The organism is Actinoplanes sp. KI2 (genome assembly GCF_025630775.1).
GTDB lineage: Bacteria > Actinomycetota > Actinomycetes > Mycobacteriales > Micromonosporaceae > Actinoplanes.
The window spans coordinates 1-51843 of sequence record NZ_JAOSZE010000060.1 but is presented as its reverse complement, the minus strand read 5'-3'; the positions used below and the strand labels follow the sequence as shown (position 1 = coordinate 51843).

Sequence of the window (51843 nt, the reverse complement as noted above, 5' to 3'; positions counted from 1 at the left end):
CCCGCACCACGGCCGTCCCCGCACCACGGCCGTCCCCGCACCACGGCCGTCCCCGCACCGCGGCCGCCCCCGCACCACGGCCGCCCCCGCACCACGGCCGCCCCCGCACCACGGCCGCCCCCGCACCACGGCCGCCCCCGCACCGCGGCCGTCCCCGCACCGCGGCCGTCCCCGCACCGCGGCCGTCCTGGTCAGCGGCTTGCGCGGCGGCGTTCGGTCAAGCGTTTGGACTTCGCGTGTGTGCCGCAATCGTCCATCGTGCACCATTTGCGGGACTGATTCCGGCTGCGGTCGAGGAACAGCCACCCGCACCCGCCCTCCGGCACCGGGCACTCCCGAAGGCGGCTCAGGTCGACATTACGCACCAGGTCGACCATCGCGTCGGCCAGCCGGTCGCCGATCATCATCCCGGGATCGGCCCCGACCACCAGCGTGGCCGCCCCGCTGTCGCCCGGCACCAGCTCGGCCCGCCCCATCGCCTCGGCCCAGCGCCGGCCGAGCTCATCGAGCCGCCGCCCGGCCAGCACGTCGTCGACCATCGCCCGCAACTCGAGCACCTCGGCGAAGACAAACTCCGGCCGCCACGCTCGCGAGACCCTCTCAGCCTCGGCCGCGTCGACGATCTCGGCGCGCTCTGCCCACTCCAGCAGGGCGTCCGGATCGGACAGATAGTCACGCTCCACCGGCCCCGGCGGGCGCGGCGCCACCGAATTAGCCAGGTCGAGCGCCCGGTGCCCGCCCACGAACCGCCAGTCCGGGTTCGTCCAGTCCGCGTTCCGCCGTTCCATGCTTCCACCATAACGAAGAACGGTGGTAGCGTCCATCGTGGCTACCACCAAAATGACGGCAAGGAGGAAGCATGCGAGAACGAATCGTCCTGACGGCCCTCGCGGTCTCCACGTTCTTCTACGTCACCGTCGAGACCCTGCCCATCGGGCTCCTGCCACAGATCGCCGACGGTGTCCAGGTCACCGATTCCTCGGTCGGCCTGCTGGTCACGGCGTACGGCTTGGTGGTCGTCATCGCCACGATCCCGCTGACCCGCCTCACCCACCGCTGGTCACGCCGCCGCCTGCTCGCCACGCTCATCCTCACGGCAGCCGTCGCCACCACCATCTCGGCGCTCGCCCCCGCCTATCCCACCCTGCTGGCCGGCCGCGTCCTCGCCGCACTCAGTCAGGCGGTCTTCTGGGCGGTCGTCACCCCGGCCGCGGCGTCGCTCTTTGCCCTGCAGTCCCGCGGGCGCGCTATCGCGGTGCTGTATGCCGGCAGTTCCGCCGGCCCGCTACTGGGCGTTCCGGCCGGCACCTGGCTCGGCCAGCAGGCCGGCTGGCGCGTCCCCTTCCTGGCGCTGTCCGTGGTCGGCCTGGCCATCGCCACCGTGATCATCACCCTGATGCCGTCGGCGCCACCGGGCTCCCGCCATGCCGACCGCGGCACTGCCCCCGACCGCACCCGCTATCGCACCCTGGTGGTCGCCGTCGCCGTCACGGTGACCGGCGCGTTCATCGCGATCACTGTCATCACCCCGTTCCTCACCGGAGTCACCGGTGTCCGCGACGCGTCGATCAGCCCGATCCTGCTGATCCGCGGCATCGCCGGGCTGGCCGGCGCGACGGCCGCCGGCTTCGTCGCGGAGCGCCGGACCTGGCACGCCCTGGTGGCACTCACCGCGTTGGAGACCGCCGCGCTGGCCGCCCTGTACGCGTTCTCCGCCGACCCGCCGCTCGCCATCGCCGCCATCGCTGCCGCGAGCACCGCGCTGTCCGGCATGGTGACCGTGCTCGGCACCCGCGTGTTGCAGGTAGCGCCCGGCAGCACCGACATGGCCGCGGCCGGCACGTCCACGGCGTTCAACGTCGGCATCACCGTCGGTGCCCTGATCGGCAGCCTCATGCTGACCAGCTTCCTGCGCGAGTCGGCCCTGCTGGCGACCGCCATCGCCGCCGGCGGCCTGGCCACCTTCCTGATAGAGCCCCGCCTGGCAGCCCGCCTCCGACCCGCCGATCCCCCGACGCGTAGCGCCGTGCCGCAACTGGCCGCGGAGCGCTGAGCGCAATGCCCCGCCGCCTCGCCCCGACTCCTGGCCCGCTCCACCACCCAGCCGCGCAGACACCTACCTCGACTCCCCGCCGGCTCCACCACCCAGCCGCGCAGGCGCCTGCCCCCCACTCCCCGTCCGCTCCAGGACCCACCTGCAAGCACCAGCCCCGACCCCCGGTCCGCTCCACGACCCACCCGTGCAGGCACCGGCCCTACCCATACAGACGCCCCCGCGGGTCGCCGCGCCCACTGGCCACGCTCGGCCACTAAGATTTACAGTCATCAATGGGAGCGCTCCCATCACGATTCGCCCCCGGCAAGTCCAGTTCCCCACCCACATCCCGCGTCCTCCGGGAGGAACAACCATGACCCGACGAAGACTGGCGATCCTCGCCACCGCTGCGACACTGCTGGCCGGCAGCGCAGTGGTCACCGCCGGCCAAGCCTCGGCCGCGGCCGGCTGCCAGGTGAAGTACACGATCTCAAGCCAATGGCCGGGCGGCTTCGGCGCCGCCGTGGACGTCACGAACCTCGGCGACCCGATCAACGGATGGTCGCTGGTCTTCTCCTTCTCGGCCGGACAGACCGTCACCCAACTATGGAACGGCACAGTGGCCCAGTCCGGCTCCACCGTCACGGTGCGCAATGCCGCCTGGAACAACGCGATCGCCACCAACGGGACGGCGTCGTTCGGCTTCAACGGTTCGTGGACCGGGTCGAACCCGGTCCCGTCGTCCTTCACCCTCAACGGCGTGACCTGCACCGGCGCGGTATCCACCACCCCGCCGACCACAACGCCCACCACCACACCGACAACCGCACCCACTACGACGCCAACCACACCGCCCACCACCGCCCCGACGACTCCCCCGTCCGGCGCGCCCGTGAAGATCATGGCGCTCGGCGACTCGATCACCGGCTCGCCCGGCTGCTGGCGGGCCCTGCTCTGGCAGATGCTGCCGGCCGCCAAGGTCGACTTCGTCGGCACGCTCCCCCCGCAGGGTTGCGGCTTCACCTACGACGGCGAGAACGAGGGCCACGGCGGCTATCTGGTCACCAACGTCGCGAACCAGAACCTGCTGGTCGGCTGGCTATCCGCGACCAAGCCCGACGTGGTCATGATGCATTTCGGCACGAACGATGTCTGGAGCAACATCCCGACCTCGACGATCCTCGCCGCGTACACCACGCTGGTCGGACAGATGCGCGCGTCAAGCCCGCGCATGAAGATCCTGGTCGCCCAGATCATCCCGATGAACCCGAGCACCTGCGCCGAATGCGCCGCCCGGGTGGTCAACCTGAACGCCGCGATCCCCGCGTGGGCAACCTCCCTGACGACCGCGGCCTCGCCGATCACCGTCGTCGACCAGTGGACCGGCTTCGACGACGCCACCGACACCTACGACGGAGTCCACCCCAACGACGCCGGCAACGTGAAGATCGCCAACCGCTGGTACCCGTCCGTATCCGCCACCCTCAACTGACCATGTCCCCGGCCGCGCGGCGCCTCGCGCTCCGCGCGGCCGCCAGGATCGTGCTCCCTCTGAGTGATCGGGCGTCGGCAGCCATTCCCGTACGCCGGGGGTCGGCCACACAAGGACAGTCCGTGGCGCCCGTCGGCTTGTGGAGGCCGGCTCTCGGCCACGGCGCCACGGATCCACCTCACGGTTCGGCCATTGTGGAGGCGTCGCGGTCGGCGAGGCGGAAAACTGTCGTACCCGGCGGGCATACTGCGATCGCACCTCAAGCAATGAAAGGCGGACCGCATGGCGGAAACAGATCCGTTGGTGGTGACCTGGCGGCAGATCATCGTCGGCGACGAGAAGTCGTGGGTGCTGTTCAAGCACGGCACCTGCGTGATCCTCGTCGAGCCCGGCGACGACCTGGCCGAGCAGGCCGTGGCGGTCCTCCGCGAGTTCGGGCCGGTCCAGCCGGGCAGCCCTTCCGCGGATTTCGGCACTATCACCCTGGAGTCAGCTCCCGGTTGGGTGGTCACGGGCCACCATTCGGACGTGCTGACCTACGTCGCCCCGAGCGAGATCTCTCAGGAGGACGACAACCTCAACCTGGCGGTGGGTCTCACCGGCCGCTCAAAACGCGACCAGGACGCCCGAGACCTGACCATCACCCACATCGAAGACAAACGCACCAGTTAACTCGCATAAGAACGCCCCGATTGCAGTAAACCGGCTCGCCGGATGCACAGTGTGGCGCCCGGCGGGCCGGCAACGGCCGTATCAGCACGTCTTGCCCGGCCGGCACCCACAGGAGAGGCACCAAGCAAAGGGCCGAACAGACAGCAGAGGCCGACCAGCAGCACGGGAGTAGCAGCGCAGGGCCAAGCACACAGCAAAAGCAGTCAGCACAGGGCCAAGCAGACAGGAAAGGCCGAGCAGCAGCACCGGGCCGAGCAGTCAGCACAGGCCGAGCAGCAGCACCGGGCCGAGCAGTCAGCACAGGCCGAGCAGTCAGCACAGGCCGAGCAGTCAGCGCAGGCCGAGCAGTCAGCGCAGGCCGAGCAGTCAGCGCAGGCCGAGCAGTCAGCGCAGGCCGAGCAGTCAGCGCAGGCCGAGCAGTCAGCGCAGGCCGAGCAGTCAGCGCAGGCCGAGCAGTCAGCACAGGCCGAGCAGTCAGCACAGGCCGAGCAGTCAGCACAGGCCGAGCAGTCAGCACAGGCCGAGCAGTCAGCACAGGCCGAGCAGTCAGCGCAGGCCGAGCAGTCAGCACAGGATGCGGACAGGGCCGGCACACGCAGGCCGAGCGGGTCAGATCAGCGGGACGGAGGGGTCGTCGGTGGCGCCGGCGTCAGCCGTGTCCTCGACTGAGCAGAGGCGCCAGTGCTTGTCGGCTCCGAGGTTGAGGGTCACCTCCAGAGCGGACTGCGGGTAGGCGCCGAAGGTGCTGATCGTCTTGCCGTTGGCGCGGCTCACCACCGGCTCGGCCGGACGGGAGGCGATCACCTGCAGGACCACCTGGCTGCCGGTCCCCAGGGGCAGGCTGGACGCGGGCGCCGGGGACGGACCGAGCACGCTGGTGATCGTGGCCGGAGCGGTCTTGACGTAGGTGCGGCTGCCGAGCAGGCCGGCGATCTGGTCGCTGAGCAGGTTCGCGGCGGCGCAGCCGGGGGTGGCGACCGTGCCGACCAAGGCCGGGTTGGGGTTGGCGAGCAGCCATTGGCCGTAGGCGGAGAGCGAGGTGAGGATCGGCGTCCAGGAGGTGCCGGTGTTGCGGAGCGTGGGCGGGGCCGAGGTCGCCTTCGGGATCGCGATGGTGATGACCCGCATCGGGCTGGGCGACACCTTGACCGAGGGGGCCGGCTTGGCGACGGCCATGGTGCCGGTAGTGGTGCCGACCGTGGCGGCGCAGCCGCTCAGTGCGGCCACTGCGGCGAGTCCGAGCAGGGCAGGGTGAGCGCGCATGGCACCCGTATCGGTCGCGCCGTCCCCGACCTGAGGACGCGGCTAGCAGCCCACCCGGTCAGCCGCGCACCCGGTCAACCGCGCACCCGGTCAACCGCGCAGACGGTCAACCGCGCAGACGGTCGCAGCCGTGGGAGAGCGAGCGCCGGCGCGAGGAAAAACGGGCCTGCGAGCGCAGGGAGAACAGAGAACCGGACGGCGAGCGCCGGAGGGAGCGAGAACCGGGCTGCGAACGCGCGGACGACAGCAAACCGGGCTGCGAACGCTCGGACGACAGCAAACCGGGCTGCGAACGCGCGGACGACAGCGAACCGCAGCGCGAACGCTCGGACGACCGCGAACCGGAGCGCGAGCGTTGACGGGAGAGGAAATCGGACGGCGAGTGGCGGTGGGCAAGGGAGCGGGCGCGGGACCGGAGCAGCTCCAGGCCGATCGGGATGGCTGAGGCGGTGACTATGCCGAGCAGGCCCAGCGCCGTCGTCAGCTGGCGTGGGTCGAGAGCAGTCATGGCGGCCCAACCTATAAGCGCGCACCTGAAGATTCGTTGAATGGTAGGGGCAGCCGGATCCGCATCGCTGCGCCCTCGGTCAGGTCGTCGACGGTCAGGGTGCCGCCGTGGGCCTGGACTATGTCGCGGGCGATCGACAAGCCGAGGCCCGTGCCGCCGCCGGCCCGGGAGCGGCTGTCGTCCAGACGGACGAAACGGTCGAAGATGCGGTCGCGGTCGGCGGCGGAGATCGGTGGGCCGTCGTTGCCGATCACGATCTCGGCCCAGTGGTCGTGGGTGCCGACGGTGATCGTCAGGCAGTGTGCGGCGTGCCGGGCCGCGTTGTCGACCAGGTTGCGGACCACTCGCAACAGCGCGTCGGCGTCGCCGGTCACCCGGACCGGCTCGACGGCAGCGCGTACCGCAAGCTCTGGTTTCATCTCCGCCAGGCGTTCGTGTTCCGTGTAGGCCAGGTCGTCGAGATCGACGTCCTGGCGGTGCAGCCGCAGCTCGTCGTTGTCCACCCGGGCGAGCAGCAGCAGGTCCTCGACCAGGCGGGCCATCCGCGCGCTCTCGGTACGGATCCGCACCACCGACCGCGCCGCCGGCGACGGCAGTTCGGCCGCCTCCAGCAGGTCCGCGTTGGCCTGCACGGTGGCCAGCGGGCTGCGCAGCTCGTGGCTGGCGTCGCCGACGAAACGGCGCTGGGCCGCCGAGGACGCCTCGATCCGGTCGAGCATGGTGTTCATGGTCGAGGCCAGTGCGGCGATCTCGTCGTCGGCGGCCGGGACCGGCAGGCGCTCGTGCAGGTTGCGGGAGGTGATCGACGCGGCCTGGCGGCGCATCGCCTCGACCGGGCGCAGGGTGCGGCCGACGAACAGGAACGCGGCGCAGCCGGTGGCCAGGGTCAGCAGCGGCAGGCCGAGCAGGAGCGCCACGATCAACGCACCGATCGCGTCGTCGACCGTGTCCATCGACTCGGCCACCAGGACTGTACGGGCGCCGGCCGAGGTGGTCACGCCCTCGGCGACGATCCAGAACGGCTCGTCGTGGTCGCCCGGCAGGCGCCGCTCCTCCTTCGACCGGGCCCCCGCCGACGGCCGCATCGACGAGATCGCGCTCTGCCCGGCCAGGGCGTCCGACGCGCCCACCACCGCGCCGGACGGGTCGACCACCTGGACCACCGTGCGGTCGCGGGCCGACGGGCGCAGCAGGGTCGGCAGGTCCGACCCGGCCTTCAGCGCGGCGGCGACCTGGGCGGCCCGGTCGTTGGCCGCGGTGCCGATGTTCTCCCGCAGGATGCTGCGCGCGGTCACCAGCAGCACCACCCCGGCCAGCAGCGAGACGATCGCGACGACGACCGCCGCGGCGAGGGCGGACCGCAGCCGTACGCCCAGGCGGCGGCGGACGGAGACGAGCATGGCCGCCACGGTATCCGCGGCACGGCTCGCCGCGCCGGGTCCTTCAGCACATTTTCAGCAGGACTGGGGTCACGCTTGACGCATGCGGATGCTGGTGGTGGAGGACGAGGTCGGCCTGGCCGAGACGCTGCGGGACGGGCTGACCGGTGCCGGGTTCGTCGTCGACGTGGTGCACGACGGGGTCGACGGGCTGTGGCAGGCCACCGAGACGCCGCACGGGGCGTACGACGTGATCGTGCTGGACATCATGCTGCCGGGACTGAGCGGCTACGAGGTGTGCCGGCAGTTGCGGGCGCGGGAGGTGTGGACCCCGATCCTGATGCTGACCGCGAAGGACGGCGAGTACGACCAGGCCGACGCGTTCGACCTGGGCGCCGACGACTATCTGACCAAGCCGTTCTCGTTCGTCGTGCTGATCGCCCGGCTGCGGGCGCTGATCCGGCGCGGCGCGCCCGAGCGGCCGGCCGTGCTCGCCGCCGGCGACCTGTCGCTCGATCCCGGCCAGCGGAAGGTGTGGCGCGGCGGTGAGGCGGTCGCGGTGACCCCGCGGGAGTTCGCGATGCTCGAGTTTCTCCTGCGGCACCAGGGTCAGGCGGTCACCAAGCGGGCGATCCTGGAGAACGTCTGGGACGCGCACTTCGCCGGCGACCCGAACATCGTCGAGGTCTACATCGGCTACCTGCGCAAGAAGATCGACCATCCGTTCGGCCGGGCATCGATCGAGACCGTGCGCGGCGCCGGCTACCGGATCGTGCCCGACGGGGGATGAACCGCACCCGAACGGCCACGACCTAGGCATTCAGCAAATTCTTAGGTTCACGTCACCAGAGTGTCGGCGTGTGGTTCCAGGTCTCCCCTGAGATCGATGCGGTGCTGGACTCCACCGCCGCCGATCTCGCCTACGTCGTCTACGCCATCGCCGGTGTCGTCGCCGTGCTGGCTCTGCGCCGGCGCCGCGTCCGGCCGGTCGTCCTGCTCGCCGCCGCCCCGCTGGTCGCCTACGGCCTGGCCCGCGGCCTCGCGCACCTCGACCAGCATCGAACGGTCCCGCCGGCCACGGCCGCATTTGCCATCGCGTACGCCATTCTCCTGTTCTTCGACCGTCGCGTCGGCCTGGCGCTCGCCGCGGGCGCGGTCGTGGTCGGCCTGGATCACCCGAGCGACATGGCCGTGGCGGCGGCCATCGCCTCGCTCGCGGTGTTCGTCGTGCACCTGGGCGGCTCCCTGGTCGTCGTGAAGGAGAACCGCGACAGGGTCAGGCTGCCGGGTCCCGGCGCCGCAGGATGACCCAGCAGGCCGCCACGCACCCCGCGATCCAACCAGCCTGAACGGCGACCCCGAGCATGAGCCCGGACGCCCCGGCCGGGTCGAACAGCCCGACCCAGTTCTGCCAGTAGTGCACCGGCAGCGCCACCGCGAGCGCATGCAGGCCGGACTGGCCGTTGAGGATGCTCGCCACCACGACGAACCCGACCGACGCGGCCAGGGCCTCGGCGCCGCGCGGCAGCAGCAGCCCGAGGGTCAGCGCGATCGCCGCCATCGCGAGCAGGCACAGCAGCGTGTAGCCGGTGGCCGCGAGGACCCGGCCGGTCGTCTCGCCGGTGCTGAGGTTAGGCGCGCCGATCACGTGGAACGGGTGCCAGCCGAAGATGATCGAGCCGACCGCGAGCCCGGCGGCGAGGACGCAGCCGAGGGCGGCGCCGGTCGCAACGGCGGCGGCCGCGAGCTTGGCCGCCAGCAGGCGGGCCCGGGTGACCGGCGCGACGTAAAGGTAGCGCAGCACGCCCCAGTCCCGGTCGGCCGAGGCGATCGCGGTGGCCAGCAGCGCCACCACGATCGGCAGCAGCAGCGGGCCGGCGAACTCCAGGCCGGCCATGTCGTGGTTCAGCGCCGAGTACGGCGACGCCCCGAACAGGCCGCCCTGGTTGCCGTTGCGGTGCCCGGCCGAGGAGGCGAACGACACCCCGGCGGCCACCGGGATCGCGGCCAGGCCGAGCAGCGCGATCAGCGTGCGCAGCCGCATCAGCTGGGCGGTGAGCTCAACGCGCAGCACGGCCGCTCCCCTCGATCAACGCCTCGACGCGCAGCACGGCCGCTCCCCTCGATCAACGCCTCAACGCGCAGCACGGCCGCTCCCCTCGATCAACGCCTCAACGCGCAGCACGGTCGCTCCCCTCGATCATCGTGAGGTAGGCGTCCTCGAGCGACCCGACCCCGCCGAGCAGGTCGTCGAGCGCCCCGGCGGCGACCAGCGTCCCGCGGTTCATCACGACGAGATGGCTGGCCAGCATCTGCACCTCGGCGAGCTGGTGGCTGGAGATCAGCACGGTCGCCCCGGCGGCGGCCCGGGCGGCGAGGTGCCGGCGCAGCGCCCGCACCTCGGCCGGGTCGAGCCCGGTGGCCGGCTCGTCCAGCACCAGCACGTCCGGTTGCCGCATCAGCGCCTGGGCGAGCGTCAGCCGCTGCTTCATGCCCATCGAATAGCCCTTGACCCGGCGGTCGAGCGCCGCGCCCAGGCCGGCCAGGTCGAGCGCGTCGTCCAGCCCGGGCGGCGGCCAGTCCCGGCCGGCCGCCTGCCACAGCAGCCGCAGGTTGGCGGCGCCGGTCAGGTGCGGCACGAACGCCGGTCCGTCGATCAGCACGCCGACCCGGCGCAGCACCGGCGCGCCCAGGCTCACCGGACGGTCGGCGATCCGCACCGCGCCGGCGTCCGGGCGGGACAGCCCGACCAGCATCCGCATGGTCGACGTCTTGCCGGCGCCGTTCGGGCCGAGCAGCGCGCAGATCTGGCCGGGCGAGACCGCGAAGCTCAGCCCCTGTACGGCCGGTCGCCGTCCGTACCATTTGGACAACTCCTCAGCCTGGATCATGACGCGGCCCGCAGCTGGCGACGGCCGGCCACCCCGGCGAGCACGGTCGCCGCGCCCAGCGCCACCATCAGGCCGAGCCAGCTCGGCAGCAGCGGCGTCGCGAGGAAGCCCAGGCCGCCGGTCGAGCGGACCTGCAGTCCCCAGATCAGCGCGGCCACCGTGGCCAGGGCCATGCCGCCGGTAACCGTGATCAGCGCGACCGGCCGCAGGCGCGGCGGCTGCTCGGCCGGCACCCGGCGCAGGACGGTGCCGGCGGCCCAGGCCGTCGCGGCGACCACCGCGATCCCGGCCGCCGCCAGCAGCAGGAAGCCGGGCGGGCCGCCGATCGCCGACGCCACACCCAGGACACCGAACCAGAGGGCCGTGCCCGCGAACGGCACGGCCACGTACTTCCATGCGCCGGCGTCGCGACCGCGCAGCAGCGCCATCCCGCTGGGCGCCGCCGCGGCCACCAGGGCCAGGAGCGCCACTCCCGCCGCCAACACCACGATGGTGTACGCCGTCCGCCCGGCCCCGGCGATGTCCTCGGCGAGCTTGGCGAACCCGATACCGGCGACGGTGAACAGCCCGGCCGCCCACACGGCGACCGTCATCGGTGCGGCATTTCTCATCAGCACACCTCCGTGGGCGCGGACCGCGCCGCGCAGCGAGTCGGCGATCAGCCCGGGGCGGCGGTGGATCCGCAGGTCGCACAGCAGCTGGGCATACTCGTCGCCGTACCGGCGGCGCCACCCGGCCGGGTAGCAGGCGACCAAGACCCGAACCAGCCGGCCGTCGCCGCTCACGCCGTTTCCACCCGCAGCCGGCCCAGGCTGAGCGCCGCTCACGTCGTTTCCACCCGCAGCCGGCCCAGGCTGAGCGCCGCTCACGCCGTCTCCACCCGCAGCCGGCCCAGGCTGAGCGCCGCGAGCTTTCGCATCCGCGTCGCCTGGGCGGACAGTTCGGCGGCGCCGGCCGCGGTCAGCCGGTAAGGCCTGCGCCGCCCCTCGGCCGGCAGCCCCTCGATCAGCCCGCGCTCCTCGAGGCGGGCCAGCGCCGCGTACAGCGTGCCCGGGCCGAGGGTCACGCCGACCTCGGCGGCGATGTCCGTGGTGATCGCGTAGCCGTGCTTCTCGCCGTCGGCGAGGCTGGCCAGCACCAGCAGGCCGGGCTCCGCCCAGCGACCGAGTTCGTCAGCCATCCCGTACTCCGTTCCGCGTTATAACGCCGAACGTACTACGCGGGACGTAATAAAGCTAGGCGGCCAGCGCCTCCGCCGGGCCGGCCTCGACGATCCGATTGCGCCCGGCGCGCTTCGCCTCGTAGAGCGCCTTGTCGGCGCGGGCGGTGAGCGCGTCCGAGGTCTCGGCCCCGTTCCAGAGCGCGATGCCGGCCGAGAACGTCTGCCCGAGCGGGGTCGCGAGCCGCATCCGGTCGACGATCTCGGAGGCCTGCTCGACGGTCGCGTTCGGGAGCATCACCACGAACTCCTCGCCGCCGTACCGGGCGAGGTGGTCCGCGGTGCGCAGCTGGTCCTGCCAGGCGGCCGCCGCCTCCTTCAGCAGCCGGTCACCGGTCAGGTGCCCGTACGCGTCGTTGAAAAGCTTGAAATGGTCGATGTCGATGATCGCGACGGTCAGTGGGTCGCGGGTGCGCCGGATCCGCTCGATGGTGCGCGGCAGCTCGATGTTCCAGGCGCGCCGGTTCGGCAGCCCGGTCAACTCGTCGGTGATCGCCAGCTCGCGGACCTTCTCGGTCTGCACGTCCAGCTGCCTGATCAGCTGCGACATCCGGGTCACCACCAGCAGGGACAGCGCCACGCAGCCGAGCGCGATGGAGAGCACGTCGTCGCCGCGCACCCGGTGCAGGACCGATTGCACGACCAGCAGCCCCGGCCCGACCAGCGACGCCACGGTGAGCGCCAGCAGCAGCGGCCGGCCGATCCGCCACGAGCGCGGCGCGACCGGGCGAGACAGCGAGCGCATGTCGGGGTGGGCCGCCGCCGCGCCGAAGCACAGGAACCCGGCCAGGAACACCACGCTGAGCAGCTTGTGCGCCATCGGGCCGGGCTCCCAGGCCACCTGATTGATCGCCGCCCAGGCGACGTCGCCGGCCAGGAAGCACAGCAGCGCGGCACAGACCAGGCGGAACGCGGCGTTGCGGGCGCTGCCGCTGATCATCAGGCGGACGGTCATCGCCAGCAGCACGATGTCGCCGACCGGGTAGGCCACGCTGATGATGTGGCCGAACAGCCCGATCGACTCGTCGGCCGCGGCCGGCTTGACCATGAAGATCCAGGCGAGCAGGCCCAGGCCGGTGGTCATCGTGGTGGCGTCGAGCAGGCTGGCCCAGTCGCGGTGCGGGGTGCGCTTCCAGATCAGCAGCAGCATGCCCATCGCCACGGCCGGGTAGAGCGAGAGGTACGCGGCGTCCGCCCAGGACGGGAAGCCCCACTCGGTGTTGGTCCGGGTCAGGATCCACTCGACGAGGATGCCGCTGGAGTTGCCGAAGACGCCGAGCGCGAACAGCCACCACGTCACCGACATGGGCGGGCGCCGGTGCCGGATGCCCGCCACGATCATCCCGGCCGCGTACCACCCGATGGCGACCTGCCAGATCATCTGCAGCGTGCTGCCGTCCGGCACGAGGAAGTATCCGGTCAGGGCCAGGGCCGCGACGGCCAGGTGGAAACGCATCAACCGGCTACCCATGGTCCCGCTTCCTCGCCGTCGGCTGCACGCAATCCATGGCAGTCGGCCGGGGTTGCGCGACGGCTGCCCGGCCGGGTTCAGTTCGGGTGCAGCGCGACGGCGCGGGTCGCCCGCACGGCGCCCAGGCGGACGGCGCGCTCGGCCGTCCACCGGTCGGCGCGCAGCCGGGTGGTCGGCATCGAGATCGCGACCGCGCCGACGAACCGCCCGGCCGCGTCCGTCACCGGCGCCGCCATGCAGCTGAGCCCGGACTGGAACTCGTCCACCTCGACCGCCAGGCCGGTGTCGTGCACCTGGCGCAGCTGGCGGGAGAGCAGCGCCCGGTCGGTCACCGTGGCCGGCGTCACCCGCGGCGTGCCGGTGTGGTCCAGCAGCGCCTCCCGGTCGGCCGGCGCGAGCGTGGCCAGCATCAGCTTGCCGAACGCGGTCGCGTGCGGCGCCTGATGGAAGCCGATGCCGATCGGCCGGATGCGGGGATGCTTCGGGCACTCGGCGACGTGCGCGACGATCATCTCGGCGTCCCGCAGGGCCGCGTAGTACGCCGCGGCCTGCGCCTGCTGGTGCACGACCTCGGCGACCCGCTGCACCGCGGGCGGCACCGCGATCTGCCGGTACAGGCCGCGGGCCAGGTCGTCGACCCGGTGACCGAGCGCGTACGCGTGCTCTTCGGGAAGATGAACCAGGTAGCCACCCGTGACCAGGGTGGTCAGCAGGTGGTAAGTCGTAGGGAGGGTGAGACCGAGCGACCGGGCGACGTCGCGGGCCGGCACCGGACCCGGCGAGGCGGCGATGTGGTCGAGTACGCACATCGCCCGTTCCACCGACTGGAGGTGACCAGCGCCCTTGCCGCTCATGCACCCAGCGTCCGTCCGCGCCGCCGGGGAGGGAACCCCGATGGCTGATCGCGCGAAAGGCGAACAACGATGATCTTCATTACCGCCAAGTTCCTGATCAAGCCGGAGCACGCCGAGCAGTGGCCGGAGATCGCCGGCCCGTTCACCCGGGCCACCCGCGGCGAGGCCGGCTGCCTGTGGTTCGACTGGTCGCGCAGCCTGGACAACCCGCAGGAGTACGTGCTGGTGGAGGCGTTCCGGGACGGCGACGCGGGCGCGGCGCACGTCGGTTCGGCCCACTTCAAGCAGGCCCAGCAGGACCTCCCCCAGTACCTGGTGGCCACCCCGAAGATCATCAGCCAGACCGTCGGCCAGGACGACTGGTCCGAGCTCGGTGAGCTGGCGGTCAGGTAGGACCTCAGTCGTAGTGCTGGAAGCGCCGCCACAGCGCGGGCCACGGCTCCCGTGGCCCGCGGCAGACCCGGACGGTGACATCGCCCTGCTCCTCGTTCTCCACGCCGACCCGGTTGTCCAGCTCGCGCATGGTCTCGCAGGTCGCGAAGGCGCCCTCGAGGAAGGGCTGGTCCAGGCCGACGACGACCGCGACGGTCGCGGAGTCCGGCGGCGGGCCGTAGTTGTAGAGCTCGTTGTGCCCGCTGTAGACCGCCGGTAGGTGGTAGCGGGGGCCGTACTTGTCCAGCGCGCCCGCCTCGCCATAGTTCGCAGTCAGCAGCACGGCGTGGGCTCGTTCGGCGGCGGGCAGGCCGGCCACGATCTCGGCCACCTCGCGCACGTAGACCGGCCAGCCGATCTGGTCGCCGACCACCGAACTGGCCGCCGGCACGCCGGTCGAGCCCACCGAGGTCACCGGGATCAGCGGCAGTGCCACCACCAGCGTCGCGGCGGCCGACAGCACCACGGCGGCGACCGGCCAGGCCCAGCGCGCGCGGCGGCGACCGGCCCAGCGCGCGACGACGACCGAGCCGGCCGCAAACAAGAAGATCAACAACCCGACCGGATAGTACGGCTGACCGCCGCTCACCAGGGTCAGAACGCACGCCACCAGGTACGCCCAGGCCAGCGCCCGCACCGGCCGCCAGGCCTCGTCGCGCAGGACCCGGACGAGCCCGATGATCCAGATGGCGGACGGGCCGACCAACGCGAGCTGCAGCGGGACGAAGGTCACCCGGTCGTCGTGGCCCTTGTTGCGGGCGATGGCGCGAGCCATCTCCAGCTGCGGCCAGCCGTGGGTGATCTGGTAGACGATGTTCGGCGCGGCCAGCAGCAGGGCGATCGCCAGGCCCGCCCACAGCCACGGCTCACGGAGCTCGCGCCGCGGCCCTGCGATCAGCAGTCCGGCCACCAGAGCGACCAGCAACAGCGCGACGAGCTGTTTGTTGTACGACCCGAGCCCGGCGGTGACGCCGACGGCGAGCCACCAGCGGGGCCGGCCGCGCAGCAGGGCCCGACCGGCGAACAGGATGGTCAGCAGCCAGAACACCACGTCGACGGTCGCGGTCGCCAGCGTGTGCCCGAGCAGGACCGCGCCGGTCGTGGCCAGGCCGGCGGTGGCCAGCACCTGCGCGGCCCGGCCCCCGCCCAACTCGCGAACGATGAGCGCGACGACGACCACGGCGGCGGCGGCGGCGGCGCAAAGGATCGCCGGAATCCGGAAGGCCACCAGGTTGTCGCCGAAGACGGCGGTGCTGACCCGGCCGAGCAGCGGCGTCAGCGGCGGCTCGTCGACATAGCCCCACGACAGGTGCCGGCCGAGGATCCGGAAGTACAGCTCGTCGCGGTGGTATCCATATCGGCCGGCGGTGGCGGCGAGCAGCACGACGCAGACGCCGGCCACGGCCGCGACAGGGCCGGCCGCGAACCGCGGCAACGGGTCGCGCACTTCCATTGCAGTTCCCCCCATGACGACAGCGGGGGAACCGTACCGCTAAGGCTCGGCGCGCGTCAGCCCGTACCGGGTCTCCAGCAGGCCCCGGCAGAGACCGGCGTTACCGTCGATGCTGACCCGGACGGTTCGCGCGAAGCGCAGCCACCCGGGCAGCGCCTCGGGGGTCAGCGGCGCCCCGGTGTCATCACACAGGGCGTAGTCGCTGCTGATCCCGAGCCGGGCCCGGCGACGCACGACGGCGGCGGCCGCGTCCGGCGCCTGCCGTGCCGCCTCCGCCAGGGACAGCCGGGACAGGTCACCGCTCAACCGGCGGGCCAGCCGATCCTGAGCCGCCACGTGCGCCTTCCGGTCGAAGATCAGGCGCAGCGAGGACAGCGACGGATCGGTGCCGTCGGTGTCGAACGCCGCGTCGAAGGCGGCCGCGTTGATCTCCTCCGACGCGAAGTGATCGAGCAGCACCACCGACACCGGGCCGGCGTCCGGGAGCGCGGACACCGCGTCCCGGGCGTCGGCCACCATCAGCCAGGCGAAGTTCGGCGCGCAAAAGTACGTCGGCAACCGCAACTGCACCCGGACCGGCGCCACCCGCACCGACGCCACGAAGCCGAGGTCGGTGATCGGGCGGTCCAGTTCGGGGTCACGCACCCCGGACAGGGCCGCCCACACCTGCGACGATGTCGGGCTCATGCGGTGGTCGCCGCCGGCGCCGGGGTCGAGCCGATCGCCGATCCGCCGCCGGGGTCCGCGATGTCCAGCTCGCCGGGCACCTTGAGGTCGTAGAGCCGGGCCGCGTTCAACCCCAGGATCTTCTTCTTGATCGTGGGAGTCAGCACCCCGTACTCGCCCTGCATGTCCTCCGGGATCTGGAAGTCGACGAACTTCTCGATCAGCCACTTCGGCTGCCAGATCGCGTAGTCGCTGCCGAACAGCAGGCGGTTCTCGTCGAGCCAGTACAGCAACTCGCCGATGATCTGCGCGAAGTACCGCGGCCGGGAGTGGATGAACGGCATCGCCACCGCCAGCCCGCCGTACACGTTCGGCTCCTGGGTGGCGATCCAGCAGAAGTCCTCGAGCCGCGGCAGCCCGACGTGCTCGACGATGAACCGCAGCCCCGGGAACGCGGTCGCGGCGTCGTCCACATCGGCGACGTCGAACGCGTCCCGGTTCATCGGGTAGACCGTCGGGCCCTTGTGCACATGGATGTTGCGGATCCCGAGCGCCTCGCACCTCTCCAGATACCGGTACGCCCACGGGTCGCTCAGCTTCCAGCCCTTGCTGTCGCCCTTCCACTCGGCCGTGTAGAGCTTGACCCCGCGCAGCTGCCAGCGCTCGTGCAGACGCTCCAACCGCTCCAGCCCGGCCTCGCCGTCCCGCGGGTCGAAGCGCCCGTTGACGATGAACCGGCCCGGGTTCCGCTCGGCGATCTCCCCGTTCTGCTGCGTCGTGTTGAAGCCGTTCACGTACCAGTCGCTCAGATAGGTCGACTGCAGGATCGCGACGTCGTCGTAGCCCACCTCGAAGAGATCATGCAGAAGGCGCTCCTCGGGGTACCGCTCGAACTCCTCGAGGGTCCAGCGGTACGACTCCGGCGACAGGTTCGAGTGGTAGTCGTAGAAGCACTTGATGAAGCCCTCGCCGTACCGGTTGATCTGGTTGGCCGGGCTGCCGTCCCAGAAGTGCGTGTGCCCGTCCACCACGAAGTAGCTCTGTCCGTCCTTGCTGTACATCAGGGCACCAGGATCCCGCGTCCCTGCAGGCGCCCGGCCTCCAGATCGTCCATGGCCTCGTTCACCGCGGTCAGCGGGTAGGTCCGGGTGTGCAGGGTGACCTTGCCCTGGGCGGCGAGCGTCATCAGCTCGTCGAGGTCGTTGTAGGACCCGACCAGGTTGCCGATGATGTTGCGCTCGGTGGAGATCAGGTCGATGGTCGGGATGTCCACCGTCCCGCCGTAGCCGATCACGAAGTAGCTGCCCGCGCGGCGGGTCAGCGTCAGGCCGACCTTCTCGGCGCCCTGCTCCCCGACGAAGTCGAGCACCACGTGCGCGCTGTCCACCAGGTGGTCGGTGCGGTCGGTGACCTCATGCGCCCCCAGCGACCGGGCGAGCTCGCGGGCGGCCGGGTTGGGGTCGACCACGACGACCCGGGCGGCGGTCATCGCGAGCAGGCACTGGACGCCGATGTGGCCGAGCCCGCCGGCTCCGATCACCACACAGGTGGTCCCCGGGTACAGCAGCGGCACCGCCTTGCGCACCGCGTGGTAGGCGGTCAGCCCGGCGTCGGCGAGCGCGGCGACGGCCGCCGGCTCCAGGCCGTCGGCGAGCTTGACCACCGAGCGGGCGCTGGTCAGCAGGTATTCGGCCATCCCGCCGTCCGAGTCGATGCCCGGGAAGCGGGAGTTCTCGCAGTGCACGTCGTCGCCGGAGCGGCAGGGCCGGCACAGCCCGCAGGTGACCAGCGGGTGCAGGATCACCGCGTCGCCGGCGGCGACATTGGTGACCGCGCTGCCCACCTCGCGCACCCAGCCGGCGTTCTCATGCCCGATCGTGTACGGGAGCTGCACGCCGGACTTCTCGGCCCATTGCCCCTCGACGATGTGCAGGTCGGTGCGGCACAGCCCGGCCGCGCCGACCTGGACCAGCACGTCGAGCGGCCCGGTCACGCGCGGCTCGGGGACCTCGTCGACGGACGGGCGCTTTCCGTAGGAGTGAACCCGGACGGCCTTCATCGGCCTCGCCTCCTTGCAGGGTCGGTGTCTCCCGACCCTGCAAGGAGCGGCAGTCAGTGCGTTAGTTCGGGTTCAGATGCTGACAACGCCGGCGGGGTCCCGGACTCGGCGCCGGGCTCGTCGGGCACCTGGGCGAGCTTGCTCGGCCACCACATGTGCCGGCCGATGTCCAGGTTGAGCGCGGTGACCAGCACCGAGCGGACGATCAGCGTGTCCAGCAGGACGCCGAACGCCACGGCGAAGCCGATCTCGGCGAACGCGACCAGCGGCAGGCTGGCGAGCGCGGCGAACGTGCCGGCCAGCACGATACCGGCCGAGGTGATCACGCCGCCGGTGGCGGCCAGGCCGATCACGGCGCCGCGCCGGGTGCCGTGCGTCCGCGCCTCCTCCCGCACCCGGGTCATCAGGAAGATGTTGTAGTCGATGCCCAGGGCGACCAGGAAGACGAAGACGAACAGCGGGAACGAGGTGTCCTCGCCGGCGAAGTGGAAGATGTGCCGGAAGACCAGCGCGCTGACGCCGAGTGCCGCCGCGAACGACAGCACCACGGTGGCGATCAGGATCACCGGCGCCACGATCGCCCGCAACAGCAGGCCGAGGATCACCAGCACGACCAGCAGGACGAGCGGGATGATCAGCTTGTTGTCGTGCCGGTTGGCCGCGTTGATGTCGACCATCATGGCGGTCGTGCCGCCCGCCTTGGCGTTCGCGCCGGGCACCGCGTGCACGGCGACGCGCACCCGTTCGACGGTCGCCTGGGCGGCCTTGCTGTCGGGCGCGGCGGTCAGCGTGCCGTCCAGCCGCACCAGGTTGCCCTTGACCATCGGGTCGGCGACCGCGCTGATCCCGGACACCGCGGCGAGCGCCTGACGCACCTGGTCGGCCTGGGCCGCGTTGGCGATCACCGTGACCGGCTGGCCCTGACCGGCGGCGAAGTGCCGGGCGAGCGCCTCCTCGCCGGAGACCGAGGGCTGCTTGGTGGTGAAGCTGTCGGCCGTGGACAGGCCGTTCGCGTTGAGCTGGAACAGGCCGAGGGCCAGCGCGCCGAGCGCGGCGGCGGTGCCGATCCAGACGATCCGCGGGCGGTGCGCGATGCGGCCGCCGAGCCGGGCCCAGAAGCCGGTCGCGGTCGGCTCGGCCGTGCCGTACCTCGGGCGGGCCGGCCAGAACAGCCAGCGCCCGAAGATGACCAGCAGCGCCGGCAGCAACGTGATCATGGCGAGCAGGCCGACCGCGATGCCGAGCGCGGCCACCGGGCCGAGCCCCGAGGTCGAGTTGAGGTCGGCGAGCGTGAGGATCGACATGCCGATCGCGACGGTCGCGGCGCTCGCGATGATCGCCGGCCCGGCCCGGTGCAGGGCCAGCATCATGGCCTCGTGCCGGTCCTCGTGCTTGCGCAGCTCCTCCCGGTACCGGGCGATCAGCAACAGCGCGTAGTCGGTGCCGGCGCCGAAGACCAGCACCGTGAGGATGCCGGCACTCTGCGCGTTCACCACCAGGCCGGCGTGCTCGGCGAGCAGGTAGATCACCGATTGCGCCGTGGTCAGCGCCACGCCCGCCGTGATGATCGGCAACAGCCACAGGACCGGACTCCGGTACGTGACCAGCAGGATCACAGCCACCACGATCAGCGTCGTGTACAGCAGGGTCCCGTCGATGCCCTGGAACGCCGACGCGGAGTCGGCCGCGTTCCCGGCCGGACCGGTCAGGTAGACCACCATCGCGGCCGAGCCGTTCGTCACGGGCAGGCTGTTGTTCGCGATGGTCTTGAGCGAGGCGACGGTGTCGGCGATCTTCTCCCAGCCGGCCGCGTCCACCTTGATCGGCACGATCGTCTGCAGGGCCTGCTTGTCCTGCGCCGGGATCGGCCCGGTCACCTGACCCGACACGCCGTCCACGGTCGCGAACGCCTTCGCGTCGGCGGCCGCCTTGGCCTGGTCGGCGGCGGTGATGCCGCCGGTGCGCTCGTAGACGATCACCGCCGGGGCGATGTCGTCCGGCGCGAACTGCTTCTGCAGGTCGGCCACCTGGGTCGCCTCGGCGCCGCTGGGCAGCCAGGCCGAGTTGTCGTTCTTCTCGACCCCGCTCAGCTTGCCCGCCAGCGGACCGGCGATCGCGAGCACGACCACCCACAAGGCGAGCACGATCCACTTCGACCAGCGGCCACAGACCAGCCGCGCTATCCCACCCGTTGCCATTGCCGCGTCGCCCCCCGACGTTCGATGGTGCTTTCGGCGGAAGGGTATGCCGGGCGTTGCGAAGGCCCCAACCCTGAATTCGCCAAGCTCAGGGTTTTCTCAGGGAAGAGTTGTCCAGGTCACTGTCGGATGGCGGGCAGCACCGTTCCCCTGTCGGTTTCGGACAGCACGGTGAAACGGGTACCGGCATAATCGAACGGGTGACCAATTGGGAGTACGCGCGTCTGGAGTACCGCGCCGCCGGCACGCTCGGCACCGATCGCTTCATGGACTGGACGGCCACGTTCCATCACCCGGGCGGCGTGCTCCGCTGGGGCACCGACGAGCGCTTCGACGACCTGCGCCACCTCAACCGGGCGGGCGCGGCCGGCTGGCAGGCGTACGCGCGGGCCGCGATCCACGTGAAGGACGAGCCGCACCGGCTCAGCAGCGTCACGTACGCGATGAGGCGGCCGGTACCGTAGGCCGGTGGCAAAGGAACAAGGCCGGAAGCTGATCGCCTCGAACAAGAAGGCGCGGCACGACTACGCGATCCTCAAGACGTACGAGGCGGGTCTCGTGCTGGCCGGCACCGAGGTGAAATCGCTGCGCGAGGGCCGCGCGTCCCTGGTCGACGCGTTCGCCCAGGAGCACGAGGGCGAGATCATGCTGTACGGCCTGCACATCGCCGAGTACGGCTACGGCAGCTGGACCAACCACGTCCCGCGCCGCACCCGCAAGCTGCTGCTGCACCGCATCGAGATCGCGAAGATCCTCAACCAGCTGCGGGACGGGAACGGCCTGACCCTCGTGCCGTTGTCGATGTATTTCAGCAACGGCTGGGCGAAGGTCGAGCTCGGCATGGCGCGCGGTCTCAAGTCGTACGACAAACGGCAGGTCATGGCGGAGCGGGACGCCCAGAAGGAGATCGCGCGGGAGATGGGCCGACGTCTCAAGGGCCGCGCATAGCGTGATCGAGGAGGTTCCGGCGTGAGCGTACGCCTTGACTGGGAAGATCCCGGCCTGCGGGAGTGGGACTGCACCGTGGTGTGGTCCGACCCCGGCGATCCGGAGGCGGGCATCGTGCTCGACCGCTCCGCCTTCTATCCGGGCGGTGGCGGGCAGCCGCCGGACCACGGCGTGCTGCTGTGGCAGGGCGTCCGGACGCGGATCGTCGACACCCGCAAGGGCGACGACTTCTCGCTGATACCGGCGCCCGGCGACCCGATCCCGCGGGCCGGCACCAAGGTACGGGGCGCGATCGACGACGAACGCCGCAGCACGCTCATGCGCACCCACTCCGGCCTGCACATTCTGTGCGGGACGGTGTTCCGCGACTTCGGCGCGCTGGTCACCGGCGGCAACATGCAGCCCGGCGAGGCCCGGATGGACTTCAACCTCCCCGAGGTGCCGCCGGGCTTCAAGCAGAGCCTCGAGGACGCGGTGAACGCCGAGATCGCCGCCGATCGCAAGATCGTCGCGCGGGTTCTGCCGCGCGAGGAGGCCCTGCGGATCCCCACCCTGGTGCGCACCCAGGACGCGTTGCCGCCGCTGGACGAGCCGGAGATCCGGGTGATCGACATCGTCGGGCTGGACATGCAGGCCGACGGCGGCACGCACGTGGCCTCCACCGCGCAGGTCGGCCGGGTCGAGGTGGTCAAGGTGGAAAGCAAGGGCCGGCAGAACCGCCGGGTGCGGATCCGCCTGGCCCCTGCTTGACGCTGCTTACTCGCTTACACGATGCCGTACTGGACGCAGAGCGCCGCGTACCTGCCGGTGCAGAGGTCCTTCTTGCTGACGAACTTGTCGTTCACCACGACCTTGACCGAGTCGGCGGTGATCGGCTGAGGCTCCAGCAGGGCGAACGGGACGTAGGCGCCCGACTCCGGGTCCTTGATCTGGTCCTTGACCGTCGGGCGCTCGCCCTTGTAAAGCGCGATCGCCAGGTCGGCGGCGCGCTCGGCCTCCGGCCTGAGCGGCTTGTAGACGGTCATGCACTGCTCGCCGGCGAGCACCGCCTGCAGGCCCGGGACCGTGGCGTCCTGACCGGTGACCGGCACCCGGCCGGCCATGCCCTTCGACTGCAGCACCTTGATCACGGCGCCGGCCAGGCCGTCGTTCGCCGCCAGGACGCCGGCGATCTTCGGCTGCTGGGACAGCATCTGCGCGAAGATCCGGCCGCCCTCGTCGTTGTTCCAGTCCGGGACCGACTGGTCCGGGCCCTTGGTGAACGACGCCTTGTCGTACAGCGGGTTCAGGAGGTCGTCGTACCCCTTCTTGAACAGCGTCGCGTTGTTGTCGGTCGGCGACCCGTTCACCTCGGCCACGATCGGGTTCACCGCGTTCTTGTCGCGGAGGCAGTTGATCAGGCCGGTCGCCTGCAGCGTGCCGACCTTCACGTTGTCGAAGCTGACGTAGTAGTCGGCGCCGCCGTTGAGGGTGAGCCGGTCGTAGTCGATCGTCGGGATCTTCTTCTGCTTGGCCTTGTCGAGCACCTCTTTGCCGGTGTCCGAGTCAAGGTTCGCGATCATCAGCACCTTCACGCCGCTGTTGAGCATGTCGGTGGCGATCTTCACGAAGTTGGCCTTGTCGCCCAGCGCGTTCTTGATCTCGACCGGGATGTGCTGGGAGTCGAACGCCGCCTTCAGGTACTTGGGGTCGTCGTTCTTCCATCGCGTGGAGCTCTCGGTGTCCGGCAGGATGATGCCGACCCGGGCCTGGCCCGAGCCGGTGCCGGAGTCGCTGCCACCACTGGTGTCACCCGACTTGTTCGAGTCGTCACACGCTGTCATCGTGGCAGCGGCCAGGAGCCCGACCGTCGCGACCGCCAGCAGCTTCTTGCGCATTTCCGAGAATTCCTCTCAGGTGGTTCCCGACCTGTGTCGTCCGCCGAGACGTGGCCCCAAGTATCGAGCAGCGCGGCGCGCGCTCGACACGGGGTACGGCCCGGATGTGAAAGATAGTTCACAACCCGTGCGTAAGCATCGGCCGACTACCCGAAGTGCGAGCGAACCTTACGCCACCCGACGGCGTATCCACCAGAAGCAGAAGGCCACGAGAAGCGCCGAAACTACCAGGAAAGCGCCCAGTTCGCGCCATTGGAGCGGCCAGAACTTATCCGGACCGAGGTAGATCACCTTTTGTTGCAGATTCTGCGAAGCGATCCACTGCTCGCAGCCCTCCGGGCCGCCCGGCACCCCGGGGCCGCACCTGGTGGGGTCGTACGGGCCGTGCCAGGACGCGCCCGAAGATGTGACCACATCGTTGCTCAGCACCCACGCGGACTTCACCGGCGCCTGAGTTTCGATCCGGACTCGCCGCTGCGGGTCGTTGATGCTGAGGCCGATCCCGTGGATCCGGTCGGCGGTGAGGGCGCCCTGATAGGTCGTCTGCGCGACCAGGTGCGGGCGGAGGACGAACATCGACAGGAACACCGCGCCCACGACGACCACCAGGGTCACCGCCATCGCCGGCACGGTCCGGCGCATCAGCATGCCGATCGTCACCCCGGCGACGAAGGCGAACGCCGCGTACCCGATCGGCACCACCCCGCGGACCGTGAAGGTGTCCGGGCTCATCCAGTCGCCGGCCCGGTCGATCGGGCTCGCCCAGGCGGTGATCGCCCAGGTCAGCAGCCCGGCCACGACGACCGTGGCCAGGCCGATCCCGCCCAGCTTGACGGCCAGCCAGCGGCCCCGGCTCACCGTCTGGTTCCAGACCAGGCGGTGGGTGCCGGCCTCCAGCTCCCGGGCGACCAGCGGCGCGCCCCAGAACAGGCCGACCAGGGCCGGCATGACCATCAGCAGGATGCTGCCGTACTTCTGCAGCGCGCTGTACTGCGTCCCGTCGACCCGCTGGAGGAACTGATTGGCCAGTTGGTCGCAGTCGGCGGTGCAGCCCTGGTAGCCCATGTCCCGGGCCACCTGCAACAGCGATCCCCGGGTGGCCAGGAAGACGGCGGCGACCACGACGGTGACCGCGCCGCCGATCAGGGCCTGGATCCGGAACTGACGCCAGGTGAGCCAGATCATCGCTGCTTCTCCAGTACGCGGTCACGGCCGGACTGCCCGGCCTCGGTCAGGTAGGCGAGCACGAGGTCCTCCAGGTCGATGCCGTCGACGCTGAACGCCGGGTCGTCGATCGGAGCGGTGCTGCGCACCACGAGCGTCGACTGCACGTCGGTGTGCCGGGCCTGCACCACCTGGCGGCCGGGCCCGAGCGCGTCCGGGTCGATCCGCGCGCCGGTGAGCCGGTGGTGGGTGCTGAGTAGGTCCTCCACCTCGCCGGTGACCCGCACCCGGGACTGGACCAGCACGATCAGGTAGTCACAGACGCGTTCCAGGTCGGCGACCAGATGCGAGGACATGACCACGCTGGTGCCGGACTCGGCCACGTACTCCATCAGGCCCTGCAGGAACTCCCGCCGGGCGAGCGGGTCGAGCGCGGCCACCGGCTCGTCGAGCAGCAGCAGGTCGGGGCGCTTGGCGATGGCCACGGTCAGGGCGAGCTGGGCGCGCTGGCCGCCGGAGAGCTTGCCGGCCTTCTGCCGCGGGTCGAGCCCCAGCGCCTCGATCCGGCCGCGGGCGATCGCCTCGTCCCAGGACGGGTTGAGATGCGCGCCGAAGCGCAGGTGGTCCTCGACGGTCAGGCCGGCGTAGACCGGCGTGTCCTGGGCGACGAACCCGACCCGGGGCGAGCCGCTGACCGGGTCGCCGCCGAGCACTGACAGCCGCCCCGCGGTCGGCTGCAGCAACCCGCAGATCATCTGGAGCAACGTCGACTTGCCGGCGCCGTTCGGCCCGACCAGGCCGACCACGTGGCCGGCCGGGATGTCGAGCGTGCAGTCGGACAGTGCGGTCCGCCGCCCGTACTTCTTGGTCAGGTGCTCAGTCACCACCGCGCTGGTCATCGTCCCGCTCTTTCTCGGCAAAAGTGACGAAAGGTGCTCACGAACAGGGCCTCGATGCTCTCGTCGTCGAGCCCGGCGTCGCGCGCCTTGGCGAGCCAGCCGTCCAGGTCGCGGCGCAGCGGCTCGTACGCGGCGAGCTCCGACTCGCCACCGAGGGTGCGGGTCACGAAGGTGCCGAGGCCGGGCCGGGGCTGCACGAGCCCCTCGTACTCCAACTCTCGGTACGCCTTGAGCACCGTGTTCGGGTTGATCGCGACGCGGGCCACGACGTCCTTGACCGTGGGCAGCTTGTCGCCCTCCTGGAGCAGGCCCAGCCGCATGGCGTGCCGGACCTGCCGGATGAGCTGCATGTAGGGCGCGACGCCCGAGCGGGCGTCCAGGTGAAACTCGATCATCCTTACTGCCATTCCACTAGGTTCCTAGCACAATAGCAGTAAAAGATTGGCCGGAGGCAATGCCTCCGGCCCCTCTCCCAGCGAACTACCAGTTGACCGCGATGTACTTCGATTCCAGGTACTCGAGCAGCCCCTCGTGGCCGCCCTCGCGCCCGATGCCGCTCTGCTTGACCCCGCCGAACGGCGCCGCCGGGTCGCTGACCAGGCCCCGGTTCAGCCCGACCATGCCGGCCTCGATCGCCTCGCTGACCCGCAGCCCGCGCGCGAGATCCCTGGTGAAGACGTACGCGACCAGGCCGAACTCGGTGTCGTTCGCGTACCGCACGGCCTCGTCCTCGGACGTGAAGGTGACGATCGGCGCCACCGGCCCGAAGATCTCCTCGTGCAGGATCGGCGCATCGGCCGGCACCCCGGTCAGCACCGTCGGCGGGTAGTAGAACCCCGGCCCGTCCGGCCGGCTGCCCCCGATCACGGCAGTCGCCCCACCGTCGACGGCGGTCCTCACGAGCCCGTCGACCTTGGCCACGGTGTCCTCGTTCACGAGGGGCCCGACCTGCGTCTTCTCGTCGGTCCCCGGCCCGACCACCAGCCCCGCCATCCGCTCGGCCAGCCGCCGGGAGAACTCGTCGGCCACCGACGCCTCGACGTAGAACCGGTTGGCGGCGGTGCACGCCTCCCCGCCGTTGCGCATCTTCGCGATCATCGCCCCGTCCAGCGCAGCGTCGAGATCCGCATCGGCGAACACCAGGAACGGCGCGTTGCCGCCCAGCTCCATCGACGTGTTCACGACGTTCTCCGCCGCCTGGGCGAGCAGGATCCGCCCCACCTCGGTCGATCCCGTGAACGACACCTTCCGTACCCGCGGATCCTTGAGCATTTTCGAGACGACCTTGCCCGAGCTGCGCGACGGCAGCACGTTGACGACCCCTTCGGGCACCCCCGCCTCGGCCAGGATCGCCGCCATCGCGAGCGCGGTCAGCGGCGTGTCGCTGGCCGGCTTGAGGATCACCGTGCACCCCGCCGCCAGCGCCGGGCCGATCTTGCGGGTGGCCATCGCCGCCGGGAAGTTCCAGGGCGTCACCAGCACGCAGACCCCGACCGGCTGGCGCACCACCAGAATCCGGTTCGCCCCGCTCGGCGCCGTGCTGACCAGCCCCTCCCCGCGTACCGCCTCCTCCGCGAACCATCGGAAGAACTCCGCCGCGTAGGTCACCTCCCCCTTGGCGTCGGCCAGCGCCTTCCCGTTCTCCAGGCTGATCAGCTTGGCCAGCTCGTCGGCCCGCGCCGTCATCAGCTCGAATGCCCGGCGCAGCGCCTCCCCGCGCTGCCGGGGCGGGGTGGCCGCCCATCCGGGGCCGGCCGCGGCCGCCGCGTCGACGGCCGCGCCGGCGTCGCTCTCCCCGCCGTCGGCCACCGACGCGATCACCTCGCCGGTCGCCGGATCGAGCACGTCGAACCGATCCCCCGAGGAAGCAGGGACCCACTTACCACCGATGAAGAGTTCAGTTTCCACGCGTTCCAGCATCGTCCCGCTGCCCGGCTCACGCCACACTTCCGCCCCAGGACCAAAAGCCCCATATCGTACGAGGCAGACACGAGTCCCCGCCTTCCCGCCCTGCTGGTTGCCTACTCACCCTCCGCGCGGGGCCGCCGGGTTGTCCCGGCGGGTCCGGCGATCACCGTCGATTCCTGATATGCATGAGTCATGCATACCGGCAACGTCGTGGTCGCCTGGATCAACGCGGTGCAGGACCGGCTCCGGGCCCAGCTACGAGACCTCGGCGTCGAGCCGCGCGACCTGGCCGCCCTCACCCTCGTCGCGGCCTACGACGGCTGCTCGCAGGACTGGCTGCGGCCGCGCATCGAGCTCACCCAGTCCGGGACGGTGCGGCTGGTCGACCGGCTCGCCGCCCGCGGGCTGCTCACCCGGGGCGCCTCCACCGGCCGCGGGGTGCCGCTGCACCTGGCGACCGGCGGGGCGGCCCTGCTGCGAACCTGGGCCGACCGGCGCGACGCCGCGGTCGCGGCCCTGCTCGGCACGCTGCCGCCGGAGGTCCGGGCCGGGCTCGTCGAGGGTTTGCGTCAGTCGCTGCTGTCCCAGCCGCGTTTGCGCGCCCACGCGGACGCGGCCTGCCGGGTGTGCACCTGGCCGGCGTGCGGCGCGGACTGCCCGGTCGACCGCAGCGTGACGCCATGACCGCCGCACCGCCGCGCTGCCGGACCGCCGGACCGCCGGACCGCCGGACCGCAGCGTGACGCCGTGACAGCCGCACCGCCCGGCCGCGACCCGACCGCCGCACCGCCCGACCGCTGCGTGAACGCCGCACCGCGGGACCGCTGCGTGACTCCGTGAGCGCCGCGCCGGCGGCGGCCGCCCGTCTGCCCGCGTCGGTCTGGGCCGCGGGCAGTCTCAACTTCCTGGCCGGCGCCGCCGACAACATCGTCCTGCTGCTCGTGCTGTGGGCCGCCGGCCCGCGCGGCTGGACCGGCTCGGAGACCGCACTGGTGGTGCTCGCGCTGCGGCTGCCCACCCTGCTCACCGCCTCGGTCGCCGGCCGCGCCATCGACCGGTGGGGCGCACGCCGCGTCGCCGGCGCCGACCTCGCCGTCCGCTGTGTCGCGCTGCTTCTGCTGATCTGCGCCGGGGCGGCAACCGGCGCTCTCCCGCTGCCGGCGGTGGTCGCGGCCGGTGCCCTGTGCGGCGCCACCAGCCCGGCCAGCTACGCCGCGGTCCGCTGGGCGACCCCCCGCCTGGTCGGCCGGGGCCGCCTCGGGCAGGCCAACATCGTGATCGGGCTCAGCGACCAGTTGCCCCTGCTCGCCGCGGGGGTGCTGGTCGGACCGTCGTTCGAGCTGCTCGGCCCGGTGTATGCGGTCGCCGTGCCGGCCGCGCTGCTGCTGCCCGCGCTCGCCGTGGTCCGCCGGCTGCCCGCGGCGGCCACCGCCCCGTCGCCGGCCGGCCCGCCGCACGGGCCTCGGCGGCCGCCGCGCCGGGTGCTGGCGCTGATCGCCCTCTCCACGGCCTACTACCTGCTGTACGGCCCGTTCGAAACGGTCACCCCGGCGTACGTGCGCGACCGGCTCGGCGGCGACGCCGGCACGTACGGCCTCATCTGGTCGGCGTTCGGCCTCGGCGCGATCCTCTCGCTGGCCGCCGCGGCCCGTCTCGCCCGCCGTCGACCAGGCCGGGTCAACGCCATCGGTGCCGCCCTGTGGGGCGCCACCATGCTCCCGCTGCCGATCATCGGCGACGCCGGGACCGCCGCGGCGCTGTTCCTGCTGAGCGGAGCGATCTGGGGTCCATACACGACGATCGAGACCTCGGCCCTGCAACGCTGGACGGACCCGTCGGCGCACGGCGCCGTCTTCGGCCTGCAGCGCGGTCTGCTGGCCACCGCGGCCCCGCTCGGCGCGGCCGGCGGCGCGCTGCTGGCCCAGGTCGTCTCGCCGCCGCTGGTGCTGGGGGCGAGCGCCGCGGCATGCGGCGTCGCCGGGCTGGCCGCACTCGCCGACCGGGGCTTGCGGAACGCCGCCTGACCGCGTTCGGCCGGACGCCCGACGGGCACCCGGCCGCAGCACACCGGTCGTTTTGACCGGGCGGCCGGTCGGCAGGGCGCGGCGGCACCCGGCCGCAGCCCACCGTCGACCGGTCGGCAGGCCGCGGCGGCAATCGGCCACCGCGCACCCTCGTTTGGGCCGGCCCCGCGCGGGCATGCCACCGCCATGACGACACCGGGCAAGGCCAAGCTCATCGCCGACGAGTCCTCGCGGGATCTCGACGCGGGCCTCGACAAGGTCGAAGCCGGCCGGCGAGCCGAGAAGCAGGACGAAGCGCAGGCGGAGCGAGATCCCGGTGCGGAGCACGAGCCGGCCGGCCCGGACGACGCCCAGCGGCGATAGCCGACCCGTCCAGTGGAAACACCGGCGCGGCACGGCCATAAGCCCCGCGCCGGCCCGAGGCGGTCACTAAGCTGCTCCGGTGGCGAAGTATTTCGACGTGCACCCGGAGAACCCGCAGCCCCGGGCGATCCGGCAGGTGGCCGACATCGTGCGGCAGGACGGCCTGATCGTCTACCCCACCGACTCGTGCTTCGCGCTCGGCTGCCGGATGGGTAACAAGGCCGCCCTGGACCGGATCCGCGAGATCCGGCACCTGGACGACCGGCACCACTTCACGCTGATGTGCCACGACTTCGCCCGGCTGGGCCAGTTCGTACAGATCAACAACGCCTCGTTCCGCCTGGTGAAGGCGTCCACGCCCGGCCCGTACACGTTCATCCTGCCGGCCACCAAGGAGGTGCCGCGCCGGCTGCTGCACCCGAAGAAGAAGACGGTCGGCGTCCGCATCCCGGAGCACGTCGTGGTGCAGGCGCTGCTCGAGGAGCTGGGCGAGCCGCTGGTGTCGAGCACGCTGCTGCTCCCCGGTCACGACGAGCCGATGACCAGCGGCTGGGACATCAAGGAGCTGCTCGACCACTCGGTGGACGCGGTGCTCGACGCGGGCGAGTGCGGCACCGAGCCGTCCACGGTGATCGACCTGTCCGAGGGCGAGCCCGAGATCATCCGGGTCGGCGCCGGCGACGTCAGCCGGTTCGAGTAAGACGTCAGCCGGCTCGACCAAGACGTCAGCCGGTTCGAATAACCGGCGCAGACCTTGCGGACCGGGAGCATAGTGGTCCTGTGCCGAAGGAGCCCCGGGACAAACGCCGCAAATCGCCGCTGTGGGCGAAGGTCTCGCTGACCCTGGGCGCCGTCCTGGTGGTGTTGAGCGGAGGCACCATCGCGATCGCCAAGGTCGCGGAGGGCAAGGTCAACAACGCGCTCGGCGACCACAAGCTCCCCCCGGGACTCGCGGTGAAGCACGCCGAGATCAAGGGCGCCAAGAACATCCTGCTGGCCAGCCTGGACACCCGGCCCAGCTGGTCCAAGACGCACCTGGCGAGCCACACCGACTCGATCATCATCCTGCACATCGCCGCCGACCATCGGCAGGCGTACATGCTGTCCGTCCCGCGCGACACCCTGGTGGACATCCCGCAGTACAACAACGGGAAGTACCGGAACGCCGAGCACCACGACAAAATCAACTCCGCGTTCGCGTTCGGCAGCATGGGTCTCGACGGCGACGAGGCCATCACGCAGGGCATGGCGCTGCTGACCAAGACGATCCAGCAGCAGTTCGGCATCACCCCGGACGCCGAGGCGGTCGTCAACTACTCCGGCTTCACCGACATCATGAAGATCCTCGGGAAGGTCTGCATGAACGTCGACGAGAACGTCACGTCGATCCACATCGGTCACGACGCGAACGGCAAGCAGGCCGTGCCGTACATAACCGATGGCGCCGGCATCATCAAGCACAAGGTGCCGGGCGTGACCCCGAACAAGTACACCGTCGGCAACCACTGCTTCACCCCGGCCGAGGCGCTCGACTTCGCCCGCCAGCGCGACCTGCTCGCCAAGCACGACGGCGACTACGGCCGCCAGCGGCACCAGCAGCAGCTGCTCAAGGCGATCCTGAAGACCTCGGTGAGCGAGGGCCTCAACTCGCCGACCAAGCTGCCCAGCCTGCTCACCGCGATCGGCAGGGCGATGACCGTGTTCCGGCAGGGCATCTCGCTCGAGGACTGGGCCTTCGGCATGCGCAACGTCAACCCCGACACCATCATCACGCTGAAGACCAACGCCGGTAAGTTCAACCCGGTCAAGGCTCCGCCCGGCGTCGGCTCGGCGGAGGGCCTCACCCCCGACAGCCTCGACATGTTCCGCGCCGCCAAGGACGACACGATGGCCGCGTTCGTGACCGCCCATCCCACCTGGATCGCCAGCACCTGACCGGCCCGCCGCCGCGAGGCGGCAGCGTCGAGGAGCCATCGAAGGGGTCCCGCGCGAGCCCCGGGTCCGCGTAAGCCCGGGGATCGCGCGGGACGTCTATCTCGAGGTGAGCCGCCGCGGCGGCACCTCAGGTGAGCCAGCGCAACGGCACCGCCGCCGCCAGGGCTCCGTAGCCGGACGGGTTCATGTGCAGGTGATCCCCGACGTCGTAGGCCGGGTTGAGCTGGCGCGGGTTCGCCGGGTCGCGGGCGGCGACGTCGAAGTCGGCGAACTCGTCGAAGAGCCGGCCCCGGCGGATCACCGCGTTGACCGCCTGGCGGGACCGTTCGCGCAGCCCGTCGGGGTCGTCGTAGCCGGTGTTCCCGCCGAACGGGGTGATCGTCGCGCCGTACGCCGTGATGTCCCGCGCGTGCGCCCGCAGCACCACCTGCTCGAAGGCGAACAGCAGATCGTCGGTGACCTGCTTCTGGGCGGCGTCGGTGGCCGCCGCGGTGCCGATGTCGTTGACCCCCTCGAAGATCATCATCCGGTCGACGCCGCTGGTGGCGAGCACGTCCCGGTCGAGGCGGGCCAGGACGTTCGGGCCGAGGCCGTCGTTGAGCACCCGGTTGCCGCCGGCCGCCTGGTTGAGCACGGCGGTGCGCGGCCGCCGGGCGAACAACTGGTCGGGCCAGCGGTCGTTCCCGTCGGTCGTGGACCCGCGCCCGTCGGTGAGCGAGTCCCCGACGATCGCGATGGCCGGCGCACCGCCGAGCACCTCGACCCCGCTGATCAGGTACCAGTGCGCCACGGTCGCCGCACCCGACAGGTCCGGAGAAGCAACGAAATTCCCGTTCACCAGGTACGTCGTGGTCCGCGAGCCGGGATGCGAGGTCAGGTTCAACGTCGCCTGCCCGGCCGCGAGATACGTCGTGATTGTCAAATTTGCCCCGAAGGACACCGGCAGGTCGATCGGGTCGGACACCACGTTGGCACCCATCGGCACGACCACCGAGGACCGGCCGCCGAACGTCAGGGCCCGCGAGGAGTCCGGCACGATCGCCGAGACCCCGGCCTTGCCGTCCACCGGCAGCGCCACCGCCGCCGACGTGATGGGCAGGGCCGCCCCGCCGAAGGCGTTGGAGTAGCGGACCCGCAGCCTCGACCCGCCCACGGTGACGTGCACCGTCTGGCGGAGCGTGGTGTCGACCAGCACCGAGGAGGTCCCGGTGAACGGCGCCGGCGGCAGGTTGCCCGGCTCGGTCAGCTGCGGCATCGCCACCCAGGTGTGCAGCCACCGCCGGGCGTGGGCCACGGCCGGGGCGCCGGGGCCGAGGAGCGCGGCCGGCACGGCCGCTCCCCCGAGCCCGAGAACTGCTCTGCGTCGCATGGTCAGGCCCTCCGGCTCTCGGGCGGTCCGAGGTAGCTGTACTTGACGCCGCCGGTGTCGACGACCAGCCGTTGCACGATCACGGTCGGGTCGACGGCCCAGAAGGTGAGCGTGTGTGTCCCGGCCGCGGCGACGGTGTGGGTCGTCGTGGTGACGTTGATGTTCTGCGAGGTGTTGCGCTCCCACTGCTTGTTCATCGTGGTGTCGTTGGCGCCGGTCGCCGTGGTCACGTTGACCACCTGCGGCGTCTCGCCGTCGATCGACACCGCGTACTTGAGCCCGTCGGTGGGCCGGGTGTTGTTGCGCGGCGACAGGTACGCCGTGACCTTGACCGGCCCGCTGCTGGTGAGCGTCATCGTGTAGTCGAGCTTCGAGCCGGTCACGTCGCCGACGGGGGTCAGGCCGTTGCCGGTCTTGCCGATGTCCGGCAGCAGCTGCCAGGAGCCGGTCGCCCGGCTGTAGTGGTCGGCCTCGATCGCCACGTACCCGTTGGCCTCGAGGAACCCGGCGGGCCGCACGGATGGGTAGGAGATCGGCGCCTGCACGGTCACCGACGAGCCCGCCCCGGTGATGGTGATCGGCACGCTCCGCGTTCCCCGGGGCGCCCGCCGCCAGTCGACGGTCACGTAGGAGCGGGTCTGATCGGTGACGGTGCCCGCAGGCCGGGAGACAGAAAGCCACGGAACACCACTATTGATCCGGTACGAGAACGGCGTCGTGCCCTTGTTGTAGACGTCGATGTACTGCCCCGACTGGCTCTGCCACGGGCTGAACGTGGGCAGCGTGGTCGACGATCCGCCGTCGAGCGCCACGCCCATCGACGACCCGGACGGCACCGTGATCCGCTGCAGGTACGGGAAGATCTCGTCGGGCAGCGCCACGTTGTTGAGCTCCGGTTGTTGCCAGGGCGCGTTCGGGCCGTACCGGGCCACGTTCCCGTACCCGATCTTGGGTTGCAGCTGCCAGTTGTGCCACTTCCCGCCGGCCAGGGTGGTGTTGTAGTAGTCACTCATCGCCTGGTCCTCGGCGAACAGCGCCTCGGCCCGATCGGCGAGCGCGTTGGTGGCGGCCCGGCCCTGCTGCGCGTACGCGATGTTGGTGAACTCCGCCCGGCGCAGGTCGTAGACGATCGCGGTGTCCTTCACCTGGTAGTACACGAGCTGGTAGAACGCGTCCTGCCAGGCCGCCGGCACCTGCCGTTTGAGCCGTTCCGTAACAGCGGCGAGGGCCAGCCAGTCGTCGGTCACCCGGTTCATCTCGTCGTAGTCGGTGAGGCTGAAGGGCGTCTGCTGGTCGTCGTAGACCACGGCGGACGAGTCGGTGGCGATGTCCTTCGCCGGGTCCACGGTGATCCGCCGGTTCAGCAGTTCGGGCTTGCGGCGGGACTGGAGATGCCCGTACCGGTCAAGGATCTTGGCGATCGCGGGCGCGAGGCGCGGCCCGAAGCTCTCGGCGGCAAACTGCCGCGTCCACTCCCCCAGCCGGGTGACCGGCCAGGCGTTCGGGTTCCACGCGTAGTCCAGGAAGAACTGGGTCGGCAGCTCGGAGTTCTTGAGATCGCCGACGTTCGCCACCCAGAGGCGATCCACCCCCGAGGTGTACGCGAGGTGCAGCTGCTCCCAGGTGTTGGCGAGGTTCGCCGTGTCCGCCCACTTGTAGTTGCGGCCGCCCCCGACGTAGTCGAAGTGGTAGTACATGCCGTACCCGCCGGAGCGTTTGGGCAACGACGGGTCGGGCAGCTTGCGCATGTTGCCCCAGTTGTCGTCGCAGAACACGACCGTCACGTCGTCCGGCGGCCGGTAGCCTTTGTCCCAGTAGCGCTGGACCTCCTTGTAGAGGGTCTGCACCTGCGGCCGGTCGATCAGGCCGGTCTCCTTGAGGATCTCCCGCTGGCTGTCGATGATCGAGCTCATCAGGTCGATGCCGTCGCCGTCGGGCAGCGCCGTGTCGCCGTTGCCCCGCATGCCGAGCGTGATCACCCCCTCGATGCCCTGGTCGCGCATCCGCTCGGCGCCGTCCTTCCAGTACGCCTTGAGCGCGTCCGAGTTAGTGCGGAAGCTCCACTGCCCGTTCCCGCCGTACGGGTCGGTCCCGTTCACGGCGTGCCGGTTCCACTCCTCGATGCCGCGCATCATCGGCGCCTCGTGCGAGGTGCCCATCACGACGCCGTACCTGGTGGCGGTGGCGTGGTTGGCGGGGTCGTCCTCGGCGAACGCCCGCCCCCAGACCGCCGGCCACAGGTAGTTGGCCTTGAGCCGGAGCATGGTCTCGAAGACCCTGGCGTAATAGCCGGCGTTGAGACCGCCGGGGTAGCCGGGCGCCTTGCCCGGCCCGAACGTCTCGGGCGCCCAGGTGCCGGTGTCCGGGTTCTCGTCGTTGATGAAGAAGCCGCGGTACCGCACCGCGGGCGTGCCCTGGGTGTGCCGGCCGGGCAGCACGTAGAGGTTGTCCTGGTGGGCGACCGGCACGTCGTCCCAGTAGTACCAGGGCGAGACGCCGATGTTCTTGGACAGGTCGTACGCGCCGTAGATCGTGCCGCGCTGATCGGAGCCGGCGATCACGAAGGCGCGCCGGACGCCCGGCAGCGGGTTATCGACGACCTGCTCGATCGTCGTCTCCCATTTACCCTGGATGCTTGATACGTCCAGTTTGCCCCGAGCGATGATCTTAGCAAGTGTCGGACTATGGCCGATCGTCCCAAGAATGATCGGGTCCTTCTCATCCGAGATGTCGGCAGAGGTCACGGTGTGCAGGTCGGTCCGCAGATCGCCGGCGACGCGAACCACCCCCGGGTAGTCGGCGTCGTCGACCAGCACGGGCGCGCCGGCCAGCGGGAACCGCCCGGGTCCGGGTTGGGTGCTGACGTAGCCGGCGACCGACTCCACGGGATGCGCGGACGCCGAGCCGGGCACCGCCAGCAGCGGCGCGACCAGGACGAGAGCGAGCGCCGCCCTCATCGGAAGAGCCTCAGGTGCACGGCGGACGCCATCACGACCATCCCGGCGTCGTTCGGGTGCAGGTGGTCGCCGCTGTCGTAGGCCGGGTTGAGCCGGATCGGGTCGGCCGGGTCACCCATCGCCCGGTCGAAGTCGACCACCGCGTCGTACTCCCCGCTCGTGCGGATCCACTTGTTGAGCCGCTGCCGCTTCGCCTCGTTCTCGACCGAGTAGAACCCCAGCGTGTCGTCCTTGAAGGGCAGAATCGTCCCCCCGTACGCGGCGAGGCCGGCGTCGTGCGCCCGCGCGATCAACTGCCGGTGCCCCGCGATCAGGTCGTCGGCGCTGACCACTTCGGAGAGCGGCGCGACGGTACCCGGGTGCCCGAGGTCGTTCACGCCGAGCAGCACGATCACGTACCGGCGGCCGGGCTGGGCGAGCACGTCCCGGTCGAAGCGCCGCAGCGCGTTGACCCCGAAGTAGTTGGCGAAGGTCTCCGCGTTGCTGCCGGCCGGCGGGTTCGGGTCGTGCAGCAGCCGGTTCCCGGAGACGCCGAGGTTGGCGATGCCGCGGTCGATCCCGGCCGCCCGCAGCCGGGCAGCTAGGAGGTCCGGCCAGCGGTGGTTCAGGTTGTTCTGGGTATTCGCGCCGTTGGTGATGGAATCGCCGAGCGTCACGATCGACGCGCCGCCCCGCTTGCGCACCGCGACCCCGGACAGGAAAAGGTCCTGCGCGAGGGTCGCGACCGGCGTGACCGTGCGCGCCGACGTCACGTTCCCGGCCGCGATCACGTTGTCCTGGAAGGAGAACGCCGCGAGGGTGGTGACCGTGGTGGCACCGGCGAAGTACAGGCTGATCGCGAGGTCGCCGCCGGCCGGGAGCCGCAGCCGCACCGGGTCGCTGACCATCGGCGCGCCGGCCGGGATCGTCGGGTCGGGCCGCCCGCTGAAGGTGACCCGCCGGTCGGTACCCGGCACGATTGCCGTGCTGGCTCCGCTGCCGTCGCGCAGCGCCACGTGCACCGCGTCGACGTGCAGCGGCGTCTCGCCGAACTCGTTGGTGAGCCGGATCCGCAGCTCGTCGCCGCCGGTCGAGCAGTGCGCGACGTGCCGCACGGTCTGGTTGGTCAGGACGGTCGGCGCGCCGCGTACCGGGATGGTGGTGGGCACGGCGGCCCAGGTGGTGACCCAGCCGTCCGGGCCGTCGTCGTGCGCGAAGGCCGGCGTCGCCGCGCCCGCGGTGGCGGCGCCGACGGCCGCGCCGCCGGCCAGGGCGAGCAGTTCACGTCTGGTGGACACGATGGTCTCCCCTCAGCCGCGGCGCTGCGGCAGGGTCAGGCGCCAGCCCTCGGCGCGGATCTCCGGGATGAACTGGTCGACCGCCTCGACGGTCTGACTGCGGTCGCCGCCGCCGTCGTGCATCAGCACCACCGCGCCCGGCGTGATCCGGTCGCGCAGCCGCTGCACCAGCACGTCGGTGCCGGGCGGCACCCAGTCCTCGATGTCGAAACGCCAGCCCAGCGGCTGCAGGCCGAGATCGGCCGCGACCTGCGGGGACTGGCCCCAGGCCCCGTACGGCGCCCGGAAGTATTCGATCTTGACGTGCGGCGCGGCCTGGTGGATGAGCGCGCTGGTGGCGGTCAGGTCGGCCGAGATCTGCTCGGGCGTCCAGGTCGACATGTTGTCGTGGTGCATCGAGTGGTTGCAGAGGGTGTGGCCGCCACGGACGATCGCGCGGACCACCTCGGGGTGAGCCTTCACCTGGTCGCCCACGAGGCAGAAGACGGCCTTGACGTGGTACTTGGCCAGCACGGCCAGCAGGTGGTAGGTGTCCGGCGGGTTGGGCCCGTCGTCGAAGGTGAAGCTGACGACGTTCCCGTGCCCGCGGGCGGTGTCGACGATGACCGGCGTGGGGTGATCGCAGGCCAGGGCTGGTGTTGACAGGGTGGCGAGGGTCCCGGCCGCGGAGGCCGCGGCAACCAGGGAGCGCAGGAAGAAGCGGGACACGCGGAATCCTCCGTGGTGGCTCGGAAGTTTCGGAAACATGTCAGGAGAACACCCCGAACGTAGAGGTGCCGATCTATGCCGTCAAGACATGCAAGTTAATGATCTTCCATGGAAATGACCATTGACCTGGGAGCGTCGGGGAACGAAGATTTCCGCAAGTTACCGGAACTTTCGGGGTCAGCACCGAAGTGTGTCCGACGAAGACTTCCTCTGAACCGGGAAGGGATCGGGCGGCGGCGCGGGAGGCGCCGCCGCCCGGTTTTATCTAGGCGGTACTACAGCTCAGGTTGTTCACCGTGGCCGGCGTCGCGCCGGACCCGAGGAACCCGAACGTGGTGGAATCTCCCGCGGCCACCGTCCCGTTCCAGCTCGCGTTCTTGACCGTCACCAGCGATCCGCTGGTGGTGGCCGTCCCGTTCCAGAGCTGGGTCAGGGTCTGCGACCCGGGCCAGGTCCAGGTCACCGTCCACTTGCCGATGGCCGAGGTGCCGGCGTGCACCATCACCTGGCCCTGGAACCCGCCGTTCCAGGTTCCCGTCACGTTGTACATGGCCGTGCAGCCGCCGGCCGGCGCCGAGGTCGGCGGGCTGGTCGGCGGGGTGGTGGGTGGCGTCGTCGGCGGGGTGGTGGGTGGCGTGGTCGGCGGGGTCGTGGGCGGCGTGGTGGTGCCGCCGCCGCCGACGCCGGTGACCTCACCGTTGCCGCCGTCGAAGATCACGTCGGAGCAGCCGTAGAACGTCTCGGTGCTGTCCGAGCGCGACCAGACCGAGTAGATCAGGTGCTTGCCGGACTTGCCGGACGGCAGCGTCGCGTTCCAGTAGTAGTGCCCGTCGTCGGTGCCCGGCCCGCCGTTGGCCGGCGGGTTGGTCACCTGGGAGAACGGCGTCGGATTGAGATCGCTCCAGGCCAGGGGCTTGGTCGGGTCGTACCCGTCCTTGGTGATGTAGAGCGAGAACGTACCCGGGTGCTTGGCCCAGTCGTTGTAGTCGATCTCGATCGTCCGGCCCGACGTCAGGTGGGTCAGCGGCCAGTCGTTGCGGGCCAGGTTGAAGCCCGTGAAGTCGTACGGGCCGCCGGTCCCGCCGCTGCACAGCTGGCCGTCCGGGATGAACCCGGACACCCGGCCGGCCCCGTCGGAGCGCAGCACGGCGAACCAGTTGTACAGGGGGGTGACGCCGCTCTGCGCAACCGCTGCCGCGCAGGCCGCGTTGTGCGGCACGATCTGGCCGGTGGAGTCCTTGCCGTCCTTGTAGCAGAGCCAGGTCCGGCTGCCGGGCGTCATCATGGCGCCGTGCGCGGACGCCATGGTGGGCGCCACGAACGCGCCGATGCCGGCGGCCAGCAGCGCGGCCGACGCGTACGCCAGCAGTTTCTTCCGGATGGTTGTTCGTCGTCGCATGTGGGTTTTCCTTCCGATGGTGGGGGACGGGGGCGGCCCGCTCAGCCGGTGGCCGAGCAGGTGATCGGGGAAGGAACCGGGTTGGTGGTGCCGCTGGTACTGCCGAGGAATCCGAAGGTGGTGCTGCCGCCGGCGGCGATGGCGCCGTTGTAACCGGCGTTGACGACCTTGACGGCGGTGCCGGTCTGGGTGACCGTGCCGTTCCAGAGCTGGGTGACCGTCTGGCCGGCGGTGTACGTCCAGCCCACCGCCCAGCTCTTGGTGGCGGCAGTGCCGGTGTTGGCCACGGTCACCTCACCCTGGAAGCCGCCGCTCCACGAGCCAGTGATCTTGTAAGTGGCCGTGCAGCCGCCGGTGGTGGCCGTCGGGGATGTCGTCGGGGAGGTCGACGGCGACGGCGAGGAGGTGGACGGGCTCGGGGACGGAGAGCTCGTCGTGGGGGACGCCGTCGGGGAGGTCGTCGGCGGCGTGGTCGCGGCGGTGTTGCGGTCGGCGTAGAGGATGCCGCGGCCGTTGGTGCCCAGGTAGACCCGCCCGAAGACGCGTGGGTCGCCGGCGAGCGCGTCGCCGGCGTTGCCGTACTGGTGGGCGTCGTCGTTGATCCGCACCCAGGAGGCGCCGGTGTCGTCGGACCGGAAGACCCCGGTCACGCCGTCGACCGTGCCGACCAGGAAGACGGCCATGTGCGACTGCCCGGGTGCGGCCTTGCCGAAGGCCACGTTGATCCCGGAGGTCACCGTGGCGACCTTGGTGAACGTGGCGCCGGAGTCGGTCGAGCGCAGCAGCCCGGTCGACCCGGCGAACCAGACCTCGCCCGCGACGCCCGGCACCGCGTGCAGGTGCAGCCGGCCGGACGAGGGCAGGGTGGCCGACGACGCGGTGAACGTGGCGCCGCCGTCCTTGCTGGTGTAGAACTTGCCCGCGGCGTACGCGTAGAAGGTCTTGGGGTTGACCCGGTCCGACTCGACGATCGCGCCGGTCGGCACGCCGCTGGAGGCGGTCCACGAGCTGCCGCGCGTGGTGCTGTAGTAGACCCCGGTGCCCTGCGGCGACCAGACCATGTACCCGGCGTCCGCGCCGACGGCGATGGTGCCGCCGCCGGACACTCCGGACGGCTCCTGGCCCTGGTACCAGTTCTTGCCGCCGTCGGAGGAGATGCCGATGTGCGGGGCCGCGTCCGCGTTCCCGACTCGCGCGAACACCGTGGGCGTGAGTTCGGCGAAGTCGAGGCTGGTGTTGCTGCCCAGGCTCGGGGTGTTGTGGAAGGTGGGCTGCACCGCGTCGAGCGACGCGTGGTAGAAGCCGCCGATGTCGCCGAGCGCGCTGACCAGCGGTGCGCCCGAGGGCGGGCTGGCCAGGTCGAGGACGGCGGTCTCCTCGAGGCCCTTGGCCATCGGCTTGATGGTGATCGTGCTGCCGGCGTCCCAGTTCGTCAGGTTCGTGGTGCCGTACAGGGTGGCGCCGGTGCCGTACATCATCCGGCCGGAGTTGAACGGGTCGATGGCGAGCGTCTCGTTCATCCAGCCGAGCTTCGGCGTCGACTCGGGCGGCTGCGGGTTGTTGTTGAAGGTCAGCCACGGGTCCGCGGTGATGTCCATGGTGTAGCGCTTGGACATGCTCGGGTAGCTCGTCCAGTCCCAGATCCGGGTCCAGGTGGCGCCGTTGTCGGTGCTGCGGAAGAAGATCGCGTCCGGCCACCAGGAGATCTGGGTGGCGACCATCAGCGTCCCCGGGTGCAGCGTGTCGACGGTGAGCCCGGAGTAGCCGTAGTACCGGTCGGCGACCGCCGTCGGGCTGATGTTGGTCCAGGTACCGGCGGTGATGTCGTAGCGCCAGACCTCGCCGGCCCCGCCGTCGTACGGCCCGCCGGTGTCGCTGGTCGCGATGAACAGGTAGTTGCCCTGCACCACGCCCTTGTGCGCGAGGTAGCCGGTCGGCTCGCCGGCGATCCGCGACCAGGTGCTGCCGCCGTCGCTGGACATGTAGACCGGGTTGTTCTTGTCCGCGACGCCCACGAAGATCTGGTTGGTGGCGCCGAAGGTGACCCAGCTCAGGCCCTGGTTCTGGTTGAGGTAGTTGTTGGTGTCGGTGGGGTCCTGCACGTAGTTGCCGGCGTTCGGGAAGCTGGTGACCTTGCTGAACGTGACGCCGTAGTCCGAGCTTTTGTAGAGCCCGTTGCCGCCCTCCGCGGCGAACCAGACGTTCTTGTCGTTGTGCGGGTCGACGGCGAGCCGCTCACCGACGCCCCGGCCGGGCATGTTGCCGCCGTTCTTGAACGGCAGCGTGGTGATCTGCCAGGTGTTGCCCTTGTCCACCGAGCGCAGGATCGCGCCGTTGTTCGGGTCCCAGTCGTTGGTGTACATCCCGACCGCGGCATAGACCCGTTTGGTGTCGACCGGGTCGGGGGCGATCGACAGCACCCCGTTGTAGCCCCAGTTGTCCTGGCCGACCCAGTCGAGCAGCGGGGTCCAGCTCTGGTCGGTCTCGTTCCACCGATACGCCCCGCCGATGTCGGTGCGGGCGTAGATCAGGTTCTTCTCGCCCGGGTTGAAGACGACGGCGGGCACGAAGCCGCCGCCGTCGATCCGGACGTTCTTCCAGGTGTACGGGTCGGCCGCGGCGGCCGACGCCGTGCTGGTCGGTGCCAGGGCGACCGCCACCGCCCCGGCTAACAGGGCGGCGACCACCGCCCCGATCGCTGTCCTTCTCATACGGCACCTTTCATAGACGGGCGTCCACATGGGAGCGCTCCCAGTTGAGGGTCGGCCCCTGTCACACGCCTGTCAAGACCTGGAAACCCCAAGTTGACAATCGCGCGATTTACGACGGCCATTAATAATTGGCGTCACTCAATTGCTTATTTACGTTCAGCAATTGGCCGATATGGCGCGAACACTTTCCGTAAACCAGGCGGACGCTTTGCCCAGGAGGTAATGTTTCGAACCGGTGTATAGTGTGGCGTTGTTCACGGCCGAGTAGGGAGCGGTTCATGAGGGTTTGCGTTGTCGGCACCGGCTATGTCGGTCTCACGACCGGGGTCAGCCTGGCGTTCCTCGGACACCAGGTGACCTGCGTCGACCTCGACCAGGCCAAGGTCGACATGCTCCGGGCCGGCCGCTGCCCGATCTACGAGCCGGGCATGGAGGAGCTGCTCGCCGAGGCGTCGGCCAACCTGACCTTCACCACCAGCTACGCCGAAGCGGTGCCCGGCGCCGACGTGGTGTTCGTCGCCGTGCAGACCCCGTCGGCCGAGGACGGCAGCCCCGACCTGCATTATCTGCGGTCGGCCGCGGAGAGCGTGGCCCGCTACCTCGACCACACCTTCACCGTGGTGGTGAACAAGTCGACCGTGCCGATCGGCAGCGGCAACTGGGTGGACGCGATTCTGCGCGAGTCGTTCGCCGACCGCGACGACCGCCCGGCGGCGAGTGAGTTCTCGGTCGCGTCGAACCCGGAGTTCCTGCGCGAGGGCAACGCCATCCACGACACGCTCTACCCGGACCGCATCGTGATCGGCTCGGACAACCCGCGCAGCCTCGAGGTGCTCAACCACCTCTACCGGCCGATCATCAACCAGACGTTCACGGCGCCCGGCTTCCTGCCCCGCCCGGACGACATCGCCGCAGTTCCGCTGGTCTCCACCGACCTGGCCTCGGCTGAACTGATCAAGTACGCCGCGAACGCGTTCCTCGCCCTCAAGATCAGCTTCGTGAACGAGATCGGCCAGCTCGCCGGCAAGGTCGGCGCGGACGTCACCGAGGTGGCCCGCGGCATCGGCCTCGACCAGCGGATCGGCTCCCGGTTCCTGCAGCCCGGCGTCGGCTGGGGCGGCTCCTGCTTCGGCAAGGACACCAAGGCGCTGATCGCCACTGCTGCCGAGTACAAGCTCGAGATGCCGATCGTGCGGGCGGCCCGCGAGGTCAACGACCGGCAGCGGATCGCGGTCGTCGAGCGGCTGCAGGACGAGCTGCGCATCCTCAAGGGCCGCAAGATCGGCCTGCTCGGCATCGCGTTCAAGCCGAACACCGACGACCTGCGCGACTCGCCCGCGCTGGACGTCGCGAAGCTGCTGCTGGCCCGGGGCGCCCGGGTGCGGCTGCACGACCCGGTGGCCGCCGAGCGGTTCTGCCGGGAGCAGCCCGAGCTCGCTCCGCACCTGTCCGAGACGCTGGACGGGCTCTTCGGCGACTGCGACGCGGTCGTGCTGGTCACCGAGTGGGCCCAGTACCTGGAGCTGGACTGGGGCAAGTTCGTCCGGCTGATGCGTACGCCGATCCTGCTGGACGGCCGGCACGCCCTGGACGCCGAGCGGATGGGCCGCCTGGGCTACAAGTATCTGTCGGTCTCGGGCTGAGTTACCCATACGCCCCTTTTTGGCCGAGACACACCGGCCGTCCCACCGGATATCCCAGATATCCGGGCGGGGCGGCCGCTTTGCGACTAGGGTCTGCCTGGGGCAATGCGCGCCTGACCAGCGTTTCTTCTTAACCGGTTAAGGGTTTCCCGGCGTCGCGGCCGTATCGTTACGAGCCGATCGCGCCGAAATCATTGCGCAACGTCTCGGTTACCTCTTGACTGTGAGCCAAGTAGCGCTTCGGACGGCGACGTCTTCGGACGTCGGAGGCGCGATTTGACATAGGGAGCGGTATGTTCGGACAACCTACGACACCGCGTTCGCGGGTCGTGCTCGCCAGCACGCTGAGCGCCGGGCTGATCTTCGGCATGGCGGCCTGCGGCGACAACAAGGACTCCGGCAGCAGCGGCACGTCGGCGGCGGCCATCGACTGCGCGCCATACACGAAGTTCGGTGACCTCAAGGGCAAGACGGTTACCATTTACACCGGAATCGTCACTCCCGAGGACACCCCGCACATCAATTCGTACAAGCCTTTCGAGCAGTGCACCGGCGTCACGGTGAAGTACGAGGGCGACAAGTCGTTCGAGACCCAGATCCTGGTCCGCGCGAAGGCCGGCAACCCGCCGGACCTCGCGATCGTGCCGCAGCCCGGCCTGCTCAAGCAGCTCGTGGCCACCGGCAAGGCGGTCGCCGCGCCGGCCGAGACCGAGGCGAACGTCGACAAGTTCTGGAGCAAGGACTGGAAGGCGTACGGCACGGTCGACGGCAAGTTCTACGCCGCGCCGCTGGGCGCCAGCGTGAAGTCGCTGGTCTGGTACTCGCCGAAGGACTTCAAGGACGGCGGCTACACGATCCCGACCACGCTCGACGAGCTGAAGGCCCTCAGCGACAAGATGGTGGCCGACAAGAAGAAGCCGTGGTGCGCGGGCATCAACTCCGGTGACGCCACCGGCTGGCCGGTCACCGACTGGATGGAAGACGCCATGCTCCGGCTCTACGGCCCGGAGACGTACGACAAGTGGGTCAACCACCAGATCCCGTTCAACGGCCCCGAGTCGACGGCAGCCCTGGACTGGGTCGGCTCGTACCTGAAGAACCCGGCCTACGTCAACGGCGGCCTCGGCGACGTCAAGAGCATCGCGTCCACCACGTTCCAGGACGCGGGCCTGCCGATCCTCGACGGCACCTGCATGATGCACCGCCAGGCCAGCTTCTACGCGGCGAACTGGCCGAAGGAGAAGAAGGTGGCCGAGGACGGCGACGTCTTCGCGTTCTACCTGCCGGCCAAGGACGCCTCGACCAAGCCGGTCCTCGGCGGCGGCGAGTTCGTGCTCGCGTTCGCCGACCGGCCCGAGGTCAAGGCGTTCCAGACCTACCTGTCCTCGGACACCTGGGCCAACGAGAAGGCCAAGCTGTCCAGCGGCTGGGTGAGCGCGAACAAGGGTCTCGACCAGGCCAACCTGACCAGCCCGATCGACAAGCTGGCGGCCGGCATTCTGCTCGACCCGAAGGCGGAGTTCCGGTTCGACGGCTCGGACCAGATGCCCGCGGCGGTCGGCTCGGACTCCTTCTGGAAGCAGTCGACGGCCTGGATCACCGGACAGGACACCAAGACCACGGTGGACAACATCGAAAAGTCTTGGCCGAAGTGATCTGATAGCTCCATCGGGGCCGGCCGGGAGGTACCTTCTCCCGGCCGGCCTCGGCCTCTTTCCCCTCTCGTACAGCACGAAGGAGGTTCGGGTCGCGTGTTCCACACCGCCTCCACCACCCCTGAGAAGCTTCTGCAGATGCTCGCGGCGCTGCTGCTGTTCGCCGCGGTCCTGGGTGTCATCCTGTTCCTCGCCGGCCGGCTGGGCGGCGGCAAGCGCGGCGACAAGTGGGTCGGGTTCCTCTACCTGCTGCCGGTCGTGCTGATGCTGGCGATCGGCCTGGTCTACCCCGGCATCCGCACCATCTACGAGTCGTTCTTCGACGCCGCCGGGAACACGTTCGTCGGCATCGACAACTACAAACACATCTTCACCGACCAGGACCAGTTGGTCGTCCTGCGCAACACGGTGTTCTGGGTGGTCCTCACGCCGTTCCTGGCCACCGGCATCGGGCTGATCTACGCGATCCTGGTCGACCGCTCGCGGTTCGAGTCGTTCGCCAAGGCGCTGATCTTCCTGCCCATGTCGATCTCCTTCGTGGCGGCGTCGGTGATCTGGAAGTTCATGTACGAGTACCGCCCCGACCAGGCGAACGTGCAGCAGATCGGCCTGATCAACCAGATCATCGTGTGGCTCGGCGGCAAGCCGGTCCAGCTGCTGATCGAATCGCCGCTCAACACGTTCCTGCTGATCATCGTGATGATCTGGATCCAGGCCGGCTTCGCCATGACCGTGCTCTCCGCGGCGATCAAGGCGATCCCGGACGACATCGTCGAGGCCGCCCGGCTCGACGGCGTCAACGCCTGGACCATGTTCAAGAACATCACGGTGCCCAGCGTCCGCCCGACCATCGTGGTCGTGCTGACCACCATCGGCATCGGCACGCTGAAGGTCTTCGACGTCGTGCGCACCATGACCGGCGGCAACTTCCAGACCAGCGTGGTGGCCAACGAGTTCTACAGCCAGACGTTCCGGGCCGACAACCAGGGCCTCGGCGCCGCGCTCGCGGTGCTGCTGTTCGTCCTGGTGATCCCGGTCGTCGCGTACAACATCCGGCACGTTCGTCAATCGGAGGCACGATGAGCACCGCAGCCCCGCCGGTGACGGAGTCCGATCTGCTCGCCGCCAAGCCCAGCGCCGCCGCCGTCGCCAAGAAGCGGCTCAGCTCCCCGTGGGCGTCGCTCGCCGCGATCGTCATCGCGGTGCTGTGGACGATCCCCACGTTCGGCCTGCTGGTCTCCTCATTCCGGCCGGAGCTGGCGATCAAGCGCACCGGCTGGTGGACGTTCTTCTCCGACCCGCAGGTGACCCTGGACAACTACCGGGCGGTGTTCGGCCAGGACGGCGGCGTCAACATGGCCGACTTCTTCGTCAACTCCGTGGTCATCTGCATCCCGGCGGTGCTCATCCCGCTGTCCCTGGCGACGCTCGCCGCGTACGCCTTCGCCTGGATCGACTTCCGCTGGAAGAACGTCCTGTTCATCTCGATCTTCGCGCTGCAGATCGTCCCGCTGCAGATCACGCTGATCCCGCTGCTCGAGATCTTCGTGCACATCCACATCACCGGCACGTTCTGGACGCTGTGGCTGGCCCACTCGACGTTCGCCCTGCCGCTGGCCATCTACCTGCTGCACAACTTCATGCGCGAGGTACCGGCCGGCCTGGTCGAGGCCGCCCGGGTGGACGGCGCCGGGCACGTGTCGATCTTCTTCAAGGTGATGCTGCCGCTGATGACCCCGGCGCTGGCGGCGTTCGGCATCTTCCAGTTCCTCTGGGTCTGGAACGACCTGCTGGTCGCCCTGGTCTTCGCGGGCGGGGGCAACGAGGTCGCCCCGATCACCCTGGCCCTGGCCAACCTGAGCGGCACCCGGGGCACCGCCTGGCAGCTGCTCTCGGCGGGCGCCTTCGTCTCGATCGCGGTGCCGGTCGTGGTGTTCCTGCTGCTGCAGCGGTACTTCGTCCGGGGCCTGCTGGCCGGCTCGGTCAAGGGCTGACGGTCACGCGGGGCCGCTCCCGGCAGCGGCCCCGCAAGCCGGACCGCTACGGCGCGGTGCGGGTGTCGACCGGGGTGCCGAGCTCGACCGTGCGCGAGACGGTGCAGAGCCGGTCGTGCGACATCCGCGCCGCGCGCGGCAGCACGTCCCGCGCCGCGTCGCCGCCGGCGCCCTCCGGGAAGGTGACGCGCAGCTCGACAGACAGGTTGACCAGCCGGTTGCCGCCGCTCTCGTCCCGCACCTTGTCGCCGGTGACGTGGACAACGAACTCGTCCGGCTCGGCCCGCTTGCTCGTGATGTGGTCGACGTCGGCGCCCGTGCAGCCGCCGATCGCGGCGAGCAGCAGCTCCACCGGGGTGAAGTCGGTGCCGTCGCCGACGCCGATGGTCATCGTGCCGCCGCGGGCGTTGCGTACCTCGTACCGGCCAAGGCTCGTGCGCTGCAGCGTCACCGAGCGCCGGGTGTCATCCGCCATGTCGTCGAACCTATCTGCCGCCGCTGCGCGTTCGGGCGGCATCCGGCCCGGGTAAGGATCCGGGGCATGGCGCTTCCCATCGAGGACTACGCGATCATCGCGGACACCCGGACGTCGGCGCTGGTCGGACGGGACGGCTCCATCGACTGGTTCTGCGCCCCGCGGTTCGACTCCGGGGCGGTCTTCGCCGCGCTGCTCGGCACCGAGGAGAACGGGCACTGGACGATCCGCCCGGCCGGCGTCGTGGTCGCCACCCGGCGCCGCTACCGCGAGGACACGCTGGTGCTGGAGACGGAGTTCGAGACCGCCGACGGCGTCGTCCGCCTGATCGACTTCATGCCGCCGAGCGGCGACGACGCCCCGGATGTGGTGCGCATCGTCGAGGGCGTCCGGGGCAGCGTGCCGATGACGATGACCCTGCGGCTGCGCTTCGACTACGGGCACGTCGTCCCGTGGGTCTACCGCGAACAGGACGACCTGGTGGCCGTGGCCGGACCGGACGCGACCTGGCTGCGCACCCCGGTCGAGACGCACGGGGAGAATCTGGCGACCGTGGCCGAGTTCCGGGTGTCGACCGGCGACCGGGTGCCGTTCGTGCTGACCTGGCGGCCGTCGCACCTGCCGCCGCCCGAGCCGCTCGATCCGATGCACGAGCTCGGCGTGACCGAGGGCTACTGGCGCGGCTGGGTCTCGGCGTGCACGTACGAGGGCGAATGGCGCGACGCCGTGGTGCGGTCGCTGCTGACGCTGAAGGCCCTCACGTACGCCCCGACCGGCGGGATCGTCGCCGCCGCGACCACCAGCCTGCCGGAGAAGCTCGGCGGCGTCCGGAACTGGGACTACCGGTTCTGCTGGCTGCGCGACGCGACCATCACGCTGCAGTCGCTGATGTACTCCGGTTTCCAGAGCGAGGCGACGGCCTGGCGGAAATGGCTGCTGCGGGCGATCGCCGGCAACCCCGCCGAACTTCAGATCATGTACGGCGTGGCCGGCGAGCGCCGCCTGGACGAGTACGTCGCCGACTGGCTGACCGGCTACGACGGCAACCCGGTGCGAATCGGCAACGCCGCCGCCGGACAGTTCCAGCTGGACGTCTACGGCGAGGTGATGGACGCCCTGCACCAGGGCCGGCGGGCCGGTCTGAAGGCCGAGGACCCGGCCTGGGGACTACAGGTGAAGCTCATGGACTTCGTCGAGCGGCACTGGCGGGACCCGGACGAGGGCATCTGGGAGGTGCGCGGCGGCCCGAAACAGTTCGTCCACTCCAAGCTGATGGCCTGGGTGGCCGCCGACCGCGCGGTCAAGGCCGTCGACGAGTTCGGCTTCGACGGCCCGGCCCAGCGCTGGGCCCGGCTGCGCGACGACATCCGCGCCGAGATCCTGGAGAAGGGCTACGACCCCGGCCGCAGGACGTTCACGCAGTTCTACGGCTCCGACGAACTGGACGCGGCGATGCTCATGGTGCCGCTGGTCGGTTTCCTGCCCGGCGAGGACGACCGGGTGGCCGGCACGGTCGCCGCGGTCGAGAAGCACCTGATGGCCGACGGCTTCGTGCAGCGCTACACCCAGCATCCCGGTACCGATGTCGACGGTCTGCCGCCCGGCGAGGGCGCCTTCCTCGCCTGCACGTTCTGGCTGGCCGGTAACTACGCGCTGATGGGACGGCACGACGACGCCCGGGAGACGTTCGCCCGGCTGCTCGCCCTGCGCAACGACGTCGGCCTGCTGTCCGAGGAGTACGACACCGCCGAGCACCGCCTCGTCGGGAACTTCCCGCAGGCGTTCAGCCACGTCCCGCTGATCGACACCGCCCGTACGCTCGGAGCGGCGCTCGCCCCCACCGAGGCCCGGGCCCGCGAGGGGCTCCAGTGACGGCCGCGAGCGCAACATTTGGCAACCGCTTGCCAAGCACCGAGGTCCGCGGCGTGCAATGACGGCTATGAGCGACACCGATCTCGCCGCCGACGCCGTCGCGCGGCAGCTTTCCGGCGTACGGCGGCTGGGCGTGGCGTTCTCCGGCGGGGTCGACTCGTCGGTGCTGCTGGCGCTGGCGGCCCGGGCGCTCGGCCGGGACCGGGTGGTCGCCGTCCTCGGCGTGTCCCCCAGCCTGGCGGCCGACGAGCGCACCGCCGCGCACGCGGTGGCGGGGCAGATCGGCGTACCCCTGATCGAGGTCACCACCCACGAGGGCGACCGCCCCGAGTACCGGGCGAACGGCCCCGACCGCTGCTTCCATTGCAAGCAGGAGCTGTTCACCCGGATCGACGCGACGGTCGCGGTCGAGCACGACCTGGACGCGATCGCCTACGGCGAAAATGCCGATGACGTACGCCGGACCGACCGGCCCGGCGCGCTCGCCGCCGCGGCCCACGGGGTGCTGACGCCGCTGGCCACGGCCGGCCTGGCCAAGGCGGACGTGCGCCGGATCGCCCACGAGCTCGCCCTCCCCTGCGCGGACAAGCCGGCCGCGCCGTGCCTGGCCTCCCGCATCCCGCACTTCTCCCCGGTGCTGCCCGGGAAGCTGAGCCAGGTGGAGCGGGCCGAGGCCGCACTCCGCCGGCTGGGGTTCGCCGACCTGCGAGTGCGCCACCACGGCGAGGTGGCCCGCCTGGAGCTGCCGCCGGCCGACCTGCCGCGGGCCGCCGCCGAACCGCTGCGCTCCAGAATCCACCAGGCGGTCACGGCCGCCGGTTTCCGCTACGTGGCCCTGGACCTGGCCGGCATCCAGTCCGGAGCCTTCACCCACGCCGCGATCCAGGGGTACGGCCAGTGACCGACATTTCCGCCTATGCCGACCTCGATCTGGATCGGGCGCGGCGGCGTGGCTACCCCGAGGCCGTCTACTGTGCCGGCAAGACCCCCGAACAGGTCGCCGGCATCGCGGCCGCCGTCCGCGAGCGGCCCGACGTGGTCACCCTGTTCACCCGCGCCGGACCGGCCCATGCCGCGGCGATCCTCGGCGTCCTGCCCGATGCCGGCCACGACCCGTCGGCGGGCCTGCTCGCCTGGCCGCCCGCGGTGCCCGTGCCGAGCGGCGGCCCGGTCGCGATCCTGGCCGCGGGCACCTCCGACCTGCCGGTGGCCCGCGAGGCCCTGCTGACCGCCCGCTACCTGGGCCGGCCCGCCGACCTGGTGGTCGACGTCGGCGTCGCCGGGCTGCACCGCGTGCTGTCCCACCTCGGACTGCTGCGCCGGGCCCGGGCGGTGGTCGTGGTGGCCGGGATGGACGGCGCCCTGCCCGGTGTGGTGGCGGGCCTGATCTCCGCCCCGGTCGTCGCGGTCCCGACGTCGGTCGGTTACGGCGCCGCCTTCGAGGGCCTGGCCGCCTTGCTGACGATGCTGAACGCCTGCGCGCCCGGGGTGGCCGTGGTGAACATCGACAACGGCTACGGGGCCGGTCACCTGGCCGCCCAGATCGCCGCCCCTTGGGAGTGAGCGACATGCGGCACGCCTGGATCGACGCGTCGGCCGGGATCGCCGGCGACATGCTGCTCGGCGCCCTGCTCGACGCCGGAGCCGACGAGCAGGCGGTCCGGGCGGCGATCACCGCGGTCGCCGGCGATGCGGTCCGCCTGCACCTACGCGAGGTGCGCCGCGCCGGCCTGCGCGCCCTCAAGGTGGACATCGAACTCGCCGACCCGGACCCGCCCGAACGCCGCTGGCGCGAGATCCGGGACCTGCTCGCCCGGGCCGGTGCCGAGCCGGCGGCCACCGACGTGTTCCGGCGGCTGGCCGAGGCCGAGGCCCGCGTGCACGGCATCACCCCCGATGAGGTGCACTTCCACGAGGTCGGCGCCCTGGACGCCATCGCCGACGTGGTCGGTTGCTGCGCCGCCCTGGCCGACCTGGGCGTCCGCACCGTCTCGGCGGGCCCGGTGGCGCTCGGCTCCGGAACCGTCCGCGCCCGGCACGGCCGCCTGCCGGTCCCCGCGCCGGCGGTCGCCG

General features: G+C 70.8%; 49 protein-coding genes. 22 read left to right on the top strand and 27 right to left on the bottom strand.

The genetic code is table 11. From position 1 onward, the window contains the following. Positions 1-191: 191 nt before the first annotated feature. Complete coding sequence (locus ODJ79_RS41490) at positions 192-788, bottom strand: CGNR zinc finger domain-containing protein (RefSeq protein WP_263029206.1); 597 nt, start codon at positions 786-788, stop codon at positions 192-194. Between the two features lie 71 nt (positions 789-859). Here ODJ79_RS41490 and ODJ79_RS41485 point away from each other — a divergent pair, with 71 nt between their 5' ends. The 3 genes from ODJ79_RS41485 to ODJ79_RS41475 all read left to right on the top strand — a co-directional run bounded on the left by ODJ79_RS41485 (position 860) and on the right by ODJ79_RS41475 (position 4199). Then, the gene (locus tag ODJ79_RS41485; protein ID WP_263029205.1) at positions 860-2053 is read left to right on the top strand and encodes an MFS transporter; all 1194 of its coding nucleotides are present in this window, start codon (positions 860-862) and stop codon (positions 2051-2053) included. Between the two features lie 355 nt (positions 2054-2408). Continuing rightward, entirely contained in the window at positions 2409-3527 is a 1119-nt protein-coding gene (locus ODJ79_RS41480) for a cellulose binding domain-containing protein (RefSeq protein WP_263029204.1), read from the top strand. Positions 3528-3809: 282 nt separating this feature from the next. After that, entirely contained in the window at positions 3810-4199 is a 390-nt protein-coding gene (locus tag ODJ79_RS41475; protein WP_263029203.1) for a hypothetical protein, read from the top strand. Between the two features lie 609 nt (positions 4200-4808). Here the strand turns inward: ODJ79_RS41475 and ODJ79_RS41470 are convergent. The 3 genes from ODJ79_RS41470 to ODJ79_RS41460 form a co-directional block, all read right to left on the bottom strand. Next, positions 4809-5462, bottom strand: a complete 654-nt coding sequence (locus ODJ79_RS41470) for a hypothetical protein (protein WP_263029202.1) — start codon at positions 5460-5462, stop codon at positions 4809-4811. A 106-nt stretch (positions 5463-5568) separates the two neighbouring features. Beyond that, positions 5569-5970: a hypothetical protein gene (locus ODJ79_RS41465; protein ID WP_263029201.1), complete on the bottom strand. Its 402-nt coding sequence runs from the start codon at positions 5968-5970 to the stop codon at positions 5569-5571. 11 nt (positions 5971-5981) lie between these two features. After that, complete coding sequence (locus ODJ79_RS41460; protein WP_263029200.1) at positions 5982-7370, bottom strand: sensor histidine kinase; 1389 nt, start codon at positions 7368-7370, stop codon at positions 5982-5984. A gap of 82 nt (positions 7371-7452) precedes the next feature. On the opposite strand from ODJ79_RS41460, the gene ODJ79_RS41455 reads away from it, so the two are divergent. Both ODJ79_RS41455 and ODJ79_RS41450 read left to right on the top strand, forming a co-directional pair. After that, a complete protein-coding gene (locus ODJ79_RS41455) occupies positions 7453-8139 on the top strand; it encodes a response regulator transcription factor (protein WP_263029199.1) in 687 nt (228 codons plus the stop codon). Between the two features lie 68 nt (positions 8140-8207). Continuing rightward, positions 8208-8657, top strand: a complete 450-nt coding sequence (locus tag ODJ79_RS41450; protein WP_263029198.1) for a hypothetical protein — start codon at positions 8208-8210, stop codon at positions 8655-8657. Here ODJ79_RS41450 and ODJ79_RS41445 read toward each other — a convergent pair. The 6 genes from ODJ79_RS41445 to ODJ79_RS41420 form a co-directional block, all read right to left on the bottom strand. Then, entirely contained in the window at positions 8626-9423 is a 798-nt protein-coding gene (locus ODJ79_RS41445) for an ABC transporter permease subunit (protein ID WP_263029197.1), read from the bottom strand. The genes ODJ79_RS41450 and ODJ79_RS41445 overlap by 32 nt on opposite strands. A gap of 97 nt (positions 9424-9520) precedes the next feature. Then, the gene (locus tag ODJ79_RS41440; RefSeq protein ID WP_263029196.1) at positions 9521-10240 is read right to left on the bottom strand and encodes an ABC transporter ATP-binding protein; all 720 of its coding nucleotides are present in this window, start codon (positions 10238-10240) and stop codon (positions 9521-9523) included. Then, positions 10237-11025 (bottom strand): hypothetical protein, encoded by a 789-nt coding sequence (locus ODJ79_RS41435; protein WP_263029195.1) that lies wholly within the window; start codon positions 11023-11025, stop codon positions 10237-10239. Before ODJ79_RS41435 ends, ODJ79_RS41440 begins: the two co-directional genes overlap by 4 nt. Positions 11026-11105: 80 nt before the next feature. Continuing rightward, complete coding sequence (locus tag ODJ79_RS41430; RefSeq protein WP_263029194.1) at positions 11106-11420, bottom strand: PadR family transcriptional regulator; 315 nt, start codon at positions 11418-11420, stop codon at positions 11106-11108. A 55-nt stretch (positions 11421-11475) separates the two neighbouring features. Further along, positions 11476-12930: a GGDEF domain-containing protein gene (locus ODJ79_RS41425; protein WP_263029193.1), complete on the bottom strand. Its 1455-nt coding sequence runs from the start codon at positions 12928-12930 to the stop codon at positions 11476-11478. Between the two features lie 77 nt (positions 12931-13007). Next, positions 13008-13784, bottom strand: a complete 777-nt coding sequence (locus ODJ79_RS41420) for an IclR family transcriptional regulator (protein WP_263029192.1) — start codon at positions 13782-13784, stop codon at positions 13008-13010. A 69-nt stretch (positions 13785-13853) separates the two neighbouring features. Here ODJ79_RS41420 and ODJ79_RS41415 point away from each other — a divergent pair, with 69 nt between their 5' ends. Then, on the top strand, positions 13854-14177 hold the full coding sequence (locus ODJ79_RS41415; protein WP_263029191.1) for a putative quinol monooxygenase: 324 nt from the start codon (positions 13854-13856) through the stop codon (positions 14175-14177). Positions 14178-14181: 4 nt separating this feature from the next. Here the strand turns inward: ODJ79_RS41415 and ODJ79_RS41410 are convergent, their stop codons facing one another. Genes ODJ79_RS41410 through ODJ79_RS41390 form a run of 5 tightly spaced genes read right to left on the bottom strand, consistent with a single transcriptional unit; the run spans position 14182 to position 20592 of the window. Next, a complete protein-coding gene (locus tag ODJ79_RS41410; protein ID WP_263029190.1) occupies positions 14182-15669 on the bottom strand; it encodes a glycosyltransferase family 39 protein in 1488 nt (495 codons plus the stop codon). A gap of 39 nt (positions 15670-15708) precedes the next feature. After that, positions 15709-16356: an iron-sulfur cluster assembly protein gene (locus tag ODJ79_RS41405; RefSeq protein ID WP_263029189.1), complete on the bottom strand. Its 648-nt coding sequence runs from the start codon at positions 16354-16356 to the stop codon at positions 15709-15711. Continuing rightward, positions 16353-17396: an amidohydrolase family protein gene (locus ODJ79_RS41400; protein WP_263029188.1), complete on the bottom strand. Its 1044-nt coding sequence runs from the start codon at positions 17394-17396 to the stop codon at positions 16353-16355. Before ODJ79_RS41400 ends, ODJ79_RS41405 begins: the two co-directional genes overlap by 4 nt. Next, entirely contained in the window at positions 17396-18394 is a 999-nt protein-coding gene (locus ODJ79_RS41395) for an NAD(P)-dependent alcohol dehydrogenase (RefSeq protein ID WP_263029187.1), read from the bottom strand. The genes ODJ79_RS41400 and ODJ79_RS41395 overlap by 1 nt, the downstream gene beginning before the upstream one ends. Before the next feature lie 53 nt (positions 18395-18447). After that, entirely contained in the window at positions 18448-20592 is a 2145-nt protein-coding gene (locus ODJ79_RS41390; protein WP_263029186.1) for an MMPL family transporter, read from the bottom strand. A gap of 200 nt (positions 20593-20792) precedes the next feature. On the opposite strand from ODJ79_RS41390, the gene ODJ79_RS41385 reads away from it, so the two are divergent. From ODJ79_RS41385 to ODJ79_RS41375, 3 genes are read left to right on the top strand one after another with little or no spacing between them, the layout of a single operon-like run. Then, on the top strand, positions 20793-21056 hold the full coding sequence (locus ODJ79_RS41385; protein WP_020517247.1) for a hypothetical protein: 264 nt from the start codon (positions 20793-20795) through the stop codon (positions 21054-21056). Between the two features lie 4 nt (positions 21057-21060). Continuing rightward, on the top strand, positions 21061-21540 hold the full coding sequence (gene smpB, locus ODJ79_RS41380; RefSeq protein WP_263029185.1) for an SsrA-binding protein SmpB: 480 nt from the start codon (positions 21061-21063) through the stop codon (positions 21538-21540). A gap of 21 nt (positions 21541-21561) precedes the next feature. Next, positions 21562-22290 (top strand): alanyl-tRNA editing protein, encoded by a 729-nt coding sequence (locus ODJ79_RS41375; protein WP_263029184.1) that lies wholly within the window; start codon positions 21562-21564, stop codon positions 22288-22290. A 14-nt stretch (positions 22291-22304) separates the two neighbouring features. Here ODJ79_RS41375 and ODJ79_RS41370 read toward each other — a convergent pair whose 3' ends face one another. From ODJ79_RS41370 to ODJ79_RS41350, 5 genes are all read right to left on the bottom strand, one after another. Continuing rightward, positions 22305-23417, bottom strand: a complete 1113-nt coding sequence (locus ODJ79_RS41370; RefSeq protein WP_263029183.1) for a sugar ABC transporter substrate-binding protein — start codon at positions 23415-23417, stop codon at positions 22305-22307. Positions 23418-23585: 168 nt separating this feature from the next. Next, the gene (locus tag ODJ79_RS41365; protein ID WP_263029182.1) at positions 23586-24602 is read right to left on the bottom strand and encodes an ABC transporter permease; all 1017 of its coding nucleotides are present in this window, start codon (positions 24600-24602) and stop codon (positions 23586-23588) included. Beyond that, on the bottom strand, positions 24599-25480 hold the full coding sequence (locus ODJ79_RS41360; protein ID WP_263029181.1) for an ABC transporter ATP-binding protein: 882 nt from the start codon (positions 25478-25480) through the stop codon (positions 24599-24601). Before ODJ79_RS41360 ends, ODJ79_RS41365 begins: the two co-directional genes overlap by 4 nt. Beyond that, a complete protein-coding gene (locus ODJ79_RS41355) occupies positions 25477-25875 on the bottom strand; it encodes a GntR family transcriptional regulator (protein WP_263029180.1) in 399 nt (132 codons plus the stop codon). Before ODJ79_RS41355 ends, ODJ79_RS41360 begins: the two co-directional genes overlap by 4 nt. Positions 25876-25960: 85 nt before the next feature. Further along, complete coding sequence (locus tag ODJ79_RS41350) at positions 25961-27400, bottom strand: NAD-dependent succinate-semialdehyde dehydrogenase (protein ID WP_263029179.1); 1440 nt, start codon at positions 27398-27400, stop codon at positions 25961-25963. A gap of 180 nt (positions 27401-27580) precedes the next feature. On the opposite strand from ODJ79_RS41350, the gene ODJ79_RS41345 reads away from it, so the two are divergent. The 5 genes from ODJ79_RS41345 to ODJ79_RS41325 all read left to right on the top strand — a co-directional run bounded on the left by ODJ79_RS41345 (position 27581) and on the right by ODJ79_RS41325 (position 31710). Next, the gene (locus ODJ79_RS41345) at positions 27581-28072 is read left to right on the top strand and encodes a MarR family winged helix-turn-helix transcriptional regulator (RefSeq protein ID WP_263029178.1); all 492 of its coding nucleotides are present in this window, start codon (positions 27581-27583) and stop codon (positions 28070-28072) included. Positions 28073-28224: 152 nt separating this feature from the next. After that, entirely contained in the window at positions 28225-29412 is a 1188-nt protein-coding gene (locus tag ODJ79_RS41340; protein ID WP_263029177.1) for an MFS transporter, read from the top strand. Between the two features lie 186 nt (positions 29413-29598). Continuing rightward, complete coding sequence (locus tag ODJ79_RS41335; protein WP_263029176.1) at positions 29599-29775, top strand: hypothetical protein; 177 nt, start codon at positions 29599-29601, stop codon at positions 29773-29775. A 79-nt stretch (positions 29776-29854) separates the two neighbouring features. After that, entirely contained in the window at positions 29855-30475 is a 621-nt protein-coding gene (locus ODJ79_RS41330; RefSeq protein WP_263029175.1) for an L-threonylcarbamoyladenylate synthase, read from the top strand. Positions 30476-30555: 80 nt separating this feature from the next. Beyond that, positions 30556-31710, top strand: coding sequence for an LCP family protein (locus tag ODJ79_RS41325; RefSeq protein ID WP_263029174.1), 1155 nt, complete (start codon positions 30556-30558; stop codon positions 31708-31710). A 127-nt stretch (positions 31711-31837) separates the two neighbouring features. Here the strand turns inward: ODJ79_RS41325 and ODJ79_RS41320 are convergent, their stop codons facing one another. The 6 genes from ODJ79_RS41320 to ODJ79_RS41295 all read right to left on the bottom strand — a co-directional run bounded on the left by ODJ79_RS41320 (position 31838) and on the right by ODJ79_RS41295 (position 42131). Further along, on the bottom strand, positions 31838-33079 hold the full coding sequence (locus ODJ79_RS41320) for an SGNH/GDSL hydrolase family protein (protein ID WP_263029173.1): 1242 nt from the start codon (positions 33077-33079) through the stop codon (positions 31838-31840). Positions 33080-33081: 2 nt separating this feature from the next. After that, entirely contained in the window at positions 33082-36036 is a 2955-nt protein-coding gene (locus tag ODJ79_RS41315; protein WP_263029172.1) for a glycosyl hydrolase 115 family protein, read from the bottom strand. Beyond that, entirely contained in the window at positions 36033-37313 is a 1281-nt protein-coding gene (locus ODJ79_RS41310; RefSeq protein ID WP_263029171.1) for an SGNH/GDSL hydrolase family protein, read from the bottom strand. Before ODJ79_RS41310 ends, ODJ79_RS41315 begins: the two co-directional genes overlap by 4 nt. Before the next feature lie 12 nt (positions 37314-37325). Further along, complete coding sequence (locus tag ODJ79_RS41305) at positions 37326-38021, bottom strand: polysaccharide deacetylase family protein (protein ID WP_263029170.1); 696 nt, start codon at positions 38019-38021, stop codon at positions 37326-37328. 265 nt (positions 38022-38286) lie between these two features. Beyond that, on the bottom strand, positions 38287-39420 hold the full coding sequence (locus ODJ79_RS41300) for a lytic polysaccharide monooxygenase (RefSeq protein WP_411267424.1): 1134 nt from the start codon (positions 39418-39420) through the stop codon (positions 38287-38289). A gap of 41 nt (positions 39421-39461) precedes the next feature. Beyond that, a complete protein-coding gene (locus tag ODJ79_RS41295; RefSeq protein ID WP_263029169.1) occupies positions 39462-42131 on the bottom strand; it encodes a cellulose binding domain-containing protein in 2670 nt (889 codons plus the stop codon). A 278-nt stretch (positions 42132-42409) separates the two neighbouring features. On the opposite strand from ODJ79_RS41295, the gene ODJ79_RS41290 reads away from it, so the two are divergent. From ODJ79_RS41290 to ODJ79_RS41275, 4 genes are all read left to right on the top strand, one after another. Then, positions 42410-43774, top strand: coding sequence for a UDP-glucose dehydrogenase family protein (locus tag ODJ79_RS41290; protein ID WP_263029168.1), 1365 nt, complete (start codon positions 42410-42412; stop codon positions 43772-43774). 293 nt (positions 43775-44067) lie between these two features. Beyond that, complete coding sequence (locus ODJ79_RS41285) at positions 44068-45429, top strand: ABC transporter substrate-binding protein (protein ID WP_263029167.1); 1362 nt, start codon at positions 44068-44070, stop codon at positions 45427-45429. A gap of 138 nt (positions 45430-45567) precedes the next feature. After that, positions 45568-46512, top strand: coding sequence for a carbohydrate ABC transporter permease (locus tag ODJ79_RS41280; RefSeq protein WP_263029207.1), 945 nt, complete (start codon positions 45568-45570; stop codon positions 46510-46512). Continuing rightward, positions 46509-47423 carry a carbohydrate ABC transporter permease gene (locus ODJ79_RS41275; protein WP_263029166.1) on the top strand — a complete coding sequence of 305 codons (915 nt, stop codon included), beginning with the start codon at positions 46509-46511 and terminating at the stop codon, positions 47421-47423. Before ODJ79_RS41280 ends, ODJ79_RS41275 begins: the two co-directional genes overlap by 4 nt. A gap of 46 nt (positions 47424-47469) precedes the next feature. Here the strand turns inward: ODJ79_RS41275 and ODJ79_RS41270 are convergent, their stop codons facing one another. Further along, the gene (locus ODJ79_RS41270; RefSeq protein ID WP_263029165.1) at positions 47470-47898 is read right to left on the bottom strand and encodes an OsmC family protein; all 429 of its coding nucleotides are present in this window, start codon (positions 47896-47898) and stop codon (positions 47470-47472) included. 66 nt (positions 47899-47964) lie between these two features. Between ODJ79_RS41270 and ODJ79_RS41265 the strand changes: the two genes are divergently transcribed. The 4 genes from ODJ79_RS41265 to ODJ79_RS41250 all read left to right on the top strand — a co-directional run. Beyond that, a complete protein-coding gene (locus ODJ79_RS41265; RefSeq protein WP_263029164.1) occupies positions 47965-49770 on the top strand; it encodes a glycoside hydrolase family 15 protein in 1806 nt (601 codons plus the stop codon). Positions 49771-49837: 67 nt separating this feature from the next. After that, positions 49838-50671: an ATP-dependent sacrificial sulfur transferase LarE gene (gene larE / locus ODJ79_RS41260; protein ID WP_263029163.1), complete on the top strand. Its 834-nt coding sequence runs from the start codon at positions 49838-49840 to the stop codon at positions 50669-50671. Next, complete coding sequence (larB, locus tag ODJ79_RS41255; protein WP_263029162.1) at positions 50668-51333, top strand: nickel pincer cofactor biosynthesis protein LarB; 666 nt, start codon at positions 50668-50670, stop codon at positions 51331-51333. Before larE ends, larB begins: the two co-directional genes overlap by 4 nt. Before the next feature lie 5 nt (positions 51334-51338). Next, positions 51339-51843 (top strand): LarC family nickel insertion protein (locus ODJ79_RS41250; RefSeq protein ID WP_263029161.1); only part of this gene is annotated, 505 nt, incomplete at its 3' end.

Coding starts and splice junctions, on each gene's coding strand:
- ODJ79_RS41415 (WP_263029191.1), top strand. CDS start 13,854: ATGATCTTCATTACCGCCAAGTTCCTGATCAAGCCGGAGCACGCCGAG.
- ODJ79_RS41485 (WP_263029205.1), top strand. CDS start 860: ATGCGAGAACGAATCGTCCTGACGGCCCTCGCGGTCTCCACGTTCTTC.
- ODJ79_RS41275 (WP_263029166.1), top strand. CDS start 46,509: ATGAGCACCGCAGCCCCGCCGGTGACGGAGTCCGATCTGCTCGCCGCC.
- ODJ79_RS41345 (WP_263029178.1), top strand. CDS start 27,581: ATGCATACCGGCAACGTCGTGGTCGCCTGGATCAACGCGGTGCAGGAC.
- ODJ79_RS41405 (WP_263029189.1), bottom strand. CDS start 16,356: ATGAGCCCGACATCGTCGCAGGTGTGGGCGGCCCTGTCCGGGGTGCGT.
- ODJ79_RS41475 (WP_263029203.1), top strand. CDS start 3,810: ATGGCGGAAACAGATCCGTTGGTGGTGACCTGGCGGCAGATCATCGTC.
- ODJ79_RS41355 (WP_263029180.1), bottom strand. CDS start 25,875: ATGATCGAGTTTCACCTGGACGCCCGCTCGGGCGTCGCGCCCTACATG.
- ODJ79_RS41465 (WP_263029201.1), bottom strand. CDS start 5,970: ATGACTGCTCTCGACCCACGCCAGCTGACGACGGCGCTGGGCCTGCTC.
- ODJ79_RS41420 (WP_263029192.1), bottom strand. CDS start 13,784: ATGAGCGGCAAGGGCGCTGGTCACCTCCAGTCGGTGGAACGGGCGATG.
- ODJ79_RS41335 (WP_263029176.1), top strand. CDS start 29,599: ATGACGACACCGGGCAAGGCCAAGCTCATCGCCGACGAGTCCTCGCGG.
- ODJ79_RS41315 (WP_263029172.1), bottom strand. CDS start 36,036: ATGAGGGCGGCGCTCGCTCTCGTCCTGGTCGCGCCGCTGCTGGCGGTG.
- ODJ79_RS41455 (WP_263029199.1), top strand. CDS start 7,453: ATGCGGATGCTGGTGGTGGAGGACGAGGTCGGCCTGGCCGAGACGCTG.
- ODJ79_RS41400 (WP_263029188.1), bottom strand. CDS start 17,396: ATGTACAGCAAGGACGGACAGAGCTACTTCGTGGTGGACGGGCACACG.
- ODJ79_RS41425 (WP_263029193.1), bottom strand. CDS start 12,930: ATGGGTAGCCGGTTGATGCGTTTCCACCTGGCCGTCGCGGCCCTGGCC.
- ODJ79_RS41410 (WP_263029190.1), bottom strand. CDS start 15,669: ATGGAAGTGCGCGACCCGTTGCCGCGGTTCGCGGCCGGCCCTGTCGCG.
- ODJ79_RS41285 (WP_263029167.1), top strand. CDS start 44,068: ATGTTCGGACAACCTACGACACCGCGTTCGCGGGTCGTGCTCGCCAGC.
- ODJ79_RS41470 (WP_263029202.1), bottom strand. CDS start 5,462: ATGCGCGCTCACCCTGCCCTGCTCGGACTCGCCGCAGTGGCCGCACTG.
- ODJ79_RS41295 (WP_263029169.1), bottom strand. CDS start 42,131: ATGAGAAGGACAGCGATCGGGGCGGTGGTCGCCGCCCTGTTAGCCGGG.
- ODJ79_RS41395 (WP_263029187.1), bottom strand. CDS start 18,394: ATGAAGGCCGTCCGGGTTCACTCCTACGGAAAGCGCCCGTCCGTCGAC.
- ODJ79_RS41265 (WP_263029164.1), top strand. CDS start 47,965: ATGGCGCTTCCCATCGAGGACTACGCGATCATCGCGGACACCCGGACG.
- ODJ79_RS41480 (WP_263029204.1), top strand. CDS start 2,409: ATGACCCGACGAAGACTGGCGATCCTCGCCACCGCTGCGACACTGCTG.
- ODJ79_RS41490 (WP_263029206.1), bottom strand. CDS start 788: ATGGAACGGCGGAACGCGGACTGGACGAACCCGGACTGGCGGTTCGTG.
- ODJ79_RS41300 (WP_411267424.1), bottom strand. CDS start 39,420: ATGCGACGACGAACAACCATCCGGAAGAAACTGCTGGCGTACGCGTCG.
- ODJ79_RS41350 (WP_263029179.1), bottom strand. CDS start 27,400: ATGCTGGAACGCGTGGAAACTGAACTCTTCATCGGTGGTAAGTGGGTC.
- larE (WP_263029163.1), top strand. CDS start 49,838: ATGAGCGACACCGATCTCGCCGCCGACGCCGTCGCGCGGCAGCTTTCC.
- ODJ79_RS41290 (WP_263029168.1), top strand. CDS start 42,410: ATGAGGGTTTGCGTTGTCGGCACCGGCTATGTCGGTCTCACGACCGGG.
- ODJ79_RS41370 (WP_263029183.1), bottom strand. CDS start 23,417: ATGCGCAAGAAGCTGCTGGCGGTCGCGACGGTCGGGCTCCTGGCCGCT.
- ODJ79_RS41365 (WP_263029182.1), bottom strand. CDS start 24,602: ATGATCTGGCTCACCTGGCGTCAGTTCCGGATCCAGGCCCTGATCGGC.
- ODJ79_RS41280 (WP_263029207.1), top strand. CDS start 45,568: ATGCTCGCGGCGCTGCTGCTGTTCGCCGCGGTCCTGGGTGTCATCCTG.
- ODJ79_RS41430 (WP_263029194.1), bottom strand. CDS start 11,420: ATGGCTGACGAACTCGGTCGCTGGGCGGAGCCCGGCCTGCTGGTGCTG.
- ODJ79_RS41460 (WP_263029200.1), bottom strand. CDS start 7,370: ATGCTCGTCTCCGTCCGCCGCCGCCTGGGCGTACGGCTGCGGTCCGCC.
- ODJ79_RS41320 (WP_263029173.1), bottom strand. CDS start 33,079: ATGCGACGCAGAGCAGTTCTCGGGCTCGGGGGAGCGGCCGTGCCGGCC.
- ODJ79_RS41360 (WP_263029181.1), bottom strand. CDS start 25,480: ATGACCAGCGCGGTGGTGACTGAGCACCTGACCAAGAAGTACGGGCGG.
- ODJ79_RS41440 (WP_263029196.1), bottom strand. CDS start 10,240: ATGATCCAGGCTGAGGAGTTGTCCAAATGGTACGGACGGCGACCGGCC.
- ODJ79_RS41390 (WP_263029186.1), bottom strand. CDS start 20,592: ATGGCAACGGGTGGGATAGCGCGGCTGGTCTGTGGCCGCTGGTCGAAG.
- ODJ79_RS41270 (WP_263029165.1), bottom strand. CDS start 47,898: ATGGCGGATGACACCCGGCGCTCGGTGACGCTGCAGCGCACGAGCCTT.